General features: G+C 29.8%; 54 protein-coding genes. 39 read left to right on the forward strand and 15 right to left on the reverse strand.

Features of this window, described 5'->3' with window-relative positions; translation table 11 throughout:
• Positions 1–160: 160 nt before the first annotated feature.
• From B5G32_RS04580 to B5G32_RS04595, 4 genes are all read left to right on the forward strand, one after another.
• A complete protein-coding gene (locus B5G32_RS04580) occupies positions 161–964 on the forward strand; it encodes a PD-(D/E)XK nuclease family transposase (protein WP_087935973.1) in 804 nt (267 codons plus the stop codon).
• A gap of 181 nt (positions 965–1,145) precedes the next feature.
• On the forward strand, positions 1,146–2,021 hold the full coding sequence (locus tag B5G32_RS04585; protein ID WP_087935974.1) for an ABC transporter ATP-binding protein: 876 nt from the start codon (positions 1,146–1,148) through the stop codon (positions 2,019–2,021).
• Between the two features lie 6 nt (positions 2,022–2,027).
• A complete protein-coding gene (locus B5G32_RS04590; protein ID WP_087935975.1) occupies positions 2,028–2,828 on the forward strand; it encodes an ABC transporter permease subunit in 801 nt (266 codons plus the stop codon).
• A 59-nt stretch (positions 2,829–2,887) separates the two neighbouring features.
• Positions 2,888–3,799 carry an NAD-dependent epimerase/dehydratase family protein gene (locus B5G32_RS04595; RefSeq protein ID WP_158093970.1) on the forward strand — a complete coding sequence of 304 codons (912 nt, stop codon included), beginning with the start codon at positions 2,888–2,890 and terminating at the stop codon, positions 3,797–3,799.
• A 24-nt stretch (positions 3,800–3,823) separates the two neighbouring features.
• On the opposite strand, the gene B5G32_RS04600 is transcribed toward B5G32_RS04595, so the two are convergent.
• On the reverse strand, positions 3,824–4,636 hold the full coding sequence (locus B5G32_RS04600; protein ID WP_087298323.1) for a purine-nucleoside phosphorylase: 813 nt from the start codon (positions 4,634–4,636) through the stop codon (positions 3,824–3,826).
• 64 nt (positions 4,637–4,700) lie between these two features.
• The gene (locus tag B5G32_RS04605; RefSeq protein WP_087935977.1) at positions 4,701–5,219 is read right to left on the reverse strand and encodes a ferritin; all 519 of its coding nucleotides are present in this window, start codon (positions 5,217–5,219) and stop codon (positions 4,701–4,703) included.
• A 123-nt stretch (positions 5,220–5,342) separates the two neighbouring features.
• On the opposite strand from B5G32_RS04605, the gene B5G32_RS04610 reads away from it, so the two are divergent.
• The 7 genes from B5G32_RS04610 (at position 5,343) to B5G32_RS04640 (ending at position 13,014) form a co-directional block, all read left to right on the forward strand.
• Positions 5,343–6,608: an HD domain-containing protein gene (locus tag B5G32_RS04610; protein WP_087935978.1), complete on the forward strand. Its 1,266-nt coding sequence runs from the start codon at positions 5,343–5,345 to the stop codon at positions 6,606–6,608.
• Positions 6,589–6,999, forward strand: coding sequence for a GNAT family N-acetyltransferase (locus B5G32_RS04615; protein ID WP_087935979.1), 411 nt, complete (start codon positions 6,589–6,591; stop codon positions 6,997–6,999). The genes B5G32_RS04610 and B5G32_RS04615 overlap by 20 nt, the downstream gene beginning before the upstream one ends.
• Before the next feature lie 290 nt (positions 7,000–7,289).
• The gene (locus B5G32_RS04620) at positions 7,290–7,913 is read left to right on the forward strand and encodes a PD-(D/E)XK nuclease family transposase (RefSeq protein ID WP_087935980.1); all 624 of its coding nucleotides are present in this window, start codon (positions 7,290–7,292) and stop codon (positions 7,911–7,913) included.
• Between the two features lie 337 nt (positions 7,914–8,250).
• Complete coding sequence (locus B5G32_RS04625; RefSeq protein ID WP_087935981.1) at positions 8,251–9,318, forward strand: hypothetical protein; 1,068 nt, start codon at positions 8,251–8,253, stop codon at positions 9,316–9,318.
• Positions 9,315–10,589, forward strand: a complete 1,275-nt coding sequence (locus B5G32_RS04630; RefSeq protein ID WP_087935982.1) for a coiled-coil domain-containing protein — start codon at positions 9,315–9,317, stop codon at positions 10,587–10,589. Before B5G32_RS04625 ends, B5G32_RS04630 begins: the two co-directional genes overlap by 4 nt.
• A 120-nt stretch (positions 10,590–10,709) precedes the next feature.
• Positions 10,710–11,819, forward strand: a complete 1,110-nt coding sequence (locus tag B5G32_RS04635; protein ID WP_087935983.1) for a DNA-processing protein DprA — start codon at positions 10,710–10,712, stop codon at positions 11,817–11,819.
• A 1-nt stretch (position 11,820) separates the two neighbouring features.
• Positions 11,821–13,014: a ComF family protein gene (locus B5G32_RS04640; protein ID WP_087935984.1), complete on the forward strand. Its 1,194-nt coding sequence runs from the start codon at positions 11,821–11,823 to the stop codon at positions 13,012–13,014.
• A gap of 39 nt (positions 13,015–13,053) precedes the next feature.
• On the opposite strand, the gene B5G32_RS04645 is transcribed toward B5G32_RS04640, so the two are convergent.
• Positions 13,054–14,610, reverse strand: a complete 1,557-nt coding sequence (locus B5G32_RS04645) for an AAA family ATPase (RefSeq protein ID WP_087935985.1) — start codon at positions 14,608–14,610, stop codon at positions 13,054–13,056.
• A gap of 195 nt (positions 14,611–14,805) precedes the next feature.
• Positions 14,806–16,365 (reverse strand): AAA family ATPase, encoded by a 1,560-nt coding sequence (locus B5G32_RS04650; protein WP_087243441.1) that lies wholly within the window; start codon positions 16,363–16,365, stop codon positions 14,806–14,808.
• 405 nt (positions 16,366–16,770) lie between these two features.
• Here B5G32_RS04650 and B5G32_RS04655 point away from each other — a divergent pair, with 405 nt between their 5' ends.
• Positions 16,771–17,367 (forward strand): recombinase family protein, encoded by a 597-nt coding sequence (locus B5G32_RS04655; RefSeq protein ID WP_087935986.1) that lies wholly within the window; start codon positions 16,771–16,773, stop codon positions 17,365–17,367.
• A 202-nt stretch (positions 17,368–17,569) separates the two neighbouring features.
• Positions 17,570–18,025 carry a hypothetical protein gene (locus tag B5G32_RS04660; protein ID WP_087935987.1) on the forward strand — a complete coding sequence of 152 codons (456 nt, stop codon included), beginning with the start codon at positions 17,570–17,572 and terminating at the stop codon, positions 18,023–18,025.
• A 261-nt stretch (positions 18,026–18,286) separates the two neighbouring features.
• Here the strand turns inward: B5G32_RS04660 and B5G32_RS04665 are convergent, their stop codons facing one another.
• The 4 genes from B5G32_RS04665 to B5G32_RS04680 are packed head-to-tail and all read right to left on the reverse strand — an operon-like array spanning position 18,287 to position 21,472.
• Positions 18,287–19,282 (reverse strand): hypothetical protein, encoded by a 996-nt coding sequence (locus B5G32_RS04665; protein ID WP_087935988.1) that lies wholly within the window; start codon positions 19,280–19,282, stop codon positions 18,287–18,289.
• On the reverse strand, positions 19,282–19,992 hold the full coding sequence (locus B5G32_RS04670; RefSeq protein WP_087935989.1) for a CpsD/CapB family tyrosine-protein kinase: 711 nt from the start codon (positions 19,990–19,992) through the stop codon (positions 19,282–19,284). The genes B5G32_RS04665 and B5G32_RS04670 overlap by 1 nt, the downstream gene beginning before the upstream one ends.
• 3 nt (positions 19,993–19,995) lie before the next feature.
• Positions 19,996–20,778, reverse strand: a complete 783-nt coding sequence (locus B5G32_RS04675; protein WP_087304298.1) for a tyrosine-protein phosphatase — start codon at positions 20,776–20,778, stop codon at positions 19,996–19,998.
• Position 20,779: 1 nt separating this feature from the next.
• On the reverse strand, positions 20,780–21,472 hold the full coding sequence (locus B5G32_RS04680) for a YveK family protein (protein WP_158093971.1): 693 nt from the start codon (positions 21,470–21,472) through the stop codon (positions 20,780–20,782).
• Positions 21,473–21,721: 249 nt separating this feature from the next.
• Here B5G32_RS04680 and B5G32_RS04685 point away from each other — a divergent pair, with 249 nt between their 5' ends.
• The 14 genes from B5G32_RS04685 to B5G32_RS04745 all read left to right on the forward strand — a co-directional run bounded on the left by B5G32_RS04685 (position 21,722) and on the right by B5G32_RS04745 (position 36,532).
• A complete protein-coding gene (locus B5G32_RS04685) occupies positions 21,722–23,626 on the forward strand; it encodes a nucleoside-diphosphate sugar epimerase/dehydratase (protein WP_087936017.1) in 1,905 nt (634 codons plus the stop codon).
• A 132-nt stretch (positions 23,627–23,758) separates the two neighbouring features.
• Positions 23,759–24,277 carry an antiterminator LoaP gene (gene loaP, locus B5G32_RS04690; RefSeq protein ID WP_087935990.1) on the forward strand — a complete coding sequence of 173 codons (519 nt, stop codon included), beginning with the start codon at positions 23,759–23,761 and terminating at the stop codon, positions 24,275–24,277.
• A 203-nt stretch (positions 24,278–24,480) separates the two neighbouring features.
• Positions 24,481–24,624, forward strand: coding sequence for a DegT/DnrJ/EryC1/StrS family aminotransferase (locus tag B5G32_RS14360; RefSeq protein WP_143746590.1), 144 nt, complete (start codon positions 24,481–24,483; stop codon positions 24,622–24,624).
• Between the two features lie 508 nt (positions 24,625–25,132).
• The gene (locus B5G32_RS04695; protein WP_255374743.1) at positions 25,133–25,426 is read left to right on the forward strand and encodes a PglD-related sugar-binding protein; all 294 of its coding nucleotides are present in this window, start codon (positions 25,133–25,135) and stop codon (positions 25,424–25,426) included.
• Between the two features lie 209 nt (positions 25,427–25,635).
• Positions 25,636–26,256: a sugar transferase gene (locus tag B5G32_RS04700; RefSeq protein WP_087935992.1), complete on the forward strand. Its 621-nt coding sequence runs from the start codon at positions 25,636–25,638 to the stop codon at positions 26,254–26,256.
• On the forward strand, positions 26,256–27,353 hold the full coding sequence (locus B5G32_RS04705; protein ID WP_087935993.1) for a glycosyltransferase family 4 protein: 1,098 nt from the start codon (positions 26,256–26,258) through the stop codon (positions 27,351–27,353). The genes B5G32_RS04700 and B5G32_RS04705 overlap by 1 nt, the downstream gene beginning before the upstream one ends.
• Positions 27,353–27,901: an acyltransferase gene (locus tag B5G32_RS04710; RefSeq protein ID WP_087935994.1), complete on the forward strand. Its 549-nt coding sequence runs from the start codon at positions 27,353–27,355 to the stop codon at positions 27,899–27,901. The genes B5G32_RS04705 and B5G32_RS04710 overlap by 1 nt, the downstream gene beginning before the upstream one ends.
• Positions 27,902–27,938: 37 nt before the next feature.
• Positions 27,939–28,970 (forward strand): glycosyltransferase, encoded by a 1,032-nt coding sequence (locus tag B5G32_RS04715; protein WP_087935995.1) that lies wholly within the window; start codon positions 27,939–27,941, stop codon positions 28,968–28,970.
• Between the two features lie 34 nt (positions 28,971–29,004).
• Positions 29,005–30,279: an O-antigen polymerase gene (locus B5G32_RS04720; RefSeq protein ID WP_087935996.1), complete on the forward strand. Its 1,275-nt coding sequence runs from the start codon at positions 29,005–29,007 to the stop codon at positions 30,277–30,279.
• Between the two features lie 5 nt (positions 30,280–30,284).
• A complete protein-coding gene (locus B5G32_RS04725; protein ID WP_087935997.1) occupies positions 30,285–31,511 on the forward strand; it encodes a glycosyltransferase in 1,227 nt (408 codons plus the stop codon).
• 13 nt (positions 31,512–31,524) lie between these two features.
• A complete protein-coding gene (locus B5G32_RS04730; RefSeq protein ID WP_087935998.1) occupies positions 31,525–32,922 on the forward strand; it encodes a lipopolysaccharide biosynthesis protein in 1,398 nt (465 codons plus the stop codon).
• Positions 32,923–32,940: 18 nt separating this feature from the next.
• Complete coding sequence (wecB, locus tag B5G32_RS04735) at positions 32,941–34,032, forward strand: non-hydrolyzing UDP-N-acetylglucosamine 2-epimerase (protein WP_087935999.1); 1,092 nt, start codon at positions 32,941–32,943, stop codon at positions 34,030–34,032.
• A 55-nt stretch (positions 34,033–34,087) separates the two neighbouring features.
• Entirely contained in the window at positions 34,088–34,312 is a 225-nt protein-coding gene (locus B5G32_RS14365; protein ID WP_479684583.1) for a sugar phosphate nucleotidyltransferase, read from the forward strand.
• Positions 34,313–35,443: 1,131 nt separating this feature from the next.
• Positions 35,444–36,532 (forward strand): NAD-dependent epimerase/dehydratase family protein, encoded by a 1,089-nt coding sequence (locus B5G32_RS04745; RefSeq protein WP_087936001.1) that lies wholly within the window; start codon positions 35,444–35,446, stop codon positions 36,530–36,532.
• Positions 36,533–36,609: 77 nt separating this feature from the next.
• Here the strand turns inward: B5G32_RS04745 and B5G32_RS04750 are convergent, their stop codons facing one another.
• Together B5G32_RS04750 and B5G32_RS04755 are read right to left on the reverse strand one after the other, a co-directional pair.
• Positions 36,610–37,548 carry an IS30 family transposase gene (locus B5G32_RS04750; RefSeq protein ID WP_087936002.1) on the reverse strand — a complete coding sequence of 313 codons (939 nt, stop codon included), beginning with the start codon at positions 37,546–37,548 and terminating at the stop codon, positions 36,610–36,612.
• Between the two features lie 169 nt (positions 37,549–37,717).
• On the reverse strand, positions 37,718–39,193 hold the full coding sequence (locus B5G32_RS04755; protein ID WP_087936003.1) for a nucleotide sugar dehydrogenase: 1,476 nt from the start codon (positions 39,191–39,193) through the stop codon (positions 37,718–37,720).
• Positions 39,194–39,440: 247 nt separating this feature from the next.
• Here B5G32_RS04755 and B5G32_RS04760 point away from each other — a divergent pair, with 247 nt between their 5' ends.
• The 5 genes from B5G32_RS04760 to B5G32_RS04780 all read left to right on the forward strand — a co-directional run bounded on the left by B5G32_RS04760 (position 39,441) and on the right by B5G32_RS04780 (position 43,949).
• Positions 39,441–40,607 carry a ComEC/Rec2 family competence protein gene (locus B5G32_RS04760; RefSeq protein ID WP_087936004.1) on the forward strand — a complete coding sequence of 389 codons (1,167 nt, stop codon included), beginning with the start codon at positions 39,441–39,443 and terminating at the stop codon, positions 40,605–40,607.
• 18 nt (positions 40,608–40,625) lie between these two features.
• A complete protein-coding gene (locus B5G32_RS04765; protein ID WP_087936005.1) occupies positions 40,626–41,759 on the forward strand; it encodes an AbiH family protein in 1,134 nt (377 codons plus the stop codon).
• A 257-nt stretch (positions 41,760–42,016) separates the two neighbouring features.
• Complete coding sequence (locus tag B5G32_RS04770) at positions 42,017–43,168, forward strand: AAA family ATPase (protein WP_087936006.1); 1,152 nt, start codon at positions 42,017–42,019, stop codon at positions 43,166–43,168.
• Entirely contained in the window at positions 43,168–43,761 is a 594-nt protein-coding gene (locus B5G32_RS04775; RefSeq protein ID WP_087936007.1) for a hypothetical protein, read from the forward strand. Before B5G32_RS04770 ends, B5G32_RS04775 begins: the two co-directional genes overlap by 1 nt.
• Positions 43,762–43,763: 2 nt before the next feature.
• Positions 43,764–43,949 carry a hypothetical protein gene (locus B5G32_RS04780; RefSeq protein WP_087936008.1) on the forward strand — a complete coding sequence of 62 codons (186 nt, stop codon included), beginning with the start codon at positions 43,764–43,766 and terminating at the stop codon, positions 43,947–43,949.
• A gap of 89 nt (positions 43,950–44,038) precedes the next feature.
• Here the strand turns inward: B5G32_RS04780 and B5G32_RS14370 are convergent, their stop codons facing one another.
• Both B5G32_RS14370 and B5G32_RS04790 read right to left on the reverse strand, forming a co-directional pair.
• Positions 44,039–44,650 carry a DUF6431 domain-containing protein gene (locus B5G32_RS14370; RefSeq protein WP_479684584.1) on the reverse strand — a complete coding sequence of 204 codons (612 nt, stop codon included), beginning with the start codon at positions 44,648–44,650 and terminating at the stop codon, positions 44,039–44,041.
• Between the two features lie 587 nt (positions 44,651–45,237).
• A complete protein-coding gene (locus B5G32_RS04790; RefSeq protein WP_239386191.1) occupies positions 45,238–46,302 on the reverse strand; it encodes an IS110 family RNA-guided transposase in 1,065 nt (354 codons plus the stop codon).
• Positions 46,303–46,610: 308 nt separating this feature from the next.
• On the opposite strand from B5G32_RS04790, the gene B5G32_RS04795 reads away from it, so the two are divergent.
• From B5G32_RS04795 to B5G32_RS04810, 4 genes are all read left to right on the forward strand, one after another.
• Positions 46,611–48,032 carry an LCP family protein gene (locus B5G32_RS04795; protein ID WP_087936010.1) on the forward strand — a complete coding sequence of 474 codons (1,422 nt, stop codon included), beginning with the start codon at positions 46,611–46,613 and terminating at the stop codon, positions 48,030–48,032.
• Between the two features lie 16 nt (positions 48,033–48,048).
• Complete coding sequence (locus B5G32_RS04800; RefSeq protein WP_087936011.1) at positions 48,049–49,476, forward strand: LCP family protein; 1,428 nt, start codon at positions 48,049–48,051, stop codon at positions 49,474–49,476.
• A 187-nt stretch (positions 49,477–49,663) separates the two neighbouring features.
• Positions 49,664–49,954 (forward strand): transposase family protein, encoded by a 291-nt coding sequence (locus B5G32_RS04805; protein ID WP_087936012.1) that lies wholly within the window; start codon positions 49,664–49,666, stop codon positions 49,952–49,954.
• Positions 49,955–49,996: 42 nt separating this feature from the next.
• The gene (locus tag B5G32_RS04810; protein WP_158093972.1) at positions 49,997–51,019 is read left to right on the forward strand and encodes an ISL3 family transposase; all 1,023 of its coding nucleotides are present in this window, start codon (positions 49,997–49,999) and stop codon (positions 51,017–51,019) included.
• A gap of 107 nt (positions 51,020–51,126) precedes the next feature.
• On the opposite strand, the gene B5G32_RS14105 is transcribed toward B5G32_RS04810, so the two are convergent.
• From B5G32_RS14105 to B5G32_RS14115, 3 genes are all read right to left on the reverse strand, one after another.
• Entirely contained in the window at positions 51,127–51,657 is a 531-nt protein-coding gene (locus B5G32_RS14105) for a PD-(D/E)XK nuclease domain-containing protein (RefSeq protein WP_239386192.1), read from the reverse strand.
• Positions 51,581–52,051 (reverse strand): hypothetical protein, encoded by a 471-nt coding sequence (locus B5G32_RS14110; protein WP_479684582.1) that lies wholly within the window; start codon positions 52,049–52,051, stop codon positions 51,581–51,583. Before B5G32_RS14110 ends, B5G32_RS14105 begins: the two co-directional genes overlap by 77 nt.
• 290 nt (positions 52,052–52,341) lie before the next feature.
• Entirely contained in the window at positions 52,342–52,626 is a 285-nt protein-coding gene (locus B5G32_RS14115; RefSeq protein WP_343286429.1) for an AAA family ATPase, read from the reverse strand.
• Between the two features lie 246 nt (positions 52,627–52,872).
• On the opposite strand from B5G32_RS14115, the gene B5G32_RS04820 reads away from it, so the two are divergent.
• The 3 genes from B5G32_RS04820 (at position 52,873) to B5G32_RS04830 (ending at position 56,739) form a co-directional block, all read left to right on the forward strand.
• On the forward strand, positions 52,873–53,409 hold the full coding sequence (locus tag B5G32_RS04820; protein ID WP_087936014.1) for a VanZ family protein: 537 nt from the start codon (positions 52,873–52,875) through the stop codon (positions 53,407–53,409).
• Positions 53,410–53,924: 515 nt separating this feature from the next.
• Positions 53,925–54,380, forward strand: a complete 456-nt coding sequence (locus B5G32_RS04825; RefSeq protein WP_087936015.1) for a hypothetical protein — start codon at positions 53,925–53,927, stop codon at positions 54,378–54,380.
• Positions 54,381–55,374: 994 nt separating this feature from the next.
• Positions 55,375–56,739, forward strand: coding sequence for an oligosaccharide flippase family protein (locus tag B5G32_RS04830; protein ID WP_255374744.1), 1,365 nt, complete (start codon positions 55,375–55,377; stop codon positions 56,737–56,739).
• Positions 56,740–57,010 lie beyond the last annotated feature (271 nt).

The following is a 57,010-nucleotide window of genomic DNA, read 5'->3' on the forward strand; positions in this document are numbered from 1 at the left end:
TATATTTGTCTTAGAAAGATATGTTTTTTTACTTTTTTGTCCTGAAAAAAAGAAAAATGTCAAAATAATGCGTATATAGATAAGTGAAGGGTTCCTGATTATCATTCCTTAAATATCTAAGAGATTGAAACTATAAAAAATCAAAGGAGGAATAATCAAAATGAATCAGGAATATCTTGAATTTGTGAAAGCATTAAGACCTATTGATGATATCTTTATGAAAGTTATCTTCAATGATCAGCACTGCATTGAATTATTATTCAATATCATTTTTGAAGAAGATATTTCCATTACAGAATGGCATATTCAGGATGAATACAGAAATCTTCATGGTAGAACAGTCATTATGGATATAGTGGTTTCAACAGAGAATGGGAATATTATTGATGTGGAAATGGAAAGAAGTCTAAAGAATGCTTCACCTTTAAGGGCGAGGTTTCATGCCAGCATATTGGATAGCAGTCTGTCATATGTCAATGAGAAATGGGAAAAGTTACCTGAGATTTATGTTATTTTCATATGTGAAAAGGATGTTCTAGAAACAAATAGATTGAAAAATCATATACAGAGGTATGGAGAAGATGGAGAAGCATTTAAAGATAAGGTACATATCATTTATATGAATGCCACCAAGGAAGATGAAACACCCTTAGGGAAGCTTATGCATGATTTAAGATGTGAAAATCATGAAGATATGTATTATGAAGTCTTGAAAGAAAGAGTCAGATATTTTAAACAGGAAGAAGGAGGAAAGAAAATTATGTGTGATATGATGGAAAAATTAGAAAAACGAGGAGAAAAAAGAGGAGAAATGAAAAGTCTTATTCAAATTCTGTTGAAGAAATTTCCAGGCATGAACTTTGAATGGGTCAAGGAATGCAATGAACAACAGATAGAGAAAATTCAAGATCATATCTTAATGAATATCAGCTATGAAGAATTTTATCGCTTGATTCACTCATAAGTGAAAATGTAAAATAAATATTTATGGCTTTCTATGAGTTGATACTATTGTGAGAAAGATAATCGTTGAATGATGGAAAATGACTATCTTTTTTATTTTATTAAGTATTAAAAAGTGAACATCATATTTTTATTGTGAAAGATTGACAAGAGAGTAAAATAGAAATAGGGAGGGGAATAGAATGAATATCATAACAATTGATCATGTGACAAAGGATTATGGATGTCAACGTGGTATTTTTAATATGAGTTTTCAAATCAAACAAGGAGAAACATTGGGATTTTTAGGACCTAATGGTAGTGGGAAGACAACAACGATTCGACATTTGATGGGATTTATGAAACCAGATAGTGGCATTGTTCAAATTCATGGTTTAGATTGTTTTCAGGATGCTGCTCAGATTCAAAAAATGGTAGGTTATCTGCCAGGTGAAATGTCATTTATTAATGATATGACAGGAATAGATTTTATTCAATTGATTGCTAAACTGAAGGGAATGCAAGATTTGAGTTATGCTTATGAATTGATGCAATTTTTAGAATTGGATGCAAAAGCTCCAATCAAACGTATGTCTAAAGGAATGAAACAGAAGATAGGTTTAGTCATAGCATTTATGCAAAATCCGCCAATCTTGATTTTAGATGAACCTACAAGTGGACTTGATCCATTAATGCAATTAAAGTTTGTAGAATTGATGAAACAATTCAAACAACAGGGAAAGACAATTCTCATGTCTTCACATATTTTTGAAGAGATTGAAAATATTTGTGATCGTGTGGTTATTATTAAAGCTGGTCAAATTGTAGCTATTGAAGATATGGAAAAACTTAAACATAATCGTTATAAACATTATGAAATTCAATTCAGTTCATTACAGGAAGCAAACTTATTTATGCAAAAATATCCTGATGCCAGGCAAAATGAATGTTATGTGTCTTTAATGCTTCAAGGACATATTGATGATTTTATTAAAGATTTATCTCATTATAAGGTGAATGATCTGAATATTCGCTCACAATCATTAGAAGAAATCTTTTTACAATATTATGGGGAGTGATGGTAGATGTCTTGGACTTTATATCAAAAAGAATTAAAATCAAATTATAAAATTCTTTTGCTTTTTCTTGTTGTGATAACGATGTATTCAAGCATTATTATTGCTATGTATGATCCAGATATGAATAGTAGTCTGGAAATATTAGCAAAATCTATGCCACAAATTTTTGCGGCATTTGGTATGATGAACATAGCGACAACACTTTTAGATTTTATTACAAATTATCTATATGGATTTATACTTATTGTTTTTCCTTTTTTATTAAGTGTGATCTTATGTTATCGTTTGATTGGTCAATATGTAGATCATGGATCTATGGCTTATTTACTGGCAACACCTTTAAGTCGCCAACAGTTCATGATGACACAGCTGATGGTTTTATTAACAGCATTGGTCATTGTTGTGATATATGCTTTTGGATTTATTTCTATTTATGCCTGGTTGATGGTTAAAGATGCGAGTATAGATATGATTTCCTTTTTATCTGTCAATATAGGATTGTTAGGTATCCATTGTTTATTGGGAAGTTTATGTTATCTATCTTGTGCTTTGTTTAATGAAGCTAAGTTATCTATTGGCTTTGGTGCTGGATTAGGTATTGTGTTTATTTTAATTCAAATGTTATCTGATGTCAGTCAACAATTTGAAATTCTTGATTATTTGACACCCTTAACTTTATTTGATCCTCAAAGTTTATCGAGTGGAGAATATCAGGCATTTGTTTATGTATTTATACTTTTTGTGAGTGCTTTGCTGTTGTTTGGGATTGGACAATGTCTTTTTAAAAAACGTGATTTACCATTATAGGCATATATGTTGTGCCTATGATGGTTTTTCTATATAATGAAGACAAAGGTGGGATATTTGTGAAAGTATTAGTTATTGGTGGTAGTTATTTTTTAGGACGTGTTTTAACCATGTCTTTATCAAAGCAATGGGATATGACATTGGTTAATAGAGGACATTATTCTATGAAAGATTATGGTGTCTTGGAATATATTTTGGATCGTCATGATTTGGATGCCTGGCAAAAATTACCAAAAGAAGATTATGATGCAGTTATTGATTTGTGTGCTTATCAAAAAGGTGATATTCAAACAGTGATTCAGTCCTTTCCTGGTCAGATTCGTCATTATATATTGATCAGCACTGTTGATGTGTATCAGCGTCAAACAGGTCTTGACAAAGATGAACAGCATCCCCTTGAAACACGTCAGTTTGAAGGGGAGACAGGGGCTTATATTTTAGGAAAAGTTCAATTAGAACAAGAATTACAGTCATTATCAAAAGAATATCATATTCCTTATACCATTTTAAGACCAGGCAATATTTATGGTCCATTCAATTATGCACCTAGAGAATCTGTATTGATTGAAAGAGCAGTGAAAGGATGGCCTCTATTTTCAATTAAGGATGCTCAGTGTACTTTTCAGCTTGTCTATGTGAAAGATGTTGTCAGTGCGATTGAAAAAGTTGTCGAAAAGAAAGCTTATAATACTATCTATAATGTTATTAATGATGAACAAGTGACTTATTCTATTATGAATGAAATTCTTAAAACTTGTCAGTCTGATGTCAGTATAGAAGAACATTCTTTAGTTGAAGCCATTGAACAACAATATCCATTGCCATATCCTATTTTTCAAGAAGAAATGGAATCTTATAATGGACAAAAGATTGTTCAAGAATTAGGTTTATCTTATACTCCACTAAATGTCGGATTAAGTAAGACTTATCAGGCTTTTTATCCAGTCTTTAGTCAAAATGAAAAACGATGAGATTTTGATTCTCATCGTTTTCTTTTACATATCTTGAATAGTTTGTTTGACAAGTTTTACAAGATTGATTTCAGCCTGATTGGCAGCTTCCATGACTTCCTGATGATTTAATTCGCTATTTCCTAAACCAGCCGCTTTATTTGTCACAAGTGAAATACCTAAAGTTGTCATACCAGAATGTCTAGCGACAATCGCTTCAGGAACTGTAGACATTCCAACCATGTCTGCACCAATTGCTTTTAAAGCACGAATTTCAGCAGGTGTTTCAAACATTGGACCTTTAAAGAAACAATAAACACCTTCTTTAAGAGAAACATTTGTTTTTTGGGCTGCTTTTTTCGCAATTTCCTGTAAATGTTTTGAATAGACTTCTGTCATATCTTTAAAGCGTGGACCAAATTCATCTAAGTTAGGACCACGTAATGGACTAGGTGCCATAAATCCAATATGATCTGAAATTAAAGTGATTTGTCCAGGATTTAAATCTTCTCTAATTCCACCACAAGCATTTGTAACAAATAAATAAGGAATGCCTAGTTTCGCAAATACACGAATAGGTAATGTCACAACATCCATATCATGCCCTTCATAATAGTGAAAGCGTCCTTTCATGGCACAGACTGTTTTTCCAGCAATGGTACCAATATAAAGTTTTCCTTCATGTCCAGGAATAGTAGAAACTGGAAAATGAGGAATATCCTGATAATCAATAATGATTGGATTTTCAATTTCATCAGCCAATGGACCTAAACCAGATCCTAAAATAATCGCAATATCAATTTTCCCATTATAGCGAGAATGGATATATTCATAAGCTTCATTAATTTTTGTATACATAACTCTCCTCCTTGTTTTCATTATAAACAAACTGTGCATGAAAAAAAAGACCTTTTTGAGGTCTTTAGTCAGCATTTAAGATTGCTGCCTGTGTATATGTTCTTTGAGCCAATTCATTATTTAATGAATAAAGTGATTTAGGATCATGACCAAACAATTCAAATTGTGTTAATAGGTCAGTTGCATTTTTTTCTTCTTCACCTTGTTCAGAGACATACCAGTCTAAGAATTTCATTGTACGATAATCTCTCACTTCATATGCAGCATCATAGATTGTATGAATTAAACTTGTGACATATTGTTCATGTTCTAATCCATATTTTAATGGATCATCAAGATGGTTTAATTCTTTATCAGGTTTATCAATAGCAGATAATGTTACAGCATAATCATTATCCTGTAAATATTGAAGAATACCCATAGCATGATCCATTTCTTCTTTAGCTTGAATATTATACCAGTTGGCATAACCATTTAAACCCTTATGCGTATAAAAATTAGCAAAATCTAAATATAAATAAGCAGAATACATTTCTTTATTAATTTGTTCATTTAATAAATCAGCAACTTTTTGATCTAACATTTTTTCATTCCTCCTTATATGTCTCATTATATACCTGATAGAATACAAAAACAATGTTCAACATTTAAGATTATGGACTTTATGAATCAAAATTTGATACAATATATATAAGAAGGTGAGGCTATGAATTTTAAAGAGGATTTTAGACTACAATCAATTGAACTTAATGAAAAAAGAGTCATACGTGATGCTATTCATGATTATATTCATGTTGATCATTTGATCATCTGGCGTTTGATTAATTCTAAGGAAATGCAAAGGCTTCGAAGAATCAAACAATTAGGAGGAACTTATCAGGTTTTTCAAAGTGCAGAACATTCAAGATTTGTCCATTCTTTAGGTGTGTATCAGGTTGTCAGACGCATGTTAGAAACAGAGTGTTTAACAAATACTTTAAGTGATTATGATAAGCTTTGTGTGATGTGTGCGGGATTACTGCATGATATCGGACATGGTCCATTTTCTCATTCTTTTGAAGGTGTTTTTGAAGAAAATCATGAAGATATGACAGTCAGAATGATTTTAGAAGAAAGTGAAGTTCACGATATTCTCGTATCGTTATATAAACAGCTGCCACAAGATGTCGCAAGTATTATTCAACATACACATCCTAATCGCATTTTAATTCAAATGGTATCCAGTCAGTTAGATGCTGATCGCATGGATTATTTATTAAGGGATTCTTATATGAGTGGAACGACTTATGGACATTTTGATATGTCACGTATTTTGCGTACAATGCGTATTCGTGATGGGAAAATTGTGTATAAAGAATCTGGAGTTCAAGCTATTGAAAATTATATTCTGGCAAGATACCATATGTACTGGCAGGTGTATTATCATCCGACAGCTCGTAGTTATGAACATCTTCTACAAAGTGTTTTTCAAAGAGTCAAAGATTTATACTATGATGGTTACGTTTTCCAGACCCATTTACATTATTTAATTCCCATGTTGGAACACCGTTTTCAGGTCAGTGATTTTGTTGATTTAGATGAAGCTGTTATTTTATATTATTTTAAAGAATTTACACGTGAAAAAGATTTCATTTTAAGTGATCTGTCATCAAGATTTTTAAATCGTCATTTATTTAAATATAAACAATTGAAAAGTCAAAAAGACCTCATGTCTATCAAAGCAATTGCCCAAGCCAAAGGATATCATCCGGATTATTATATTGTCAGTGATAATCAAAAACAAATTCCATATTTGCATTATGGTGAAAGTGGAGAATTAAGTGAAATTGAAATTTTAGATAGCGAAGGGTGTCTATCACCATTACCAATGAAATCTGAGATTGTTTCAGCTATCTTAAATTCAAAACGTTTTAAATCAGATCAAAAAGTATTTTTCCCAAAGGAGATTAAAGATGAATTATCAATTTTTTAATAAGCTTCCTGAAGAAGCAAAAATGATTAGAGAAAAAGTCTTTGTTGAAGAACAGGGATTTCAAAATGAATTTGACAAGCAAGATGAACATAGTTGGCATCTGGTTATTTATGATTATCGTACACCTGTAGGATGTGCCCGTATGTTTGATGAAAAGGGAGATATTGTTTTTGGGAGAATTGCAGTGATTCCAGAAAAACGACATAAACATTTAGGAAGTTATATCTTACATGAACTAGAAAAGAAAGCCAGAGAACTTGGTTATCCAAAAGCTAAACTTTCAGCCCAGGTGGGTGCTATGGGATTCTATGAAAAGAACGGTTTTCAAGCATATGGTGAGGAATATTTAGATGAATTTTGTCCTCATATTCATATGGAAAAAAGATTATAATATGTATCATTGTCAATGAACCGTTGTTCATTGACTTTTTTTGAATAAAAAGTAAAATCATTTGAATATATAGGGACTATATATCAATGTTTCATATACCACAATATTTACTATCAGCAAATATTATGATATATTTGTCTTAGAAAGATATGTTTTTTTACTTTTTTGTCCTGAAAAAAAGAAAAATGTCAAAATAATGCGTATATAGATAAGTGAAGGGTTCCTGATTATCATTCCTTAAATATCTAGGATATTGAAACTATAAAAAAATCAAAGGAGGAATAATCAAAATGAATCAGGAATATCTTGAATTTGTGAAAGCATTAAGACCTATTGATGATATCTTTATGAAAGTTATCTTCAATGATCAGCACTGCATTGAATTATTATTCAATATCATTTTTGAAGAGGATATTTCCATTACAGAATGGCATATTCAGGATGAATACAGAAATCTTCATGGTAGAACAGTCATTATGGATATAGTAGCTTCAACAGAGAATGGGAATATTATTGATGTGGAAATGGAAAGAAGTCTAAAGAATGCTTCACCTTTAAGAGCGAGGTTCCATGCCAGCATATTGGATAGCAGTCTGTCATATGTCAATGAGAAGTGGGAAAAGTTGCCTGAGATTTATGTTATTTTCATATGTGAAAAGGATGTTCTAGAAACAAACAGATTGAAAAATCATATCCAGAGGTATGGAGAAGATGGAGAAGCATTTAAAGATAAGGTACATATCATCTATATGAATGTCACCAAGGAAGATGAAACACCCTTAGGGAAGCTGATGCATGATTTAAGATGTGAAAATCATGAAGATATGTATGATGAAGTCTTGAAAGAAAGAGTCAGATATTTTAAACAAAAAGAAGGAGGAAAGAAAATTATGTGTGATATGATGGAAAAATGAGAAAAACGAGGTGAAATGAAAAGTCTTATTCAAATTCTGTTGAAGAAATTTCCAGGCATGAATTTTGAATGGGTCAAGGAGTGCAATGAACAGCAGATAGAGAAAATCCAAGATCATATCTTAATGAATATGAGTTACGAAGAATTTTATAAGTTAGTGCTCCATGATAAATAATAGAATGTAATAAAAAAATAGAGAAGTTCTATGATAAGCAGTTATAGCTTATATCATAGAACTTTTTGAATAGGGATAAAAAAGAATCTCTGTGTTGATTTCGATAAAATTGTCTTTATTTGTCAGGAATTATGATATACTAAAACAAAGGAAGGTGAGGCAAATGCTTTGTTATTATGCTGTGTTTCCAACAAAAAATTTAAATCAAGATATATTAATAGATTTTTTATGGGATTGGCTGGAACATTCTAAAAATAAAATGGAAGGATTATATATAGAAAAAACTTTTCCATTTGAATATGAAGTGGATCATAAACATTTAAAGCTTCAGATTTTTGATGAAAAATATTTTACGATTTATTTTTCTACACAGGATAATGATAAAAATACACATTTTATAGTAGAAGTGATATATGATATGTTAGAAGAAAAAATATATTTACGTTTTTCTAAAGAAACATCTCATGATTCACGTTATATATTAGCTGTATCTATTCCCGTTTTGTTTAAAAACATATTAGTATCGCCCTATATAAAAAGTGATATTTATCCGCTTTCTTATAAAGCACATCATGTTAAAGATATTGAAGCTATGAAAGTTCAGGAACACCAGTTACCGATTCTTTATATGCATACCACATATATAGATGCAAATCTTCTTGCAAGAAAGATGCTGGGCTTAGCGCATGTCTGTTATTGTAAAAATCAAAAAGAAGAAGGATATATTGAAATAATTGATGATCATGAAAGCCGTATATTTCAATTGAATAAAAAACGTCAAAGTTTATATCAGATTTATGAATTAAATGAACTGTTGAGAAATGAAATCATTAAAAAATATAAAAATCATATGCCTTCTTATGAACAGCTTTATCAAAATCAAATTCTTCATCAACAAAATATGACAATGAAAAATGCTTATGACTATCAAGAAGAATTTAAAAAAGAAATCAAACGTCAACAAATCGAAGTGGATGAACTGAAAGATATATATCATATGTTAATGGAAGATAAACAAAAGGCCCAAAAACAAAATCAAAAATTAATGCAGGTGGGACAATATCATGATGCTTTGATATATGTGGATCATATGGACAAAATAGCAAGCTATCATGATTGTCTTCTTCAGTATATTCAACATAAAGCTCATGATTTAGAAACAACACAGGAAATTTATCGCCGTCTGGATATTTTAAATGCAATTTTAAAAAAGAATGGAGATTCAATATGAAATCATTTTCAACTTATTTAAAACTCAAAGAAAAATGGACAATACCACAGTTTATAGAATCATTATTTGAAGTCTATGATATTCAATATGATAATCTCAATTTACAACAGAAAAGAATTATTGAAGATTATTTTGATATCTATCAGTATCCTCAAGATCGAAGTGTTGTGATTCATTTGTATCATCGTATGGAATACATATATAATGAAAAAGATGGTGGTTTGTGTATTCATAATGAGGGATATCAAAAAGGATATCGTTATATTGATTATTTATTAACACATCAATTGCTTCAAACGAGTAGAATTCCTATCAGTGATAGCCCTATAGCAATTGATATGGATCATTGTCAACAAGTCATGCAATGGCTTGAAACTTATGAGAATTTACCTATTGTTTATATTAATTATGAACAGATTGTTGATCCTGATTATCTTGCCGGACAGTTAAGAGGAATAGCTCATGTTATGTATGAAACATCATATGATGTCTCATTATGGATGAAAGAACATTGTCAGCTCATTCCTTCACAAAGCCGAGTGATTCTCTATTATTTGAATCATGATTATAAGGCATATCGCTTTTTTAAAAAAGAATCCCAAGATCAATTACAACAACGTATTCTTCATCATCTGAGTCTGTATTTAAAACAAAGACGGTATGGAACAAGTTATGATTTTCATAGTTTACAAAAAAGATATCTGGAAGAATTAAAAAATCATGCACAAGATTATGAAGAAGAAACAATTTATCAGTTAGATCAGGAAATGGAAAAATTAGAGAATGAAAAAATCAAATACAGTGAATTAATCAGTCAATTAGAAAATGAAGTAGAATTATTGAAAATGCAAAATGAAATGTTAGAAGAACAAATGAGTCTACAAAATCAATATGGTCTTTTAAATAAAGGTGATATTCAAGAATACTATCAGGGAGAACAGAAAGATATTCTTTTAAATATGCTGGAAGATGATGTGAAAAAGAAAAATGTTGGAAATCTTGATATGAGTCTATTGGAAGATATTCTCCAACAAAATACGAAAGATGGCATTAGAGAGGAATATTTAAATTGTATTTTGAAAGCTTTAATTAGCAGTTATGATATATATAAATTAAAAAGCTATGGTATCACAATCAAAGATGAAAAAAACAAGCATCCTGTGGCTATGTTTTTTGATAATCCAAGATATCAATCTGCGATTTCATCGACACCAAGTGATCAAAATGCCTGTCGACAGATTTACAGACAATTTAGAAAATACTTTTTTTAAAAAGGAACGAAATAGATTCGTTCTTTTTTGTGTAAGAAAGTGAGAACTTGATTTCAACTTGTTTTTTTAACCTTATTATATATAATTGAAAATAGAAACATCAATAAAGCAGGTGATGAGATGGATAGAAAAGATATTTTAAAAGTGATGGAAAATATTTATACATCAAAGGAAGCGGCTGAATATTTAGGTATGTCTTATGAAGCTTTTTGTCAGATTGTCCAAAGTCAACAGATTCAACCTATTAAACAAAGTCATACAGTTATGTTATTTTTAAAAAGTGATTTAGATGATTATTATAAGATGAAACATTCACAAGAATCATTCAATATTAATCAAGTTTCTGTAAGAGATGCGATATTGTATTATACAATCCAGCAATATTTTGATAATAGTGATAAAAAAACATTGGCTTTTATCCAACAGATTAAGCAATTCTATCATTTTGATTTTCATGCAGGTTTAAAAATAAATATTCCGTTTTTAGCTTCTCAATTTCATATCACAGAACAAGAATTTTATAATAGCTATTTACAAATCAAAAAAGCTTTTACACAATTACCAGCCAATACACACATTATAAAAAAAGGAGAAGACAAGTATCCTCAACAACTTGCTGATACAAAAGAGGCTCCACTATTTTTATTTGTCAATGGTCAAGTCAATTTACTGTATCAAAAGTCTATATGTGTTGTAGGAAGTCGAAAGGCATCTCCATATGCCATTGAACAGACAAAACAATTGGTGAAAGCATTAGTGGATGATGGTTTTGTTGTGAATGCCGGTTTAGCAAAAGGAATTGATACGGTGGTGCATCAGACTGTTTTGCAAAACAAAGGACAAACAATAGCAGTCATTGGCACATCACTACATGAATATTATCCAAAGGAAAATCAGACCTTACAATTTACAATTGAAAAAGAAGGGTTGGTTGTTTCACAATATCCACCATGTCAGCATGTGAATAGATGGAATTTTCCAAAGCGTAATGCAACTATGAGTGGATTATCAATAGGGACTGTGATTATGGAAGCAAGTGAAAACAGTGGCACTTTGAAGCAGGCAGACTATGCTTTACGACAAGGCAGATATGTTTTTATACCTCAATATATTGTTGATGATTCATCTTTACAGTGGCCACAAAAATATATAGATAAAGGTGCATATGTATTTGAAACTTATGATGATATGATGAAGATCATTCAACATCAAAAACAGGAGGAATTTTAATATGTGGAAATGGACACAAATCAATCATTTAAAACTGATTATTCTTGATTGTGAGTCTTTAAATCAAAAATATATAGATTTTCCTTATCAGCATCTTTTGGGTGTTGATGTTTTGAAAATAGAATCACTTGACATTGATAAAAATATTGATTTAGATGCTTTGATTGCGAATTTCTTAATAATGGCACAGTGTCAATCCTATGAAGCAATTGTGATAAGTGGAGATATGACATGGTTAAAGAAAGTGATGAGTTATCGTATTGGAACTTTATTTGTTGGGCATCTTCAACAAAAAGATTTAAAATATATGCCGGATTTTGTGGTTGATTCAATTGATTCGTTAATAGATGTATTATCAGAAAAAGATAAGGGATATAGTGGAGAAGTACTTACATTTGAAAATAAAAAAGGATCATTGTTGTCTTGTCAAACTGAGATTGTTAGTGATGATGGAAAAAAATATCTTACAGAGTTATATTTTGGAGGACGTTATTATCCAGAGAAGCATCAATATTTATTAGATGATGCATTATCATATATGATATTGAAATTTAAACATGAATATGTAGATATCATAGATATATTTTTTGATGAAGCAATTATGGATATACGTAAAAAAGAAAAAATAGATACTTTGACATATATACCACCTAAACCACAAGATATTGAAAAGAAAAGATTTCAAAGATTTTTGAGTTTAAAACTTGAACGCAATGCACAAGATGGATTGATGTTAAAAGATTTCTTGTCATGCCAATGTGATTTTTCACAAAAAGGAAATGATTTGGCTGAAAGAAGAAAAACTGTTAAAGGTGTTTTTCGTGTGAATGGGGATGTGAAAGGGAAAAATATTATTTTAATTGATGACGTTTTTTCTTCTGGTTCAACAATGATTGAAGCTATGAAAACATTGTATGAAGCAGGAGCAAATAAAGTGATTGCTTTAGCTATTGCAGTGAGTCAAATGACAGAATCACCCTTTGCTTATCAAAAATTAGTTTGTTCATATTGTCAGGAACCGATGGAACTGATGTATTATAGAAAAACACATAAATTACTATTTGGATGTCCTCATTACTATTCACATCCTGATCAAAAAAGCATGATGAGTTTAAGATTAGGAATCTTTTGTTTAAAGAAGAGAAACAGATTATATGATGGAAGTTATGATATGATGAATAGGGAAGATTGTTGATGAACTGATCATAAGAAAAACACCAATGAGATAAAATCCTTATTGGTGTTTTTCTATATGACAAATATGTTTCTTTGTTTTCTTATCATAACTAATTCCGACAATCAGTAAGTTCTCTTTATATTTCTCTAATCCTTTTGGATATTTTTTCTCTTTGATCTGGTCGATTGCTGTTTTGACCTCTTGATTCCATTTCAGCTCTATAATCATAGCTGGTTTATCTCGATAAGGAATCAAAACAATATCAGCAAAGCCTTTTCCTGTAGGCATTTCTCTGATGATTGTATAATCATCCCTAGCTGTAATATATGCCAATGATAATGTGTAGGCTAAGGCGTTTTCATTATTGTAAGTCAGTATTGATGTGTTGAGATGGGCTTCTTCGATATATCTTGCGACAGCTTCTTCATCCTGTCTCCATGTTGCCTCTAAAAGTTCACGACTGTTTAATAGTGCTTTTGTCGATTCATGCCAGTTGGAACTTTTAATAGAATTCGCAAATGAGTCAATCACTTCTTTATTTGGAATATAGGCTTGTTTTTCTTTTTTTAGATATCCTAGATAACCAAGATGTATTAATAATGTAAGCACATCATCCTTGACTTCAAAAGTGCTCATATCATTCTGGAATGATGATGTTTGTACAGGAACATTTTCACCAGCTAACATTTTAATCACATCATCTTTGAGTCCGTCTTTATTGATGTCTATATAAAATTTTAAAGCTTCATAGGTTTCTGTAGAAGTCCAGTAATTGCCAAATTCTTTTCTAGTCAGAGACATGACGACTGATCTAGGTGAAAAAGTGGAAATCTCATCTGTAAGATGATATCCATCATACCATTGTTTCATTTCATCATAACTAACGTTATATTGAATACAAAGATCTTGAACTTCAGCTTCAGTAAATCCCATAAATTCAGGTAATAATCCCGGATCAATCATAGAGATTTCTTCAAACATATTTAAGGCACTATGTGTTCCATATTTTTTAATAGGCAATATCCCTGTCATATAGGCTAATTCTACATAAGGTTTATCTTTCAATAGATTTCTTAAAAAGTCAAGATATTGTTTCTGTGCTTCTTTATCTTGCTTATATTCTCTAAAGATACAATCCCATTCATCTATAATAAAAATAAATTGATTCTTTGTGGATGCATAAATGTCTTCTAGCGATAATGAAAGATTTGTTTCATCAAAGAACGTGATTGAATACTCTTGTTTGAACTCATTTAGAATTCTCGCTGTTAATAGTTGGATCATTTTATCAATGTTGTGTGTGTTGCTTAAAAAACTTTGTATATTGATATGAATAACATGATGTTTGTTAAGATGTTTTAAATAATGATCAGTTTGACTGATTTTTAATGAATCAAAAATATATTGAGAATCACAGCCTTTAGAATAATAGGCAACAAGCATATTGGCATCTGTACTCTTTCCAAAACGTCTAGGTCTTGATACACATAACTTATTATCACCGGTACCTATTAATTGATTTGTATAGTTAATCAGTAATGATTTATCTACATATATAGGATTGTTGATTGCTTGTTGAAAACTATCATTTCTTGGATTGAGATATAATCCCATATATCTTCACCTGCTTTCTTTTCACTCATCATTATATCATTTATTTCATTGATATGCTATGACTATATATGTTGTAAATTGTTTATGGATTTGGTGATTTGTTGATTTTTTAAGAATATAAATTCTATATTGTATGTAAAAGCTTTTGAAAAAAGATTATAGTGTTATAGAAAAAACACCAATAAGCATTATCTCTCATTGGTGTTTTTCAATATGACAAATATGTTTCTTTGTTTTCTTATCATAACTAATTCCGACAATCAGTAAGTTCTCTTTATATTTCTCTAATCCTTTTGGATATTTTTTCTCTTTGATTTGGTCGATTGCTGTTTTGACCTCTTGATTCCATTTCAGCTCTATAATCATAGCTGGATTATCTCGATATGGAATCAAAACAATATCTGCAAAGCCTTTACCTGTAGGCATCTCCCTTATCATCGTGTAATGATTTCTTGCATAAATATATGCTAAAGCGAGTGTATATGACAATGCATTTTCATCGTTGTAAGTCAGTATTGATGTGTTTAAATGTGCTTCTTCGATATATCTTGCGACAGCTTCTTCATTCTGTCTCCATGTTGCCTCTAAAAGTTCACGACTGTTTAATAATGCCTTTGTGGTTTCATGCCAGTCAGAACTTCTAATAGAATTAACAAATGAATCAACAACTTCTTTATTAGGAATATAACACGTATGATCTGAACTGTTATATCCTAGATATCCCAGATGTATCAAAAGTGTTAAAACATCATCCTTTGACTTAAACGTTGTCATATCATTCTGGAATGATGTTGTCTGAACAGGCACATTTTCTTCTGCTAAAAGTTGAACGATATTATCCTTCAAGTCATCAAAGTTCATATCTATATAAACCTGCAAGGCTTCATAGGTTTCAGTAGATGTCCAATAGTTTTCATACTTTCTATCCATAAGAGCATAAACAACAGAACGATGATTGTAGACAGAAATGTCATCTGACATGCGATATCCATCATACCATTTTTTCATCTCATTATAATCCATATTATATTTCAAGCATAAGTCATAAACTTCCTGTTCAGTAAATCCCATGAAAGATTCTAACGGTGTTGCATTTAACATAGATATTTCCTTAAACATGTTCAAGGCACTATGTGTTCCATATTTCTTAATAGGCAATATCCCTGTCATATAGGCTAATTCTACATATGGTTTATCTTTCAACAGATTTCTTAAGAAATCAAGATATTGTTTCTGTGCTTCTTTATCCTGCTTGTACTCTCTAAAGATGCAATCCCATTCATCTATGATAAAAATAAATCTTGCACTCGCTTCAACATAAACATCTTCCATGATTTGAACAAGATTAGATGAATCAATATAATCTACATCACAAAAAGCTTTCTTGATTTCTCTAAATATTAGTTTGGCTAGAAGTAAGATCATTTTATTGATATCATGAGTCTTGCTTAAAAAATCCTGCATATTGATATGAATGACATGATGCTGATTAAGATGTTTTAAATAATGATCAGTTTGACTGATTTTTAATGAGTCAAAAATATCGTGAGAATCACAACCTTTAGAATAATAGGCAACAAGCATATTGGCATCTGTACTCTTTCCAAAACGTCTAGGTCTTGATACACATAACTTATTATCACCGGTACCTATTAATTGATTTGTATAGTTAATCAGTAATGATTTATCTACATATATAGGATTGTTGATTGCTTGTTGAAAACTATCATTTCTTGGATTGAGATATAATCCCATACATCTTCACCTGCTTTCTTTTCCTGTTCATTATACCATTTATATGATTAAAATACCATGATTATACATGTCGTCAATTGTTTAGTATTTTTGAAATTTATTACTATATTTGTTTATAGATACAATGATGATAAGATATCAAAAACATAAAGAACTCATTCATAATGCATATAAATAACTGATTGCTATGTTTGTATATTCAAAACTCTTTTCACAAACAAGAAATAGTCTTTATATACTTTAAACAAGCCGTATGATGAAATAGACAATAAGTATGAAGTTATATTTGTGATTTGAATAAAAAACGTTAAATATTCGTTTTTTTGATTATACTAAATATGGCAAGAATGCTCTTTTGATATTTCATTGTGACTCATTTTCTATAGTTAATAAGGAGGACATAAATTGAAAAGAAATATATATGGGTATGTCAGAGTATCGTCTAAAGATCAATGTGAAGACAGACAATTACTAGCATTAAAAGAATTTGGGGTTGTGGAGAGGAATATATATACGGATAAAATCAGTGGGAAAAATTTTAATCGACCACAATATCATCGTTTAATGAAAAAATTAAAACAAGGGGATGTCGTTGTTATTTTATCTATTGATAGATTAGGAAGAAATTATGATGAAATACAGAATCAATGGAGAATCATTACAAAAGAAAAACAGGCTGATATTGTTGTCTTGGATATGCCATTATTAGATACAAGAAAAAGTCAAAATAATGATTTGATTGGAACATTTATTGCAGATTTAGTTTTACAGATTCTTGCCTATGTTGCACAAATTGAGCGAGAGAATATTAAACAAAGGCAAAAAGAAGGAATTCATGCTGCTAAATGTAGAGGCGTACAATTTGGTAGACCAAGGAAAAATATCCCTGATAATTTTGATGATGTAAAAGGAAAATGGGAAAAAAGTGAAATTAATTCTCGGCAGGCTGCTCAAATATTAGGAATCTCTCAAAACACATTTTTAAGATGGTCACATGAGTAGATATATAGAGATTTTATTTTGCAATTTTGCCTTTAAAAAGTAGACATTATCGTTCGATGAACTTATAATAAAAATAAGCTTTTCATGAGTGAAAAAATATTAAAAAAGTATGATTTTTTGACGAAATATAAAACAAAAAGTATGCGTGAAAATGTCTACTTTATCGTTCATTTTTATTTTATGGAGAAAGGTGTTGAAAAATGTGTCATTTATTACAAAAGAAATGTATTTTACAATTGCACTTTTATCATATGAAAATGGTGTGGTTTGTGGTGATTTACATAGTCCAGTTTTAAAGAAAAGTATCCAGTTTCATAATTTAACAGAACTTATATTAATAATGGATCAAATCATGAAAGATTTAAATATTCCTGAATATGATGAAAGAAATCATCATGTGATTATAAAAAATCAATCCCTTGATGTTCAATTAGATTATCAGGATTTAAAACGAGATAATTTTGAAAAACATTTAAATCATTCGTTAATGTATCCTAAAAAAAGTAAAGATATTTTTACGGTTAAAGTGATGTATAGGCAGAACAATTCATGGCAAGGAGAGATGACGTGGCTTAGAACAAATAAAACCAGATTTTTTAGGAGTGCATTGGAATTAGTGGAACTCATATATTCTGTGATTGATAAATATCATAAATAAAAGAGTTTATATTCTTATTTATAACAAGCAAGGACACTATTTTTCAATACCATTACTATAAGTTTGATTTATGTATATAAAAAGATTATTGTTTTAGATGGTTATAATCTATGAAATAGAGATAAAATAAGGTATTGTATCTTTGGTAATTCAATATAAAAATGTTTATAATATATAGATAAGGGATAAAAATCTGAATTTGTTATAATGAAAGAAAAACCTCTATAGTTATAATTGTTTATAACTATAGAGGCTGTTTAATTAAATTTGAGAATTTTTTAAATCATCGTCCGTAATATATTTTAATTCTTTCATTTTTTGAATTAATTGTTTAGCTAACAATTCATGAAATTCAGTGTTTCCATCAACTAGATTGTCTTGAAGAAGACTACGAGGAATATATCCTTTATCTAGATCACTTTGGTCTTGTTTTGTTGGTGTGATATCAGCATCCTGTAAACCATTTTCTAAAAGATAATCTCTAAAATTAAGAAAATGCTCTTCATGTTCTTCTTCTAATACACTATTCATATCATTCACAATCTGAAATGTTCTTTTTGATGTTAAAGAAACAACGATATATTTCTTGATGCCTAATTGATTAAGTATAGCACGTTGATATGTGATTGTTCTGAAGATACTACCTGATTCATAGGGGTCATATGTTCCAGTAAAGATAATAGCAATTCCATTTTTATCAAAAGTTGGAAAATCAGCATTAATACGAGTATATTCATCAAGTGTTACGGATTTACCAGCTTCATCTCTAGTGAATGTGTGCACTTTTTTTTCAGAATCATATTTCAATATACCACTGATACCAGCAATTTCGACATTAGAAAAGTTACTGCCTTTATTTTTTAAAACATCTAATTCTTCATGATCTTCATTATATAACGTTAATTCTACAGGATCAGTTTGTGCAGGAATTGTAATATCATAAGCATATATTTTTGTTCTGCCTAATCTAATCGCTATATCTATTGTTTGATCCTGTGAACCCCCAAATGTCTCTATTGATAAGTCTGTTAATTCAGAAAGAACAGTTGGATATGCATGAGATCCTAGTGTTAAACTATCACCTATACAATAAAGTGTTTGAGTATTTGAGGATTCTGTAGAAGATGTAGGATAATCTTCTTGCAGATTCTGGTACTTTTGACTATCTTTACGTGTAATGAGAGTATTATATCCTATAAGCGTTAAAATAATACATACAAGTAGGATAACGATTAGAGGAAAGGATATCTTTTTCATCAGTAGTAATAATGATATGAACCAGAACCAGAATCAGCTTTTGTTAAGACGCTACCAATAACATTAACATTACTACGTTTAAGTAAATCTACACATTGAGCAGCATCTTTACGTTTTGTATCTTTAGCAGAAACAACAAAAATTGTTCCATCAACAGCATTTCCTACTGGTATTGCATCTGAAATAGAACCGATAGGTGCACAGTCAATAATGATAAAATCAAAATTTTGTTTTAAAACTTTCATATATTCTTTAAAAGTGTCTGAACTTAATAACTCAGAAGGATTAGGAACATGAATACCAGCTGTTAGTACATAGAGTAATCCAGAAAAAGATTGGTCATTAATTGTTTGGAAATATTCATCATTAAAACGATGTGTTTTTCCAAATTCAATAAGGGCATCAGTAAGACCATGTGAATTGGATAATCTCATATATTTATGTAACATTGTTTTTCTCAAATCACAATCAATAATAAGAACTTTTTTATACTTTGTCGCAAATATATATGCTAAATTCATTGATGTTGTAGATTTGGCTTCTCCTGGTTGAGAAGACGTAATTGCAACTGATTTAATAGGATTATCAACATTTGAGAATTCAATATTTGTACGAATATGTCTAAAAATTTCTGTATAATCAAATTGTGATTGTTTTTTTGATTTTTCTAAAATATTTAAAGTTTTACGATATTTTTTCTTTTGAGCCATAAATTATCTCCTTTTGAATAACTTTTTGAAAAATGATTGGTTGACTTGAATCATTTCCACGCTTTCATTTTGTAATATGTGTAATGGGTTATCATACATTAACGTTTTCAATGTTTGATAATCATATTTTTTTGAAAGTAATTGATAAATTTCCTGTAAACAAGGAATACGATGACCTTGACTGCGATGAGTATCCGTCGCAATAATATGAATCAAACCATTATTCAATAATTGATAAGCATTATTTTTAACAGTTTTTCCATGTACACCTAATAGACTTGATGCATTGACTTGAATCACATAACCACTATCAATCCACTGTTCAATTCTCTGTAAATCAATACCATGAGGGAAATATCTTTCAGCATGAGCTATAATTGGTGTATAACCCTTGATATCAATCTCATAAAGATAATCTTCAACTTCATATTCTTTCCCAATTTCTTTTCTAACATCAAATTCAACGAGAAGGTATGATGTATTTTCAATAGGTATAAACAGTTGTTGATTTATTGAATTGATATAATCATGATTTAAGAATAATTCACAACCTTCATAAACTTCGATATTTTCATTTTGAGCTAAGGCTTTGAGCTTAGCTATTCTTTCTTTAAAATGTTGGATGTCTGTTTCATTATGCGTACCGGGTACAACATGAGGTGTTGCTACTATTGTACAGATGTTATTCTCTTTAGCCATTTGTAAGGCTTTTATAGCTTCATCTTGTGTTGGAATACCATCGTCAATACCCCAGGCATAATGACCATGAATATCAATAAATTGCATTTTAGTTATCAAAATAAGGAATAGAACCTAAACAAGGAATACCTAAGTATTTTTCAGCTTCTTCCCTATTATGAATATGAGTATCAAGCATAAATTTAATAAAAAGATATCCAACACTTAAGAAAGCACCAATAAGTGCACCAATAACTAAATTCATTTTTAAATTAGGAGATACAGGTGTATCTGCGATCTGTGCCTGATCAATCGTTGAAATATTGTTAATATTTAATGTTTCCTTAGCTTCTTTTTTAAAAGTTGCAACTAATTCATCTACAATATTTTTACTTAATTCTGGGTCAGTTGTAGTAGCTGAAATACTAATAATTTGTGTATTAGTTTGGTTAGAAATAGTGACACTATTACTTACTTCAGCAGTAGTCATACCTAAACTTTCAGCAACCTGACTTTGAATATTATTACCTTTTAACATTTCAATGTAGTTATTGACCATCAAATTGTTAGCATTGATTTGTGTGTAGTCAACCATACCTTCAGTGACTTCAGGTTTTGGATAGATACTGGCAACTGATTGATATTTTCTGTCAATAAAAAAGACTGTCAAAACTCCAGCAACAATCGTTGTAACTAAAGTACTAATAATAATGAGTTTGTATTGCGCTTTTAGTAAAGCAAATAATTCCCCTAAGTTAATTTCAATTTCATCTTCATTTTTCATCATTTCTTGTTCAGTCATAGAGACCTCCTTATTTGTTGTTAAAAAATTAGAAATATGTGTCATTTATCACAAAATTCTTGATTTATTGTCATATAAATGTTATTTTATGACTAGTCATGGACTTTCGTGTGACCAGCTATATTTCAATATGTATTATGCTTGATTCACAAAAAAAAATCAAGTAATTATCAAATGTTTTCAACATATTGTAAAAATTGGTGAAAAAACATAAGTCCTGACGCAAAAAATGGAAGGAAAGGGATGATTATGGAGCGTATAGGGGATAAATATCAACTACTTGTTCGTAGAATTATTCTGATAGTGGTAGATATTATGAGTGTATTGTTAAGCTACTATGGGTCAATGATGTTATATGACTATAATATGATGTCATGGACATTTGTGTATGAAACAATGCCAATAGCAGTATTGTTGATGCTTATCAGTCTTGGCATATTTACTTTTATGAAACTATATAGTAGTCTATGGCAATTTGCATCAATCAATGAACTTATGAATATTGTCATTTCTACGCTATTCAGTACATGTGTTTTGGTAGTTATCAATATGATAACAAATGCTCATTTACCAGTTAGTGTTATATGTGGTTATTTTATGATGAGCACATTATTGGTGGGAGGAACACGTTTTAGTTATCGCTTTTTAAGATTGTATGCCAGTCGCCATGATTTATTTGGAAGAACTGACTTACAAAATAAACGAGTTATGGTAGTTGGAGCTGGTTCAGCTGGCGAAAAAATATTAAGAGAAACATTGAATACAAAAAATTTGCATAAAACAATTGTTTGTTTTATTGATGATGATCCTCATAAAATAGGAAGAAGAATACATGGTGTTCCTATTGTTGGGGATAGAAATACTATTTTGGATCATGTTTCAAAATATAAAATTGATGAAATATATATTGCTTTACCTTCAATTGATAAAAAAGAAGTAGCAAAGATATTAAATATTTGTAAGGAAACAAAATGTAAATTAAAAAGATTACCTGGTATCTATCAGTTTATTAATGATGAAATTATCTTGAATAAATTAAAAGATGTGGAAGTACAGGATTTACTTGGTAGAGATCCAATCAAAGTTAATCTAGATGAAATTATGTCTTATGTTACAAATCGTGTTATTATGGTTACAGGTGGAGGCGGATCTATTGGTAGTGAGCTATGCAGACAAATTGCAGAAAGATCACCTAAACAATTGATTATTGTCGATATCTATGAAAATAATGCCTATGATATTCAATTGGAATTAAAACGTAAATATCCAAAATTAGATTTACAAACTATGATAGCATCAGTGCGAGATGTTGGTAAAATGAATGATTTATTTGAAACATATCATCCTGATATTGTCTATCATGCAGCAGCACATAAACATGTTCCATTAATGGAAGATGCACCACATGAAGCTATAAAAAACAATGTTTTTGGAACATTGAATGTAGTGAAAGCTTGTGATCAGTATCATGTTAAGAAATTTATTTTGATTTCAACAGATAAAGCTGTAAATCCAACAAATATTATGGGAGCATCAAAAAGAATATGTGAAATGATTGTTCAAGCTTATGATCAATTATCAAAAACAGAATATGTTGCTGTTCGATTTGGAAATGTTTTAGGATCTAATGGTTCTGTTATCCCATTATTTAAAAAACAGATACAAAATGGTGGACCAGTGACAGTCACACATCCTGATATTATCAGATATTTTATGACAATTCCTGAAGCTGTGTCCCTTGTCTTACAGGCTGGTGCATATGCAAAAGGTGGAGAAATCTTCGTCTTAGATATGGGAAAACCTGTGAAAATAGTTGATATGGCAAGAAATTTAATTCAGTTATCTGGATATGAACCTGATGTGGATATTAAAATTCAATTTACGGGATTGCGTCCTGGAGAAAAACTTTATGAAGAAATGTTAATGAAAGAAGAAGGGATGCAAACAACACCAAATAAATTGATTCATATTGGGCATCCTATTGAAATGGATATTCCTTTATTCTTAAAGGAATTAGATGAATTAAAGACAATTGCTTATGATGAAGACAGTGATATGAGAAGTGCTGTTAAACATATTGTGAGTACATATCATTATGAAAATGGAAAACAAAGAGTGAAAAGAAAAATGAAACAAGATGCTGTTTTATCTTAAAAAAGATTATTCATCAATAATCGTCGCATTGTCGCGTTATTGAAATAATCTGTTATAAAAAACTGTGTCGAAATATATCGAATATTTCGAATATTTCGATAGGATAATTATACTCTTTTGGAGGAATGAGACATGTATGACAATTGGTATGCTGTGCAAGTAAGAAGTGGACAAGAAGAGGAAATTGTTAGAAAATGTGAAATTCTTGTTAAAAAAGATATCTATGAAGAATGTTTTATTCCTAGATATAAACATATGAAGAAGTTTAGAGGAAAATGGCATGAAATAGAAGATATTTTATTTAAAGGTTATATTTTTATAGTAACAGATCATGTAGATGATTTGTTTATTGAATTAAAAAAAATCCCGGACTTAACAAAATTATTAGGAAATGATGGAGAGAATATTTATCCTATATATAAACAGGAAGCTATGTTTTTAGCACAGTTTGGTGGTAAACAGCATATTGTTGATATGTCTATTGGATATATTGAAGGTGATGTGATTCATATTAATGAAGGACCTTTAATAGGATATGAAGGACATATTGTGAAAATTGATAGACATAAGCGTCTTGCTTATGTAGATATATCATTATTTGGTAGAGAAACAACTGTCAAAGTTGGATTAGAAATTATTAGTAAAATTTAGGGAAGTTATACATGAGTGTATATCTTTTTTTATACACTTTTTAACTTCATACAAAATATAAATAAAGGATAATCCGCTATTATCCTTTAGTGTGGTGAGGATATTATTCAGTGAAACCTTTTGAAAAGAAAATCTGACTATCTTCACTAACTATGCCTGGCGAAGATAGCCAATAGATAAAATAAGCTTATGCAACTAATTGAATGTTTACTATAGGAGAAAATATTAGTGAAATAGAAAAGTATTCAAGAGAATATGTAGGATGTCAGCATATGGTTGCCATACTTTCAGGAACAACTGTATTTCATCTTGCAATAAGACTTGCAGGTAACAAGTGTGGTTACTAAGTGATGGTGATATAATAAGGAGAACCAAGAAAAGTCTTTTAAATACAAGGGATTGAAGCATTTTGCCGTTTTTGAAATTCAGAAAAGGTCAGGAAATGGAAAAAATTCTTAAGTCCCAAGAGGAAGAAATGGTTTCTTGGGTACTCATAAATTGATCTACAATATTGAGTAGAATCTGAATAGGAGGATAGGTAAAGATCACTGAAACAGAAGGATTTTTGTCGTTATATAGATTGAAAAAAATAGGGTATGATAATATAGAAAAAATCAAGAGATTAATTTCGTCAAAATGACTTGCATTGTTCCTATAGGCAATGTAAAGAGTAGTTCGTTGAGCAAGGAAAATGGAATGTATTTTGATTAACAATATGTCATTAAAATAACTTTTTATGCCTATGGGAACAAAAGAGGACTCGTATCAGAGAGTAATTTCTAATGTGAGTCTTTTTCATGCGGTGAGAGGATGATAATAGTGTGTCTAATAATAATTGGAGCAGAGTAATATGGTATAGTTGCCAAAGAAACTGCTGAAGCAATGGAAATATTCACTGATATAGATTTTTTAGATGATAATAGTGATTTTGCAATTGGAAAGATTGAAGATTTAGAACATATGGAATATGATGTAGCATTTATAGCAATTGGAAATTCTGATGTGAGAGAAAAACTGCTCGATAGGATTGGTGAAAAATTGATTACGTTGGTGCATTCTATGGCATGTATATCACCTCCAGATATGATTGAAAAGGGGTGTATCATTGAGGCAAGGACTGAAATCAATTCATATACAATAATTAATTAATACTACATCAATAGTTATGAGCAATGCTATAGTTGAACATGATGCTAAGATTGGTAAGTTTTATCAATTGAAATGTAAGTGCTCAGTATCTGAAAGAAGTATAGTTCTTGATACTACGAAAGTAGATTGCAATATTATGTGGGATAAATAAAATCTGCATTTTTATGAATAGATAAATTATAAAGTAAAATGAGGGAGGAATGAGAACGATGTATTTAAAATTTGTTAAAAGATTTATAGATATCCTTCTTTCTGGAATTGGATTGATTGTTTTAGCAGCTCCTATGGGGATTGTTGCACTTCTTATTAAGAGGGAAGATCCAGGCCCTGCTATTTTTAAACAGAAGCGTGTTGGAAAAAACAAGAAATATTTTAATTTGTACAAATTTCGTAGCATGAAGATGGATACTCCACATGATATGCCAACACACATGCTTGAAAATCCGGAACAGTATATTTTGAAAATTGGTGGGTTTATTCGTAAGGCTAGCATTGATGAACTTCCTCAGATGTGGAACATTTTCAAGGGAGATATGTCGATTATCGGGCCCAGACCAGCACTTTGGAATCAAGATGATCTTGTTACTGAAAGAGATAAATATGGTGCAAATGATGTTCGTCCGGGATTAACTGGTTGGGCACAAATTAATGGACGAGATGAGTTAGAGATTCCAATAAAAGCAAGGCTTGACGGAGAGTATGTTGAAAAACAGGGATTATTAATGGATGTAAGATGTTTTTTTGGAACTATCGTAAGTGTTCTTAAGAGCGATGGTGTCGTTGAAGGGGGCACAGGTGAAATGAAAAAAAAGGCTGAGGGGAGAAAATAATGAGCAGAGTACTATTTTTATCAAACCACTTTATTACACTCTACTCATTTCGTAAAGAGTTGATTCGTAAATTATGTGAGGAAGGTCATGAGGTTTATCTCTCGCTTCCTAAAGACAATGATAATAAGATTTTTGAAGAAATGGGCTGTAAGATTGTGTTAACTGAGATAGATCGAAGAGGTGTGAATCCTAAAAATGATTTAAAGCTTATTCGCCAATATAGAAAGTTGATTCCACAGGTGAATCCAGATATAATTTTTTCTTATACTATTAAACCAAATATCTATGGCTCTATGGTAGCAAATCGACTGCATTATAAGCAGGTATGTAATGTTACCGGAACGGGAGCTACATTTTTAAAAAAGAATATGGTTAGTAGAATTGCAACATTTCTTTACAGAATTTCAATGAAACATGCATATAAGGTATTCTTTCAGAATACTGGCGATAAGGATTACTTTGTCGAGCACAAAATGATTAAAAAAAACTGGGAAATGCTTCCGGGTTCAGGTTGTAATTTAGAGGAACATCACTTTGTAGAAATGCCATCAGATGAGGTTATTAATTTCATTTTTATCGGCCGTGTTATGGAATTGAAGGGCATTGATGAATATCTAAAATGTGCAAAAAATATTAAGAAGAAATACCCAAATACAAGATTTTTGATTGCTGGATGGAACGAGGAAGAAAAATATAAAGCAATTATTCATAAATATGAGGAAAAGCGATATGTAGAATACATTGGTTTTCGCAAGGATATTGCTGATTGGATAGAAAAATGTCATTGTACTATTCTTCCGTCACACGGTGGAGAAGGAGTGCCCAATGTCCTACTTGAAACAGCTTCAACTGGAAGAGTTTGCATTGGTTCGAATATAAACGGAACAATGGATGTTATTGAAGATGGAAAGACTGGATATTTATTTGAGACAGGAAATGCCACTGATTTAACAGATAAAGTAGAGAAGTTTATTAAACTTAGTTTTAATCGAAAAAAAATGATGGGACTAGCAGGAAGAAAGAAAATTGAAAATGAATTTGATAGACAGATTGTTATCAAGAAGTATATAGATGAAGTGAAAAAGGCAGGAAGATAATGAATAAATATGTAAGAGCAGCAGTGGTTGTTCCATTTGGAACAATAAAAATTTGCTGGACTAAGATTTTTCATATGAGTGGATTTCAAGGAGCGCCAATCTGTATGATTTCTCCATTTACGGAAATAAGTATGGATATAGGTTCACATTTAAAAATTGGTAAAATGTTTAAGATGCGTGACGGGGCTAAAATTCGTGTTAGAAAAGGCGCAGAGTGTATTATAGGTAATAACACATCTGTAAATTCTAATAATATGATTGTATGTCATGAAAAAATTGTTATTGGTGATAATGTTCAATTTTCTCCTAATGTACAAGTTTTTGATCATGATCATGATTTTCGTCATCCTGACGGCTTAAAGGCGAATCATTATAAGACGGCTCCGATTGAAATTGGAAATAATGTATGGATAGGTGCTAATTCGATAATTCTTAAAGGAACAATAATTGGAGATAATGCGGTTATTGCAGCCGGTAGTGTGATTAAAGGAAATATACCTGATGGAACTGTAGTTGTTCAAAAAAGGATTACAGAGATGATTTTGTGATTAATAATATAATGAATTGAATAAAGAAGGTGTTAGAATGAAGAAATTAGCTGTTTTTACGCTATATTCCAAAAAGGGAGCGTCTTCAAATTATAGAGCATATATTTTTAAGGATGAATTTGAAAAGAATTTTTATACACAGTATTTTTGCTTTTGGAATGATAAATATACTGCTGAATATATGTGGAATAAGAAAAAATACAAGCTAAAAATCGGAATATTATATTTAATAGGTGCTGTCAAGCGTTTATATCAGTTGTATTTTATTGCCCCTCAATTTGATGTTGTATTTATACAGAAGGGAGTTATTCCTAAATATAAGTGGACAATGCTAGAGCATTTAAAAAGACAGGGAATAAGAATTGTCTTTGATGTGGATGATGCAATTTACGAGTTGAAGAGGGATAATTCAGATAGAATTGCGCAAAAATCTGATGCTGTAATTTGTGGAAATGAAACTTTAAAAAAGCATTATGAAAGAGTTAATCCAAATTGTATTATTTTACCTACAATAGAAGATACAACAAAATATGAACCATATTGGAGACAAACATTTTCAAAAAAGATTATTGGATGGATTGGGAGTGAAACGACAATTGATAACTTGGAATTAATAGTTGAGCCGATTAATGAATTGATTCAGCAACATCCAGAAGTATCATTTCATATAATAAGTAATACAGCGTTAGAATTTACAGAGAGAATTCGTAATAGTAAATTAATTGTGTGGTCAGAAAATGATTATATAAGGAATATTAGTGACTTTACTATTGGGATAATGCCACTTAAGAATAATAAAATAAACAGAGGCAAATGTGGATTTAAATTAATACAGTATCTTAATATGAAAAAACCAGTTGTGGGTAGTCCAGTAGGAGTGAATGAATCAATTATTAAAGGAAATGGTATTACGGCAAATTCCAAAGAAGAATGGATTGATGCTTTTGAAACGCTTCTATATCAAGAAGATAGATATTATGGTTGCATATCTCATATTGAAACAGATTTTTTTAGAGAGTATCATTTCCAAAATGTTAGTAAAAAGCTGATAGAAATTCTAAAGAGCTAAGTAAAAAGCCAAACATTTGGGGGAGAGAAGTTTTATGAATATATTACTTTGTAGTCTAGTATTAGTTGTATTTACTTTGGTAGGTATATATCAATATAATAGATTATTAAATCCAATAACTGGATTTATTTCATTTCAGTTACTATTAATTCTTCTTGGATTATGCTCGCCTGCATTTGAAACTGATTATTCAGTTGAATTTTTTATGATATTGATGACGTCTTATATAATGTTTTGGATAGGAACATTAGGGGGTAAAAACCTTATATTTAAGATAAGGAAAACTTCGTCAGTAGAAGGTGAGTATTCCTATAATAAACTTGTTAAGGCTGTGAGAATCATAGCTGTAATAACAAATATAAGCATAGTTTTTTATTTGATTGACATACTAGGAAACTTTGGTTTGAGCTACATTATTTCGAATATGTCAGAATACAACCAAATATTGCAAGAAGGATATTATTCTGGAAAACTATATTATACACTTACATTTTTAGCTTTGCCAGAGTCTGTGTTTGTGTTGATCTTACTATTGGAGAAAAAGACAAAACATAGATTTTTGTTATTTGTTCAATTTATTATATGTTTTATACCGTTTATCTCTGTTAGAAGGGACACTCTTTTTAAAGCCATTTTATTAAATCTATTGACGTACTATTATGTACAAATTAGTAATGGAAGAAAAGGGAAAAATAGAAAAACCAAAGGTGGATTATTAAAAATAGGAGTAATTATAGCTGGAACGACAGGATTTATGAGTGTTACTCAAAATATGCTTAATAAATCATATAGTATACAAAACTTTGCTGTAGCAGGATTTAAAATTCCTGATTTTTTAAGCTCTCCATTAACATATTTTATTGGAAGTTTTCCTTATTTCAATAAGTTGATAGAAACAAATATCAAATTTTTAGGTGTAGGAATATCTACGTTTAGAATTCCTTTATTATATTTACAAGGCTTATGGGGAGGGAAGTTAAATTTAAGTACACCATTTAGTCTCGATTTTTTGAATATAGGGACGCAGTCATATATAGCTTTTAATACTGCGCCAATACAATATTATTCATTAATTGAGTTTGGATTACTATTTCCATTGTTTTATTTGGTGCTTGGATATATTTCTTCGAGAATGTACTACAAATTTAATAATAATATGAATATAAGGAATACAGTAGCTCTTGTTATGATTCAGAGCATTTTGATTTGGGGAATTAGAGAATACACGCTAATCTATTTAACAACATGGATAACGATAATAACTATGATTATTGTATGTATATATATTAAAGAACCAAAAAAGGAGTGAGCGTTATGAAAATATTAATGATTTCTTACCACTTTCCGCCAGAAGATGGTTCATGTAGCGATAAAAATATAAAGATGTTGAATGCATTGATTGATTCAGGTGTCTCTGTTGATGTGTTAACGGTTGGCAACGATAGTTTAAAAAATAATATCAAGTCAAGTGTTTATCGTGTTAAAGGTGGTATATTTCACAGGGGAGTAAATGAAATATTATCTGATTGTAGTTCAACTACGATAACAGACATGACAAATAAAAGAAATAGTATAAAAAAATTTATTCGAGATCATATAATTCCAGATCCGGTAATTGATTGGTATCCAAATGTAATTAGATGGGCGAAAACAGTAAATTGGGGAAAATATGATCTTATTTTATCCATTTCATCACCTTATAGTGCTCATATAATAAGTGAAAAATTATCAAGAAAATATAATGTACCGTTTATTTGCACCTATGGTGATCCTTGGATTTATGAACCATCAAGAAAACGAAGTAAATTACGGTATGCAATTGAGTTTTGCTTGGAAAAAAGAGTAGCTAAACGTGCAAAAAAAATATTTGTAATTACCGATTATAATAAAAGAAAGTATTCTGAGTTATATAATCTCTCGAATGATAAAATTGATACATTTAATATAGGCTTTGATCAAAATATGGTAAAGAATATAGAAAGTAATGTGAGTAATGGAAAAATTCATTTAATATACGGGGGTTCTTTGAATCCGGTACATAGAAATCCGTATCCATTTGTTGATGCTGTAAATGATATGCCGAATAAAGATATTATCCATGCTGTTATATATAACAATGATTACACACAACTGAGAGAGTCAGTAGAAAAATTTGGAATCCAGGATATTGTTGAAATTAAAGATCTAGTTCCGAGTGAACAGTTTCGAAAAGAATTATATAAATCCAATGTGTTGTTATTATTTGGAAATAAAACAACATTTCAAGTCCCTGGAAAGATATTTGAGTATATAGCCACAGGTATTCATATACTATATATTAGAAATAATAATAGTGATGATGATGCGTCATTGAAGATTTTACAAGATTATGGAAATGTAACAGTTACATCTAATGATAAAAAAGACATAATTGATGCAATAGAAAGAATGCACCAATTATTTAGCTCGGATAAGATATTAAATGAACATAATCGAGAACGTTATGAGTATCATGAAACGATGAGAAATATCGTTGATTACGTAAAAAATTTTAAAAAGTAGAGGTGGATTTTGTGTGAATAGTAAGTCAACACAGTATTCATTTGATGTAGTGATGCAAGCTGTAGCTAGAATTTCAGGAGGAATACTTTCTTTTGTTGCGGTTTTTTTGCTTACTTATTTATTTAGTGAATCTGATATAGGTTATTATAATATTATGTTAAGTACGTTAAATATTATAACTTCATTAAGTTCGCTTTGGCTTTCACAGGGTATCTTAAGATACTATGAAGAAAAAAAAGATTTTTCTTTTATTATGATATCAACATTAAGTGTAATAACATTCAGTTTGTTGATTGTTTTTATGAGTAGTTTTTTTATTGAACTTTCAATTTCTGCGTATATATATGTTATAACTCTAATTATATATAATGTATTAGATGCAGTTTTGAGAAAGGAAAGAAAATTATATCAATATGTGATTTTAGAATTAGCGTTCTCGATAGGAAGACTTTTTCCAATGGTGTTAATAGCATATATTACACATGATATAGATTCTATTTTTATAAGTCAAAGTATTATAATGTTGATTTATTTAGTTTTTTTGAAAAGTACAACAAAAATTACAAAGAATTCACAAAATAAATTTAATATGATACAACTAAAGCAGTATCTAGGATATGGTATGCCACTAATCGGTTTATCGGTTTCAAATTGGCTATTGGTTTCGTCAGATAGGTATTTAATTAAATATTTTGAGTCGGATGCAAGTGTAGGAATATATTCGACCATATATTCATTGGGAAATAGCATATACATGATGTTTGCATTAATTATTGTAAATGCATTTCATCCGATTATAGTTAATACATGGAATATAAATAAAGAAGAAACATATTCCTTAATTTCAAAAGTATTAAACTACTATTTGCTATTTACGTTACCCATAGTATTCTATGGATGCTTAAAAGCCAACGTGCTTTTGAGCTTGTTTAAGGGTAATTCATACGCTCAAAATGATAGTATATTTATTTGGACAGCATTGGGAATCTTTATATATGGTTTTTCACTTTTATATCATAAATATTATGAATTGCAACAGAAAACAATGATGATTTTAGTCTTTAATTTAAGTATAGCAATATTAAACATTGTTTTAAATATTATTCTGATTCCTCGTTACGGATTTCCAATTGCCGCATTCACAACATTTGTTTCATATATGAGCTATCTCATTATAGTTAGATTAATGACATTCAGGGCTTTCCCTGTTAAACTATCATTTAAGACCATACTTCTTGTGGGTGCAATAATGTTGATATTTTTTATTGGTGATAATGTTATTGTTCAATCAAAATCGATAATAGTATTTTTTATTGAAGGTATCATATTTGTCGTATATACAATGTTGATGTATCAGTTATTGAAAATTTTTGATATTCGAGATTTATTACCTAATCATAGAAAAAAGTAATTTAAGGAGGAAATAATAATGAAAACAGTAATGTTGGTTTTTGGTACTAGGCCCGAAGCAATAAAGATGTGTCCTTTAGTAAATGAGCTTAAGATGAGGAAGTCTATGAATACGGTGGTTTGTGTTACAGGACAGCATCGTCAGATGCTTGATCAGGTTTTGGAAGCCTTTAATGTTGTTCCAGATTATGATTTATCAATAATGAAAGATAAGCAAACTTTATTTGATATCACAACTAACATTTTAAATAAGATTGGAGAAGTTCTAGATAAAGTAAAACCAGATGTTGTTCTTGTCCATGGTGATACTAGTACAACGTTTGTAACAGCACTTGCTTGTTTTTATAAGCAAATTCCGGTTGGTCATGTGGAAGCCGGACTTCGTACATATGATATTTATAGTCCATATCCTGAAGAGTTTAACCGACAGGCGGTTGGTATAGTGGCAAAATATAATTTTGCTCCTACAGAAATGTCTAGGGAAAATCTTCTTCGTGAAGGAAAAAAAGAAGACAGCATTTATGTAACAGGTAATACAGCAATTGATGCTTTAAAGACTACTGTTAAATCTGAGTATTCTCATCCTGAGTTAGACTGGGTATCTGACAGTCGACTAATTGTAATTACTGCTCATAGGAGAGAAAATCTTGGAGAACCAATGCATAATATGTTTAGAGCTATTCGTCGTATTATGGATGAACATTCAGATGTAAAGGCAATTTATCCAATTCATATGAATCCACTTGTTCGCGAAGCAGCAAAACAGGAACTTGGAGAATGTGATCGTGTTCATATTATTGAACCTTTGGAAGTTTTAGATTTCCATAATTTCCTTTCAAGAAGTTATTTGATTCTTACAGATAGTGGTGGAATTCAGGAGGAAGCACCTTCTTTAGGAAAGCCAGTATTGGTTATGCGTGATACAACAGAACGTCCAGAAGGAATTGTAGCTGGTACACTTAAATTAGTTGGAACAGATGAAGAAACTATTTATAGAAACTTTAAGGAATTATTAGAGAACAAAGATTTATATAATAAGATGGCGCATGCAAGTAATCCTTATGGGGATGGACATGCTTGTGAAAGAATTGCAGATATATTAGAAAATTAGAATAAAACGGAGTTTTGTAAACATGAAAGGAATTATCTTAGCTGGTTGAGCGGGAATTAGACTCTATTCTTTAGCAATGGTTACATCTAAACAATTATTACCGATTTATGAAGAGCTAATGATTTACTGCTCACTGTTTACTTTGATGTTGAAGGGAATCATGAATATTCTTTTGATTTTCAATCTAACTGATCTTCCTAACTTTAAGAGATTTCTTGGATACGGATCAAATTATGTTGTGAATCTTTCTCACAAGATAAAGCTGTCAGCGGATAGATAGGCCAGATATTTATTTTGGGAAAAGAATTTATCAGTGATGATGCATGTGCAATGGTTCATGGAGATAATATTTTCTACGGCAGTGGATTTAGTAAAGCGTATAGAGCTGTTTTAACTCAAACACAGTCTCGTGGGTAATACATAGGAAGTAGACACAGGATAAGTTTATTTAATCTGGTCGCACAGCATAAGGTCCTACCAATGATTTATGAAGTGGTATGTAGATTTAATGTTTGTGAACAAGCATAAGCATAGACAGATTAGTACCTGTCGTGAGTAATGTAGCAAGCGAGTGTATTGATAATTGCACAGACTCAAAAGAATATCGCATTTTACAACGTTGATTAAGCTTTGATGGATGTAAATATTACACTATTAGTGATGAATGGTTTGATATGTAGAAGTTTTTATCCAAATCCAAAGACAAGAATATCCGAAGATAAGGATATTATAAGTAAAGCCAGTGCTAATCGACAAAGTACACGAAATTATGTTACAGTATAGATACAGGTAATAAGTTCTAAAACTGGAGTTGATCATAACCACGAAGTGGGATTTAGAAAAGGAATTTGTTTCATAGAAGTTTATAAAACTTTAATGGAAAGACGAAAGGATTTCTATGGAAATTGGAATATACTGTTCTTCAAAGATGTGTTTGAGCATCTAATTAAAATAAAAATAGATGTTAGAGATATTTGGAATTTGGATAATACGGATTATTTGTTGTTCTTAATCTTGTCATACGATTAAGCATTTTCTGGAAGCTGGTGTTGGTATACGTCAAATCTGTGACATCTTTTAGTATTCAAATATATAATGGAGAACAGTTTAATTGTACGTGGATTGATGACAAAAAAAGCATATTTTGTACAGAAATGCAGAAAGAAGAGTAATTTACTTCACGTATTTTTTCTTTCTTACATAAAGAGGGCCATTTCAACAAGATATTCCTACGTGAAAAAGAAACTGTATCTTTTGCTGGTAGCCAAGTTATCTGGTATATTACATTACAAAAAGAGCATAGCAGTTGATACTATCAAGATTGGTAAGCAACGTGTGAAGATAATTAAGAAATATAAGATTATTGACTGATAAAGAGGCGTATGACCTCTGGTAAAGGAGAATATATATTATGTTATCAATAAATATAGCATTAACAGGAAAGACGATTTTGGTGACCGGTGCTGCTGGTTTTATCGGAAGTAATTTAGTATTGGAGTTAATCCGTACGCAATCACCGGTAAATATTATCGGTATTGACAATTTGAATGATTACTATGACGTTTCTATTAAAGAGTTTCGTCTGTCAGAAATTGATAAAGAAATTGATAAACATCCAGAATCCATCTGGACATTTATCAAAGGCTCTATTGCAAATCGAAATTTGATTGACCGTATTTTTAGAGATTATAAACCGACAGTTGTTGTAAACTTAGCTGCACAGGCTGGTGTACGATATTCTATTACAAATCCAGATGTATATGTAGAATCAAATTTAATTGGTTTCTATAACATTCTTGAAGCCTGTAGACATTCTTACGATAACGGTGAGACTGGAGTAGAGCATTTGATATATGCTTCTTCTTCTTCTGTATATGGATCAAATAAGAAGATTCCATATTCTACAGATGATAAGGTAGATAATCCAGTTTCCTTGTATGCAGCAACCAAAAAGAGCAATGAATTGATGGCTCATGCTTATTCTAAACTCTATAATATTCCGTCTACTGGGCTTCGTTTCTTTACGGTATACGGACCGGCTGGCAGACCAGATATGGCATACTTTGGATTTACTAATAAACTTTGCTCAGGAGATACTATTCAGATCTTTAATTATGGTAACTGTAAACGAGATTTTACATATATAGATGATATCGTGGAAGGGGTGAAAAGAGTTATGCAGTGTGCACCGCAGAAAGCAACAGGGGAAGATGGGCTTCCGGTACCGCCGTACAATATTTATAACATCGGAAACAACAGCCCAGAGAATCTACTGTATTTCGTAGATATTCTGCAGCAGGAATTGATTCGTGCAGGAGTACTTCCGGAAGATTATGATTTTGAAGCACATAAGAAGCTCGTTCCGATGCAGCCTGGAGATGTTCCAGTAACTTATGCAGATACAGCTGCTTTGGAGCGTGATTTTGGATTCAAGCCAAGTACAAGCCTTCGTGAAGGTTTGAGAAGATTTGCAGAGTGGTATAAGGAGTTCTACCTGTAATAGAACAAATAAAATAACCTCTATCAGAAGTCACATTTTCTGTGATTTCTGGCGGAGGTTATTTTATTTGTTAAAATCTAAAGTGCACCATTTATCATATATTCACATTCTATGTCATATGCTGATTTAAAGTCAAACATTTTTCTATTCATTGAGTTGATTTTAAAGCTTGTATCATCTAAGTATTGTTGTTCAATGTTGTACATTGATTTTCCTTTTGGTATGAATCTTCTTACCAGTGCATTTGCTCTTTCATTTGTCCCTCTTTGAAACGAACAATATGGATCACATTTATACAGTTTTACATTCATTCTTTTTGCTGTGATTCCCAACGCCTCAAATTCTTTGCCATTATCAACCGTTATTGATTTTACTTCTATTTCATTTTCTTCTATATATTTTCTTATCAGCTTATCTATATAGTATTCATTTCTTCCTTCTGCCTTGATTAGCCACACCACCCTTGTACATCTATCTACGATTGATATGATGCTGGCACATTCATTTTTCTTGCCTATAATTGAATCTATCTCTAAATGCCCTGGCTCATCCCTTTTTTCTATGTATTTGGGCCTTAATCTTATTGGTAATACCGTTTTATGATCTAGATTCCATTTGAGGTGGTTCATCATTCCATTTTTTCTTTTTCTCTTTTTCTTTCTTCTTTTATAGCAGGTATCTTTTGGTTGGATTTCTATCTTTCCGTCATTGATCCAGTTATAAACCTGTTGTGCACTCACTGATGGCTTGGTTGGATAGTATTTCTTAAATTTGTAGACACATGCTTCAATTGAGTTGACTCTCCAGTCATAACGCTCGATAAGATATTCGATAAAATCTTTATATTTGATGTGAATATCAGGTATCGATCGTGGCTTATGAATCTTATTAAGATATCTGGAAACAGTAGAATGAGAGATATTGAGTCGTCTTCCAATTTCTCTCATTGAGCATTTGCACTCATGCAAAATATCAATTTGTGCTTTCTTTTTTTCATCTAAATGTTTATAATTCATATGGGAGCTCCTTTTCGTCGGGTGAGCTCCTTTATTGTATCAAAAAAGCACACCTTAGTGGTGCACTTTAAATTTTAATTTAGGAAATAATCTCTATCAGAAGTCACATTTTCTGTGATTTCTGGCGGAGGTTATTTTATAGTTAGAAGTTAGTTTAGTTTAATTATATTTAGTCTCTTTGGAATAAATCTCTTGTATATACTTTTTTTCTTACATCATCTAAACAGTCATCGTATCGGTTCGCAATGATGCTCTGGCTGATTCTTTTAAATTCATCTAAGTCATTTACAATTTTGGAACCGTAGAAAGTAGTACCGTTTTCAAGTGACGGCTCATAAATTATAACGGTTGCTCCCTTTGCTTTAATACGTTTCATGACACCTTGAATAGAAGATTGCCTAAAGTTATCAGAATTTGATTTCATTGTTAATCTATAAACTCCAATAATCACTTCTTTTTCTTTATTTGCATCCCAAGAACTATTAGCCCCATAAGCTCCGGCAATACTTAATACTTGATCAGCAATAAAGTCTTTTCTTGTACGATTACTTTCCACAATCGCACTCATCATATTTTGTGGAACATTATCATAGTTTGCTAGTAATTGTTTTGTATCTTTTGGTAAGCAATATCCACCATAACCAAATGATGGGTTGTTATAATGGTTACCAATGCGTGGATCTAAACATACACCATTAATGATTTCTCGTGTATTTAATCCTTTGACTTCAGCATAAGTATCTAATTCATTGAAATATGATACACGTAATGCTAAGTATGTATTAGCGAATAGTTTTACAGCTTCTGCTTCTGTGAATCCCATAAATAAAACGTCAACATCTTCTTTTAAAGACCCATCTTGTAATAACTGAGCAAATGTATGAGCAGCTTTAACTAAGCGTTCATCGTTTGTATCCGTACCTACAATAATACGAGAAGGATATAAGTTATCATATAATGCTTTTGATTCTCTTAAGAATTCAGGTGAGAAGATAATATTACTTGTGTTATATTTTTTTCTTACTGATTCTGTATATCCTACTGGAATAGTTGATTTAATAACCATAATAGCATGAGGATTAACTTCTAATACAAGTTCAATAACGTTTTCTACTGCTGATGTATCGAAGTAGTTCTTTTGACTATCATAGTTTGTAGGTGCTGCAATAACAACAAAGTCAGCATTCTTATATGCTTCTTTAGCATTCATTGTAGCTACTAGATCTAATTTTTTTGTTGCTAAGTATTCTTCAATATAATCATCTTGAATAGGTGACTTTCTATTGTTGATCATATCCACTTTTTCTTGAATAATGTCAACAGCTACTACATGATTAGTTTGTGCAAGTAATGTTGCAATACTTAAACCAACATAACCAGTACCTGCTACTGCAATATTAAGTGGTTCTTTTTGTGTATGTTTACTTTCTTTTTCATTAACAAATAATTCAAATGGTTCAAACTCAAGAACTTCACCTAATTGTTCTAATTGAGTAATAGAAGGCATATAGTCATTAGATTCTAAACGACTAATCATAGCTCTATTGATACCAGTTAAATCTGCTAATTCTTGTTGCGTCATATTTTTGTGTTTTCTTGCATTCATGACTGTTGATGCAAGTAATGTTTGTGATAATTTTTTCATATTTTACCTCTCTTTGTTTTTATAAATAACATTTTTTATATAGAAGACATATATAGTATATAATGTTTGGGATATTTATGCAATCATTAATTTTATAGCTATCATAATGTTATTTATAATAACTTTGTAATATAGATTGATTTATGTTTATTAATATGTTTTAACAATTTATATACTATGTGCTATATATTTTTTATAGTATAATATAAGCATATACAATGTGTTTTTTTAGGATTGGAGTGATAGTATGCGTAGATTAGTTAGAAATATTAAAGTATTGAATGTTGGACAGGGAGATTGTGTTGTTTTTAATGCTTTGTATGATGGAGACAGAAATGCAAAAATGACTATATATATTGATTTAGGACCTGGAAATATAGATATAACAAAAGAAGCAAAATATAATGATATTGATATATTCTTAACTCATCATCATGATGATCATATGGGTGGTTTGAGATATTTTATTGGTTCTCAATTTCATCGTATCAACAATATCTATGTTCCTGATTATCTAGATGAACTAACTTTAATCGCAAAAGCAATATTGAATTTAAAAGGAATCAGAAGTGCAAAGGATTGCATAGAATTTATTAATGAATTAAATGATATCGTTAATAACTATAATTTTTTAGTGAGTCTATCAAAAAGTAGCCATATACAGGTCTGTCATCAAGATGATATTTTTTATGGCTGTATGAGATGTTTGAATCCACCTCAATATCTTAATGTATATAAATGGATTCAAGAATGTGATGAAAATGAATTAAAAGAGATGTTTTATACTTTATTTGAAAAAGAGTTTGCTGATCAATTCAATGAATATATTTTTGGTAATTTTAATGTACTTAATGAAGAATATCAAATATTAGATGAAAATAGATTATTTAGTTATGAAAATAATAATGATATATCAAGGAGAAATTATGTAGTAGATTTTATTATGAGAAATAGAGAACTATTAATGGCTTTTCATCATAAACCAACAAGAAAACGTTTATCTAAGATATATCGTCAATATACTAAATGTTGTCATGATACATGTCTTGTGCTTCGATATCAAGAAGAAGATTTTAGCTTCTTATTAACAGGGGATGCCAGCAAGAAAGTATTCAAGCGTTTGATAAATAATAATGAATTGATATATTCTCAGTATTTAAAAGTTCCTCACCATGGCAGCAAGAATAATCTCACAAGTAAAATATTATCATGGATTAATCCTGAGGTTGCTATTATTTCACATGATAATGGTCGTTTTGGTAAAGCAAAAGATTCTCATCCAAATCAAGAAATATTGGATATGTTGACGAAAAACAAAACAAAAATTCTTATTACAAATGATGTGATAAAGGATGGAAAAATAATCATGAAAAAGAAAAATCATTGTAGTGATGGATATATAGAAATAAAATAATGGATAAGGATTAAAAAGATGAAGAGAATATTAATGATTGGAAATGGGTTTGATATAGCTCATGGATTATATACAAAGTATATTAATTTTTATGAGTTTTGTATGGTGTTTCACAACAAAGATGTTGAGGATATTGATGAGTCTTTTAGAGAACGTATTTATCATGAATTTATTGAATGTGGCTTTAAAAAATCAGCAGTGAATGTGATTTTAAAAGAAAATATTATTAGTGATGAATTATTGAGAAAAATGATTGATATTTGTAAGAATAATTATTGGTTAAATTGTATTCAAAAAAGGCAGTCTTTAAAAGATCCACATTGGTGCGATATTGAAGGAATTATTGCACAGGAAATTGCGAAAATAGTGTATATATCTAAACATTATAAGAATAAACATATGCGTTCAATAAGAGGAAAAGAGGAAAATGATGAAATTGTGAATATGTTTATTTATATTGGTTCTCATTCAAAAAAAGCAAGTTTACGATTGGCTATTGGTGAAATAAAAGAAAAATTATTATTAGATCTTAATGAATTAACATGGTTGCTTTGTTGTTATTTATCAAAGTTCTTAAATCATACAAAAACAAGGTATGAATTTTTTAAGAGTTTAAATATTGATTATGTTATTAACTTTAATTACACGGATACATATAGTAAATTATATAATAAGAATATTCCAACACATTTTATTCATGGAAATGTTCAAAAGAATATTGATGAACAATTTCAGATGGTTTTTGGTATAGGTGATAAAATTAATGATGCTGAAGATAATTATGAATTTATTGAATTTCAAAAATATTATCAAAGGATTATTTATAAAACTGGAAATGAATATATAGAATGGCTCAGTCATAAAGAAGAAATCATAGAAATCATTATATTTGGTCATTCTATTAATGAAGTAGATGGAGATATTATTAAAAAAATATCTTTAAGAGATAAAACAAGAATATATATTTATTATTATGAGCAGGAGGCATTAAATGGCATAGTCGCCAATTTAACAAAAATATTGGGTAAAGACATAATGATTGATTATACAAATATTAATAAAATACAATTTAGAGAAAATAATTTAAAAGATGAATTTATAGTCAAAGATAAACAGAAAGCGGAACAGATAAGTAGTATGACTATAAAATAATAAATAGAATATACAATAATTTTACTACTCATTTAAGTTAATATTTTTTTAGTGATGTTGAATTAAATAAAATATTTTTTATTGGAGAGCAATTTTTCAAATGACTTTACTTAAAATAACAATTATTTTAATTCTAAAAAATGTATGATAAATATTTTTATTGTATAAATTAATAAATGTATAGTATAATATAAGTGTAAAAAAAATACACTTATATAATTTTTATCTGTTATAAATTTACAGGACGGTGAAAAAACATGTTAAAGAAAGTTTTTGTTAAAAATTACAAATCATTTAAAAATGAAACAATCATTGATTTAAAAGCAACAAAATATGGTTTTTTGGAGGATACTCATGTTGCAAATGGAATAGTTAAAGGGGTGGTTTTTGTTGGTCCAAATTCGTCTGGTAAATCTAACGCTATACATGCAATCTCAGTTTTATTAGACCTATTGTTTATAGATAGAGATATAGGCTTACCACTTCAAATGTGTTTATATACACAAGAAAACTTAGAGTTAAGCTACTTGTTTGAAATAGATCAACATGACATCTTATATAAAATGATTTTTAGTCGTGATGGTCATGTTGTGAGTGAAAAACTATGTCTGGATAATCAACCATTATTGACACGTTTGGGACAAGAAGCTAAAACAAATATTACTGAAACTGATTATTACCATGGAGATTCTATTGCTAAAAATGTGCTGTTTTTAAGAACAATTTATTTTAATACACAATTTTCTCAATTTCCTGTATTAAAAAAATGGTTTTCTTTCTTACAAAATTCTATTTACTGGGATTTTTCTAATAAAAGAAATGTTGCCTTTAGTCCTATGGTTTTAAATAAATTACAAGATAATATATCAGAAGAAGCAGTCGATAGAATGAATCATTTTATGAAGGATTCTAAAATTGGTTATAGTTTGAAGTATACTAATGAATCTATGGTAGGTGAGTATACAACTATTAACTTAGGCAATCAAAAAGAATTCTTTGTGAAAAAAGAGGGGTGTGATTATTGGATGCCTTTATATATGGAATCTCAAGGTAATAAAGAATTGATTCCTTTGATACCTACGATATTGCATATTGTCAATAATGATGGAATGCTTATTTTAGATGAATTTAATGCCGCTTCTTTCCATAATGAATTAGAGGAATTACTCATTAAATATATTTTAACAAATTCTAAAAATTCACAGCTTATTTTTGCAACCCATTCTACTAATGTATTAAAAACATCTCTATTAAGACCAGACCAAATTTATGCAGTTGATTTTAAAGGAAATGAAGGAAGTATCATAAAAAGATTTTCTTCAGAAAGTCCAAGACAGTCACAAAATCTAGAGAAAATGTACTTGTCTGGTATTTTTGATGGTATTCCTAATTTTAGGGAGAAAAAATGATGAACATCGTTTTAAATAAAGATAAAAAGGTAGGGCAAGTTATTTATATTGTAGAGGGACTTGTTAAAGAATTTTCTTTATTAAAGCATATTTTTACAAAGATTCTTGACTATACATTTATTGAGGTGAAAAGTGCAACGAAAAATGCTTATACTTTTAAAAGTAAAAAAGATTTTAACTCAAGAATATGTGTAATCAAATCAGAAAATTCAAATATAAGTTCAATTAGTAGTTATACAGAATATATTGATTCTATTTACAAGATGTTAATGAGTGAATATGATATAGACGTAAATAATGCAGCAATATTCTATATTTTTGATAGAGATCCTCAGTCAAATAAAAATAGTGGGCTTATTAAAGAGCTTTTAATTCATTTATCACATTCACGAGATGATAATCAAGATTATGTGGGAAATGGATTACTTTTGTTGAGTTATCCATGTATTGAATCCTATGTTATCTCTTGTTTTGAAAGTGATATGCAAGTCAGTTATACACAATCTCATGATTTAAAAAGCTATCTTGATTCTAATCAATATCATCAAAATAGGATAACACAGGAAAGTATGCAAAATGCTGCATGGCGATGATTATGAGTTTAAAGAATTTATGTGAATATAATTTTAATGAAAATGATCTTGATAATTTTGGTCACATAAATGTTAAGATTTTTGGAGAAGAAGAAAAATATTATCATCAATCTAGTATGTATAAGCTTTTAAGCTTATTGAGTATTTCATTTTTCGATTTAGGTATTTTATCTTTGACCGATGAATAATTGATTATTTTATACGTTATGCATCATCAATATATAACTGAAGCATCAATTGAAATATATAATTGATTCGAAATGTAGTATAAATCCATTTATATAGTCTCAATTTTGTTATTGTAATATTGAAGTGACAGAGTCTCCAATTTATAACAAAATTGAACCTGTTCATGAAGAATCAACGGAAGAAGTGAAAGAAACTGTCTTTTAAAATGAAAAAAGCACTGAAAAACCAAAGAACTATCTAATTGAATATTTTCAGATAGTAGTCTTTGTTTCCAATGCATCGAATACTGTTTCTTTATGTAAGAAATATTAGATTCATCTATATTTGGGTTCTCAATCATAAGCTGATCTAAATCCTGCATAGTACTTGAGCGAATAATGGATAGAGTGTCATGAAATAGAATTTGACTATAAGGAATAATGATAGATAGTAAAAATGCATGTGTATGATTACAATGCTTACATTTGAATCTTTGAATTTTAAGGGTCATAATGCCATCTGGTGTTTTTATTTTGCGCGTATAAAAGCCATGCTTGATAAGATGTCCTTTGTGATGACATGAACATTCTAGAGAAGCGATATTAAGATCTTCAAGACATTCATTATAAAATGTTTGCATTTTAGAAAAGTTTTGATTGAATGTGTTTGAGTAATAGGTTATCATATAAGTGTTCTTTGAACAGAGGATAAAGGCTAGCATTGGCGTGAGAGGCTTTATCCTTTTCCTTTCCAACTATTATCATACTAAAATAGTCTTATCATTTAAAGTGATTATTTCTTATTCATTCACTTTGATAAGACTTTTTCTTTTATTTTGACTATTTTCTTTATTTTTCTTTTTATTTAGTTTGGCATTCAACATTGTAGATAATAATAAGGAAAAAACTCTAAAGATGGAGGGAGATGTCAAGATAAGTTGAAAAATATGGTTATATCATGTATGATGTAGTTGTTTATTTTATAGAAAATAAGGAAGGGATATTAATCTGAATAAAAAATAGGAATGGAAATATAGATTTTGCTAAAAAAGAGCATAATGCCCCTTTCCCCAAATGGAAAGCTATTCTGTTTGGGGTGAGTTGCCTGATTTCTTGATGATAATGTTTAAGATTACTTCTTCACTCAAACCAGTTCGGCTGAGCTGATTGAAGGCATTTCTGAAATTGTTTGTGATATAAGCGATGCGCTGTTCTTTCGTTGTTTCAACATCTACCATATCTGATGGATTGAAGACTTCACCTGTCTTGAGTATATGGTAGATGGCTACAAGTATCTTTCTGGCAATCGCTATGATGGCACGCTTCTTGCCGCGACGCTTGGAAATTCTGTCAAATTTTTCTGCATAGTAGCTGCATGTCTTATCCTTGACAGCAGCATATGCAACCTGAACAAGGCATGGTTTAAGGTAGATACCACTTTTGAAATCTTTACGGATTTTTTCTTTCCGGCAGATTCATTGCGTCCGGGAGCTAGTCCAGCCCATGCGGCTAGCTTACGAGCATTTGACCATTGGGACACATCGATGCCAAGTTCGGAAATAATGATGATAGCAGATTTTCTGCTGATACCAGGAATTGCCATCAGAAGCTGAATATAGTCTTCATAGGCTAGAACCATCATGTCAATGTGATGCTGAACTTCATCAAGAAGGGAATCAACATATTCTATATGCTTCTGAACGATTTTGCTTCTTTCTTTTTGAAAGTGATTCAAATCAGTTCCTTCAACAGCAGAGAGAATATCTTCTGTAGAAGATTTACATCTTCCATGAACTTTAGAAAGAATATCTTCACTTGTATAGGGTTCATCTGATAAAATAGTATCGACAATAGAGGAAGCGGATTTACCAAAGACATCAGTGAAAACAAGGTCAAGTTTGCAGTTTCCAGTGGTTAAGGCATTCTGGAAACGATTCTTCTCAGAAGAACGGATATTGACAAGCTTATACTGATAGCGAGTAAATTCCCTGAGGATACGAATATCCTTTTCAGGGATATAGCTTGATCTGACGATACCAAATTTAAAGAGATCGGCAATCCATTTGGCATCCTTATTGTCATCCTTCTCACCTTTGATAGCCTTGACCCATTTAGGATTGGCAACAACGACATTGGAAATGTGGCTTTCCAATGCATTGTATACAGGAATATAGTACTTGCCAGTGGATTCCATGCATACATTTTGACAGTTGTTCTCGATAAGCCATTCTCTAAATTGAATCAACTGGTTATTGAAGGTTGAGAATCTTTTTTTAATATACTTGGGCTTGATGGATTCAGAGATGCAGATCACCGCAACAATGAAGGATTTGTGCACATCAACGCCACAGGCTCTAGGGTAAACAATTTCCATAAATAAAAAGCTCCTTTCAGATTATAGAGAAGGAGCTCAGTGACTGGCTGAACAACACTAAAAGATTAACTCAAGTCAATGATTAATCTGCAGACTAGGATGTCGATACTCATGTGTGCTTGAAAAGTACAGCCCTGCACTGGTTAATATACTGTTTTGAACTGAACGGGCTGCAGAAATCTACAACTCACCCTACCGTGCTTTGTAGTATAAGACTCCTTCAGTAAGAATATAAAATAAAATGCCTGCACAAGCAAGGAATTATCCATAACGATGTGTGCCTTGTAGCCGCAGGCGGAAAGGAATGTATGGTTAATATGTTTAGAAATTTGTTTGAAAAGTGGATACAATGGAAATTAATTTTATTAATTCAAATCATTATTTCAATTGTTTTTGCTATCTTTTTAATACAATTAAATGTATTGCCTATGATATTTATTGCTATTATTATAGCAATTGAGATATTAATAGGTGTTGGTATTTTCTTTTTGATGAGAAATGCACAAAAAGTAAGATTAATCGTGAGTCATATCATCAGTCTTGTTATAAGTATTATGTTAGTGATTGGGTGTATGGCAGTTTCACAAGGAAATAGTGCCATCCATGGTTTAACAAGTGATCATACACAGACAAATCGTATTTCATTATATGTATTAGATGATAGTTCATATCAGGAACTGAGTGATTTAAAAGATCAAAGTATTGAAGCTAATGTGAATGATGAACATATGGCTGAAGCAATAGATGCATTAAATAAAGAAGTTGATCTTTCAATTCAAGGGCAAGAAGATTATGTACAAATGTCTAATCATTTATATGATCAAAAAACAGCTGGTATCTATATGAATGAAGCACAATCAGCATTGTTTGATGAAATTCATGAAGATTTTCATAAAAAGACAAAAGTTTTATATACATATGAAATCACAGAAGAAATTGAAGATTTTTCTAAAGATGTGAGTGTGACACAAAATGCATTTAATGTTTTTATTAGTGGTATTGATACAACAGGACCAGTATCTACAGTTTCAAGATCAGATGTGAATATGATTGTGACTGTCAATCCTCAAAGGAAGAAAATATTAATGACAAGTATTCCAAGAGATTATTATGTCACTCTTGCAAATATGGGACAAAAAGATAAATTGACACATGCAGGACTTGCAGGAGTTGAAAATTCAGTCAAAACTTTAGAAAATTTCTTGGGAATTGATATTAATTATTATGCCAGAGTGAATTTTACATCATTGATTCAGATGGTTGATGCCTTAGGTGGAATAGAGGTTTATTCGGATCAAGATATTCCAAAATTAGGTATTCATGAAGGTATTAATCAAATGGATGGAAAAAAAGCTTTATCATTCTCTAGAGAAAGATATTCTTATAAGAGTGGTGATAATCATCGTGTACAAAATCAACAAAAAGTCTTGGAAGCTATGCTTAATAAAATGATGTCACCTGCCATTATTACCAATTATTCATCTATACTAGATCATATTGACGGTTGCTTTGAAACGAATATGACTTCTGATGAAATTACAAGTTTAATTAAAATGCAATTAAGTGATATGTCTAGCTGGGATATTCAACAAATTCAATTACAGGGACATGGAGCTATGTTAACAGGTGGAGCCTATATGCCAGGTAATAGATTATATTATATGATTCCTGATGAAGATAGTGTGAGTCAATGTGTAGCTCAAATTAAAGAGGTTCAGGGAAATCATTAATTAATGGAGGTCAATCATGGATAAATATTTGAAATATATTAGAACATCCATTATAGGAAAAATAACACTTGTGTTATGGATATTGATTTTAATGTTAGGAATATATTGTTTTTCACAAATCTTTATTTATCTTCCAACAATGATTTTTATAATAGCAATCATTATTTTTACAATTGTTGTTGCACTATTAGGTTTCGCACATTATAAAATACCAAAAGTTTCTCTGTTTTTAGAAATCATTGTGTGCATATGTTTAATAGTAGGGGTATTTGCAGTCAACAAAGTCACAACATTTACTGATAAGATTACAGAAACAAATGAAGTGGAAACTGTTTCAATTGTAGCTTTAAAAGATGCCAATATTACTAAAGAACAATCTTTTGATGATTTGACTTTAGCTTATAGTCAAGATGATGATTCATCTTACAAACATTCTACAGAAATTTTAAAAGAAAATAATAAAAAAGTGAAAACAGAAAAACCATATCAAAATATGGAATTGGCTTATAAGGCATTAAAGAATCATAAAGTTGAGCTATTAGTTTTGACAAATATTGGAAAAAGTGATTTATCAGTCATAGATGAAAATTATGAAGATTATATCCAAGTTATTTTGTCAAAAGATTATCCATTAGAAAAAGTGACATCACAAGATGTAGACATCTCTAAAGAACCATTTACAATCTATCTTCAAGGTGCTGACTTATCTTCAGGAGATAATATTAATTCAACAGGTAGGGGAGATGTGAATATTTTATTAACAGTTAACCCTCATACAAAGAAAGTGAATATGCAGGTTATACCAAGAGATTTATTTGTTTATATTCCTTGTAAAGATGCTAGTAGTAAATTATCTTATAGTGGCTGGTGGGGTGGCATTCAATCCTCTATAGCCAGTATAGAAGATCAATTAGATATTAAAATCAATTATTATGCAAAGATTAATTTTAATGGTTTAATGGACTTAGTGGATGCATTAGGTGGTGTAGAAGTTTATAGTCATTATACATATGATGCAGGAGAGTATCACTTTGAAAAAGGATATAATCACGTGGATGGTCAAAAAGCTTTAATGTTTGCCAGAGCAAGAAAAATGCTTCCATTAAATGAACGTTCACGTGGATATCAGCAAATGGAATTAATAAAAGCTATTTTTACAAAGTTTGCTCAAGAACCAACATATAATCATGCGATGAGTGTCATTGATTCTTTAGAAAGTAATTTTACAACGAATCTACCAAAAGAAGACTTTTTCAAAGCTTTTCAGCTTGTTGTAGATTTATTACCTGAATTACAGACAATGGAGAATCATTCTATTGAAGGTGAATATCAATGGCATTATGATGAAGTCAGAACAAATTATTATCAATATTATTTCTATCCCGCTGATGGAGAATTACAGGCAGTGAAGGAAAGAATTGATTATGTAATCAATGGAAAATAAAAAAACATCAATGAGAGATCATCTCATGGTATATTAAATAATCGCGGGGTAAACCTTAACCTTTAATTTTATTACGGGGTTTGCCTTTTTCTGCTTTAATTTCTAAATGGGGTAATTTCATAATAAAAAGAAACCTCCTGATATAATATATGTTTGCAGACATTTATATCTTGAAAGGAGGTTCCTCATGAACGATTTTATCATTAAACTTCTTGATTTAAAAGAAAAAGATTTGGATTTTATTGAATCTATTACCAAAACTGAATCTTCTGATTTTATTATTATTCTTAAAAGATCTATTCAGGTTTGTCCTCATTGTGGTTCTTTAACCGATAGAATTAAAGATTATAAAATCAGAAAATTAAATCATAAAGTTTTAATTCATTCTCATTCTTTTATTTTCTATAAACAACGTCGTTATTGCTGCAAGGACTGTGGCAAGTCCTTCGTTGAATATTCTCCCTTTACTGGTACCTGACATATCCTTACTGCTTCTACTGTTATCAATATTCTTAATGATTTGAAACCTTACACTTCTACATTTTCTTCTGTAGCTAAAAAATATGGTGTTTCTGTTTCTACTGTTGTTGATATCTTCGATAGACATGTTCAAATCAAAAGAAAAACTCTTACTCATATCCTTTGTTTTGATGAATTCTATTTCAACAGACATGTAAAAAAGAAATATGCTTTTATGATTATGGATTTTTCTAAAAAATATATTATTGATATTGTGGAATCCAGATGGAGTGAAGATCTTTATGACTATTTCTTCCACATTCCTCTTGAAGAACGAAATCAAGTTAAATATATCATTATAGATATGTATTCTAATTATAAGTTCATTATTCATAATTTTTTTAAAAGTGCTATTATCTGCGTTGATCCTTTTCATGTAGTCAAAAAAGTTAATGATTCATTGAATCAGGTAAGAAAAAGAATCATGAAGAAGTATTCTACTGATGAACTTAAAAATTCTGTAGATTACAAACTTCTTAAAAGCAGATATTATATTATTCTTAAGAATGAAGACAGTTTAAACTTTGAAAAATTCTACTATGATAGAGTTTTAGGACATACAACAACTGAACTAGGCTTAAAGGAAAGAATCCTTCAAATCAATCCCATACTCAATGAAGCCTATAAAATAAAAGAAGAATACATCAACTTCAATAATGAAAATCAGAAGACATTCGATATAGATAAAAAAACAAAAGAATTCGATTCATTAATAAAAAGAATGAAATTATCAAATATACAGGAGATGATTGAATGTGCAAAGACACTCACAAACTGGAAACAGGAGATATTAAATTCATTTCATTGGTATGATGGAAGAAGACTTTCAAACGGACCTATAGAAGGAAAGAATAACTATATAAAGAAAATTATAAGTAATGCAAATGGATTAAGCAATTTTAAAAGAGCCAGGAACAAATTCATTTATTCACAAAACCAATATGAAAAATATCTAATAAATGAAAATAAAGAAAGTATTAAAAGAATAGGTAATTATAGAGGAAAATATAAAAAAAGGAAATAAAATAATGAATGTCTGCAATTTCCTTTAAAATAAAAGTGGGGTGTTTCTGCCCCACAATTTTTTTAAAGCTTTTTTATAAAACCCCGCGATTATTTAAAGCGCCCATCTCATTGGTGTTTTTCAATATGACATATATGTTTCTTTGTTTTCTTATTATAACTGATTCCGACAATCAGTAAGTTATCTTTATACTTTTCTAATCCTTTTGGATATTTTTTCTCTTTGATTTGATCTATCGCTGTATTGACTTCTTGATTCCATTTTAGCTCTATAATCATAGCAGGTTTATCATGTCTTGGTATCAATGCAATATCTGCAAACCCTTTTCCTGTTGGCATCTCTCTGATGATTGTATAATAATCTCTCGCTGATATATATGCCAATAATAATGTATAGGCTAATGTATTTTCATTGTTGTAGGTTAATATTGATGTGTTCAGATGTGCTTCTTCGATATATCTGGCAACGGCTTCTTCATCTTTTCTCCATGTTGCCTCTAATAATTCACGACTATTTAATAATGCCTTTGTCGTTTCTTCCCAGTTTGAATCTTCTATGGAATCAATGAAAGCTTGTTGATACTTCTTTGTTAGGAATATAGCAGGTATGATCTGAATTATTATATCCCAGATATCCAAGATGTATTAGAAGTGTTAAGACATCATCCTTTGATTTGAATGTTGTCATATCATTTTGGAACTTGCTTGTATTAACATCTACACTCTTTCCTGACAATAATTGAACGATATTATCTTTCAAGTCATCAAAGTTCATATCTATATAAACTTGCTGGGCTTCATAAGTTTCTGTTGATGTCCAATAGTTTTCATACTTTCTGTCCATAAGAGCATAAACAACAGAGCGATGATTGTAGACAGAAATATCATTGGACATGCGATAGCCATCATACCATTGTTTCATCTCATTATAATCCATATTATATTTTAAGCATAAATCATAAACTTCCTGTTCAGTAAATCCCATAAATTCAGATAATAATCCCGGATCAATCATAGAGATTTCTTCAAACATATTCAAGGCACCGTGTGTTCCATATTTTTTAATAGGCAATATCCCTGTCATATAAGCAAGTTCTACATATGGATGATCTTTCAATAGGTTTCATAAAAAATCTAAACATTGTTTTTGTGCTTCTTTATCTTGAACATATTCTCTGAATATACAATCCCATTCATCTATGATAAAAATAAATTGATTTTTGTGGATACGTAGATATCTTCTAAAGATAATGAAAGATTTGTTTCATCAAAGAAAGTGACTGAATATTCCTGTTTGAGTTCATTTAAAATTCTCATTGTTAGTCATTGGATCATTTTATCAATATTGTGTGTATTGCTTAAAAAGCTTTGTATATTAATATGAATGACATGATGCTGGTTAAGATGTTCTAAATAATGATCAGTTTGGCTGATTTTGAGTAAATCAAAAATATGATGAGAATCGCAACCCTTAGAATAATAGGCAACTAACATATTAGCATCTGCACTCTTTCCAAAGCGTCTAGGTCTTGATACACATAGCTTATTATCACCGGTACCTATTAATTGATTTGTATAGTTAATCAGTAATGATTTATCTACATATATATAGGATTGTTAATTGCCTGTTGAAAACTGTCATTTCTTGGATTGAGATATAATCCCATACATTTTCACCTGCTTTCTTTTCTGTTTTATTATACCATTTGTATAAGTAAAATACCATGAGTATATATATCAAAAAGCAATTGAGTTAATGAATTCGTAACATTTTTGTTAAGAAATTCTTAAGAATAAATTTCTTGATATTTATGATAAAGATCATTATAATGCTATCAAGATAGGAGGGATATAATGAATCCCAAAGTAAAAGTAAGGTTAAGAATTATTGCAATATTAACAACATTAATATGGATGATTGTCATCTTTAGATTTTCAATGGATACGGGTGTTTCATCGCATGAATTGAGTGATTTTTGTGTACAGGTCTTTAATAAAGCTGTTTATCATTTTACAGGTAAAGATTTAAGAATATCTATTACTCCAGAACATTATGCTTTGATAGAATTGTTTTTTAGAAAACTGGCTCATATGAGTATCTATTTTATATTAAGTATAAACATTATGATTGTTTTATTTACATTTAATATGAAAATGACATTAAGAATGTTTATATCTGCTTTATTTTGTTTTATTTATGCTTTATCTGATGAATTTCATCAGATGTTTGTAGATGGTAGAGGAGCCAGTTTTACAGACTGTTTAATTGATACAAGTGGAGCATTATTGGGTATCGTTGCAGCATTAATTATTTATTGTATTATGTATACAATCATGACAAAATATCAAAAACATAAGGGTTTAATTAAAGGTGCATATGAAATTAATTAGGTAAGAATTATGTGATTCTTACCTTTTGTTTTTGTTATTTGACAGCTTGCATAATCAATAATAAAGTTATGAATTATGAAGATAGAAAAGTTGTTTTTATATAAAATAAATAAGTCAATATATAATCTGTTTTGTTCTTGAAAAATAAAATAAATAATTTTATTTTATTGATATATGAATGCTTCAAATGTTCAAATACGGGAAGATAATGAAGTAAAAGGTAAGTGAAAAATAGTGAAATTAATTCTCGGCAGGTAGTTAAAATATTATGTATCTTTCAAAATACATTTCTAAGGTGGTCATACGAGCAGTCACACAGAGATGTGAATTTATAATTTTGCATGCAAAAAGTTGACATTATCGTTCAATAGATTTTATAATAAAATTGAGTTCAAAAAGGGCTTAAAACTAATAAAAATGTAAGATTTTATACAAAAAATCATGTAAAAAATAACGCTCGAAAATGTTCACTTTATCGTTCATTTTTTACTTTATATTGAGAGGAGTTGGGAAAAATGTCATTTGTTACAAAAGATATGTATTTTATAATTGCAATATTTCCACATGAAAAATGTGAAATATGTGGAGATCTGCATAGCCCAGTTTTAAAGGAAAGCGTACAATTTCATGATTTAACAGAGTTAGTCCTTATTATGGACAAAATCATGCAAGATTTTAATATTCCAAAATATGATAAAAAAAATCGAAGCTTTGTCTCAGATTATAAATCAATCAATATTCCATTAGAATATCAAGATTTAAATTCAGGTAATTTTGAAAGATATTTGGATAAATCATTGAAATTTCCGATGGAAAGTAAAAACATTTTTACAGTTAAGGTTATGTATAGACAACATTGTACATGGCAAGGACAAATTGTTTGGATTGGACAAGATAAAGTGCGATTTTTTAGAAGCGATTTGGAGCTTATTGCATTGATTTATTCAACTTACAATGAAGATTATCAGTAATGTTTTCTTTCTTTGATGACTATTGTAGCTGTTTTTTTGATCATTCTATTTATGGGAGTAAAACTGTTAGGTGATAGTCTATAAGTTGTAACAAGTTGAAATATGATTTCTCATTATCAAAGGAGGGTTAATATGTGTATATGATAACTTTAATTGCAGAATTTATCATAAAAGTTATTTGAGTTGATTTGTGTTGACTCTTGTTTTTTTGATATTTGTTTGGTTAATGACATTCACAATGAGCATATATTCTACTCATGTTGTAAAATCTTTCAATATATTCAAATACCAATCGATATGCTTTTTCATAATTTCTAATCTTATAGAATTTTAACCATTCTCTCTTGATTAATGCATGAAATGATTCAAGATATACCCATGGTATCCCTTTTCTTGAATAGCCTCTTATAAATTCTTCTGTCATTTCTTGATATTGTATTGATGTATACTATACAACTTTTATGAATTCAGGATATTGTGACATGCATGACAACCACTACATAAAGTATCACAGTTTCATGTGATAAGAATGGTTGCTCTGGTGATACTCTTTTTGGACTTGATTAAGTAAAAAAGCTTAATGGAGTCATTCACAAATATGTTGAGCGAACTTAGTTTGGGGCAAGAACTTAGTTAGTGAGAGGTATAACATTTATGAATAGAATAAGTTTGGAATCAGATTGTCAAAAAATCATCAAGTTGTTATATCTTTTGAGTTGGTCAAAAATAGGAAAATGAATAACTAAAATTTAAAATACATTCATTAAATAATCTTTGGTTGAAGTTAGTAGTGTTTTAAATATCAATGATTTAGAGAAAGGTATATCTAATGTATTTAAAGAAAATTATGTGTCATACTTAGCGGGAAACTATATCGAGAGTTGACAAAATAAATCAAAGTTTTTTAAAAGTGCTTTAAAATTATTTATTCGCAGTTATAAAGGAAAATAATTAAACAAAGGGGGAGAAAAATATTTCTGTTAAAAAAAATTTAATTTATCAAATGGGATATCAATTTTTTATGATGATGATTCCTTTTATTTTATCTCCATATTTAGCAAGAGTTTTTGGCCCTGAAAATATTGGAAGAACATCTTTTATATCTAATATTAATAATTATTTTATATTGTTTGCCTCTTTAGGAGTTTCTGTATATGGGAATAGAGAAATTGCATTTGTGAGAAATGATAAAAAAAAGCTTAGTCAAATTTTTATGGATATATTTTTTGTTCATTTTATTGTAGGAAGTATTATTTTCGTCATATATTTATTTTTTTGTTTTTATTACAAAAATGATCAAATTTTATATTTAATAAGTTCATTAAATATTTTAGCAACTATTGTTGATATTAGTTGGTTTTATGCAGGTATTGAAAAATTTAAAATTACTATTTTTAGAAATGTTTTGATGAAAGTATGTTGTATTATACTTATATTTTTATTTGTTCATAGTCATCTAGATATAGGATTATATTTATTTATTAATGCATCTACTTTATTAATAGGTCAACTATTAACATGGATAGCTTTAACCAAATATATAACATTTGTAAAACCTGACTATAGAAAAATTTTGTATCATTTAAAACAAATGATAATACTATTTGTACCTATAGTGGCAATGAATATATATCATCAAATGGATAAAACGTTACTAGGTATTATGTCTACAAATGCAGAATTAGGATTTTATGTTTATGCTGAAAGAATTATTGCTATACCGGTTGCATTATTTAGTGTCGTTTCAACAGTTATGATGCCTAGAATATCACATGTTACGCATCAAAAGCAGTATGAACAACAGAATCAATATATAAATATAATGTTTAAATTAAATACATTTTTAAGTATAGGTTCTTTTTTTGGATTATTAGCTATAAGTCATATATTTGTTGAACTTTTTTTTGGAATAGATTTTTATAAAGTTTCTGGCATAGTTAAATGTTTGTCTTTGACATTACCAATTATTGGTTTTTCTAATGTAATTGGAAATGGATATTTATTACCAAATAAAAAAGATAATATATGGATATTATCTTTAGTTGTAGGTGGAATTGTAAATTTGGTTGCAGATATGTTTTTAATCCGTTATTGGTATGCTCTAGGAGCAGCATGGGGAACTGTACTTGCAGAACTTTCTGTTTTGATTGTTCAATTTATACTATGTAAAAATAATTTTGAATGGAATGTTGTATTTAAATATATTTTTAGAAATATTATTTCAGGAATAGTCATGTTTTTAATTGTTTATCAAATTTTATTCTATGGAGAGAATTGGCAATTTTTAATTTTATCAGTAAGTATAGGATTTGTTATTTATACATTTCTTAGTTTCTTTAATTTTAAAAATATTAAATAAGGAGCTAACTATATAAAATTCAAGTCATTTGATGAAAAAGTTTGAAAATGTTAAATGATTTGATTATGGTAGCTAATCAATATGTAAGATCTTTGAAATGTGAATACGATTTGTGTTTTTGGGCATGACGAAAATAGCCTATGGAATAGACTTTTTTTGAATACGGTTTCATTTTCTTTCTATCTCAGTAACGATGCATCAAACTGCTGATTTGTCGTTACCAGATGATAGATGACCCTCAACAGCTTCCTGATGCAATGGCCCTGCGCAC

Origin of the sequence: Massilimicrobiota sp. An80, assembly GCF_002159255.1 — a bacterium.
Lineage (GTDB): Bacteria > Bacillota_I > Bacilli_A > Erysipelotrichales > Coprobacillaceae > Allocoprobacillus > Allocoprobacillus merdigallinarum.

Bases quoted from the DNA above. Each gene is read 5' to 3' on its own strand.
- B5G32_RS04580 (WP_087935973.1), top strand. From the start codon at position 161: ATGAATCAGGAATATCTTGAATTTGTGAAAGCATTAAGACCTATTGAT.
- B5G32_RS04585 (WP_087935974.1), top strand. From the start codon at position 1,146: ATGAATATCATAACAATTGATCATGTGACAAAGGATTATGGATGTCAA.
- B5G32_RS04590 (WP_087935975.1), top strand. From the start codon at position 2,028: ATGTCTTGGACTTTATATCAAAAAGAATTAAAATCAAATTATAAAATT.
- B5G32_RS04600 (WP_087298323.1), bottom strand. From the start codon at position 4,636: ATGTATACAAAAATTAATGAAGCTTATGAATATATCCATTCTCGCTAT.
- B5G32_RS04605 (WP_087935977.1), bottom strand. From the start codon at position 5,219: ATGTTAGATCAAAAAGTTGCTGATTTATTAAATGAACAAATTAATAAA.
- B5G32_RS04610 (WP_087935978.1), top strand. From the start codon at position 5,343: ATGAATTTTAAAGAGGATTTTAGACTACAATCAATTGAACTTAATGAA.
- B5G32_RS04615 (WP_087935979.1), top strand. From the start codon at position 6,589: ATGAATTATCAATTTTTTAATAAGCTTCCTGAAGAAGCAAAAATGATT.
- B5G32_RS04620 (WP_087935980.1), top strand. From the start codon at position 7,290: ATGAATCAGGAATATCTTGAATTTGTGAAAGCATTAAGACCTATTGAT.
- B5G32_RS04625 (WP_087935981.1), top strand. From the start codon at position 8,251: ATGCTTTGTTATTATGCTGTGTTTCCAACAAAAAATTTAAATCAAGAT.
- B5G32_RS04630 (WP_087935982.1), top strand. From the start codon at position 9,315: ATGAAATCATTTTCAACTTATTTAAAACTCAAAGAAAAATGGACAATA.
- B5G32_RS04635 (WP_087935983.1), top strand. From the start codon at position 10,710: ATGGATAGAAAAGATATTTTAAAAGTGATGGAAAATATTTATACATCA.
- B5G32_RS04640 (WP_087935984.1), top strand. From the start codon at position 11,821: ATGTGGAAATGGACACAAATCAATCATTTAAAACTGATTATTCTTGAT.
- B5G32_RS04645 (WP_087935985.1), bottom strand. From the start codon at position 14,610: ATGGGATTATATCTCAATCCAAGAAATGATAGTTTTCAACAAGCAATC.
- B5G32_RS04650 (WP_087243441.1), bottom strand. From the start codon at position 16,365: ATGGGATTATATCTCAATCCAAGAAATGATAGTTTTCAACAAGCAATC.
- B5G32_RS04665 (WP_087935988.1), bottom strand. From the start codon at position 19,282: ATGAAAAAGATATCCTTTCCTCTAATCGTTATCCTACTTGTATGTATT.
- B5G32_RS04670 (WP_087935989.1), bottom strand. From the start codon at position 19,992: ATGGCTCAAAAGAAAAAATATCGTAAAACTTTAAATATTTTAGAAAAA.
- B5G32_RS04675 (WP_087304298.1), bottom strand. From the start codon at position 20,778: ATGCAATTTATTGATATTCATGGTCATTATGCCTGGGGTATTGACGAT.
- B5G32_RS04680 (WP_158093971.1), bottom strand. From the start codon at position 21,472: ATGACTGAACAAGAAATGATGAAAAATGAAGATGAAATTGAAATTAAC.
- B5G32_RS04685 (WP_087936017.1), top strand. From the start codon at position 21,722: ATGGAGCGTATAGGGGATAAATATCAACTACTTGTTCGTAGAATTATT.
- loaP (WP_087935990.1), top strand. From the start codon at position 23,759: ATGTATGACAATTGGTATGCTGTGCAAGTAAGAAGTGGACAAGAAGAG.
- B5G32_RS14360 (WP_143746590.1), top strand. From the start codon at position 24,481: ATGTTTACTATAGGAGAAAATATTAGTGAAATAGAAAAGTATTCAAGA.
- B5G32_RS04700 (WP_087935992.1), top strand. From the start codon at position 25,636: ATGTATTTAAAATTTGTTAAAAGATTTATAGATATCCTTCTTTCTGGA.
- B5G32_RS04705 (WP_087935993.1), top strand. From the start codon at position 26,256: ATGAGCAGAGTACTATTTTTATCAAACCACTTTATTACACTCTACTCA.
- B5G32_RS04710 (WP_087935994.1), top strand. From the start codon at position 27,353: ATGAATAAATATGTAAGAGCAGCAGTGGTTGTTCCATTTGGAACAATA.
- B5G32_RS04715 (WP_087935995.1), top strand. From the start codon at position 27,939: ATGAAGAAATTAGCTGTTTTTACGCTATATTCCAAAAAGGGAGCGTCT.
- B5G32_RS04720 (WP_087935996.1), top strand. From the start codon at position 29,005: ATGAATATATTACTTTGTAGTCTAGTATTAGTTGTATTTACTTTGGTA.
- B5G32_RS04725 (WP_087935997.1), top strand. From the start codon at position 30,285: ATGAAAATATTAATGATTTCTTACCACTTTCCGCCAGAAGATGGTTCA.
- wecB (WP_087935999.1), top strand. From the start codon at position 32,941: ATGAAAACAGTAATGTTGGTTTTTGGTACTAGGCCCGAAGCAATAAAG.
- B5G32_RS04745 (WP_087936001.1), top strand. From the start codon at position 35,444: ATGTTATCAATAAATATAGCATTAACAGGAAAGACGATTTTGGTGACC.
- B5G32_RS04750 (WP_087936002.1), bottom strand. From the start codon at position 37,548: ATGAATTATAAACATTTAGATGAAAAAAAGAAAGCACAAATTGATATT.
- B5G32_RS04755 (WP_087936003.1), bottom strand. From the start codon at position 39,193: ATGAAAAAATTATCACAAACATTACTTGCATCAACAGTCATGAATGCA.
- B5G32_RS04760 (WP_087936004.1), top strand. From the start codon at position 39,441: ATGCGTAGATTAGTTAGAAATATTAAAGTATTGAATGTTGGACAGGGA.
- B5G32_RS04765 (WP_087936005.1), top strand. From the start codon at position 40,626: ATGAAGAGAATATTAATGATTGGAAATGGGTTTGATATAGCTCATGGA.
- B5G32_RS04770 (WP_087936006.1), top strand. From the start codon at position 42,017: ATGTTAAAGAAAGTTTTTGTTAAAAATTACAAATCATTTAAAAATGAA.
- B5G32_RS04775 (WP_087936007.1), top strand. From the start codon at position 43,168: ATGAACATCGTTTTAAATAAAGATAAAAAGGTAGGGCAAGTTATTTAT.
- B5G32_RS04780 (WP_087936008.1), top strand. From the start codon at position 43,764: ATGAGTTTAAAGAATTTATGTGAATATAATTTTAATGAAAATGATCTT.
- B5G32_RS14370 (WP_479684584.1), bottom strand. From the start codon at position 44,650: ATGCTAGCCTTTATCCTCTGTTCAAAGAACACTTATATGATAACCTAT.
- B5G32_RS04790 (WP_239386191.1), bottom strand. From the start codon at position 46,302: ATGGAAATTGTTTACCCTAGAGCCTGTGGCGTTGATGTGCACAAATCC.
- B5G32_RS04795 (WP_087936010.1), top strand. From the start codon at position 46,611: ATGGTTAATATGTTTAGAAATTTGTTTGAAAAGTGGATACAATGGAAA.
- B5G32_RS04800 (WP_087936011.1), top strand. From the start codon at position 48,049: ATGGATAAATATTTGAAATATATTAGAACATCCATTATAGGAAAAATA.
- B5G32_RS04805 (WP_087936012.1), top strand. From the start codon at position 49,664: ATGAACGATTTTATCATTAAACTTCTTGATTTAAAAGAAAAAGATTTG.
- B5G32_RS14110 (WP_479684582.1), bottom strand. From the start codon at position 52,051: ATGTTTGAAGAAATCTCTATGATTGATCCGGGATTATTATCTGAATTT.
- B5G32_RS04820 (WP_087936014.1), top strand. From the start codon at position 52,873: ATGAATCCCAAAGTAAAAGTAAGGTTAAGAATTATTGCAATATTAACA.
- B5G32_RS04825 (WP_087936015.1), top strand. From the start codon at position 53,925: ATGTCATTTGTTACAAAAGATATGTATTTTATAATTGCAATATTTCCA.